The sequence below is a fragment of the Chloroflexus sp. genome, assembly GCF_034431535.1.
Lineage (GTDB): Bacteria > Chloroflexota > Chloroflexia > Chloroflexales > Chloroflexaceae > Chloroflexus.
In genome coordinates, this window is the sequence record NZ_DAOUDC010000018.1 from 1 (window position 1) to 57,671 (window position 57,671).

Here is a 57,671-nt window from a genome sequence, read left to right on the forward strand (position 1 = left end):
TTCATCGATAGGGCCTTTAGATGCCGCACCATCTCTTCGGTTCTGCTTGCCATTCATATCCTCCTTAGAGGCCGTCAGCCAGTTCGGGACAAAGACGAAACCGTGTGGGCCTTGACACTGACTAGTGCAGAACTACCTTTACGACGGCCTACACGTCGCTTATTCTACTACATCTTTTCAAGCACAGCAACTAGGTTTGCCGGCTTTTTACCCATTGAGCGTTAGGTAGACCGTGAACGTTGCTGTCATTGTAAGGGGTTTTGCGCTGTTGGTCAACTCAGTTACGGTGGCGCAAACCGGCTGCGGAGGATCTCATCGGCGATAGTCACGGCCTGTTCCGGGGTGAGCAGGCCACGCACCGCGCTAAGATGCATATCAACCAGCGTCGTCCAGACCACTTCATTCGCGAGCCGGTCGGCAGGCATTGGCAAGCCCTGCTGAGCCTGTGTGCGAAACGCGCGAGCCGCCGCCAACTGTACCCGATCATCGAGGTCGGTGTCACTGAGCTGAAGGGCCAGTTGGGTGGGTTGGCGACCGGCAGCCAACAAGGCGCGCTGGCTACTGACCTCGATCATGAATCGCATAAACGCTTGCACGGCAGCTTGTTCGGCCTGATCGGTCAAACGCGCATTGACCACAATCACATCGGCCTGCACATACGGTTGGGGCGAGCGATCGGTGGCGTTCAGCTTCGGCAGCGGCGTCACCCCAAGCTGGTCGTTCCAGATCGCGCGATACTCGGCTTGGGCATGGGCCCAATCGATGGTCATAATCGCCTCGCGCGCTTGCAAGACCCGATCGACCACCACACCGTCGAGCGTCGCCAACACGCGCTCATCGCGGTAGAGTTCACTCAACCATGCCAACCAACGCTCGGCGCCGGCCCGTCCGCTGTCACCTAACACTACGGCGCCATTCTCATCAAACACCCGGCCACCAAAGGCATACAGGTAGCCGATGGTTCGATCAAGCGCAAGATTGTAGGCAACCCCCCACACCGGCGGCGTTCGCTCGCGATCGGTGAGCGCCCGCCCGGTCAGCAGCAACTCTTCAACGCTACTCGGCGGTTGCAGCACATTGGCGCGGTTGTAGTACAGAGCCAACGTATCAAAACTAATCGGCAGGCCAAACAGCGCAGCCTGATCACCGACCGTCACGCGAGCCGCGCCGGCGGCTGCGGGAATCAGACTATTCAATTCGCTGGCCGATATCAGGTCATCAAGCGGGCGCAGCGCACCCGCACTCACGAGTGCGCCGAGGGTATGACTCTGGACGATCACGAGATGCGGGCCGCCACCCTCATTCACCGCCGTAGCCACATCCATCGGCAACGACACTGCCGGTCGCGCTTGGACGATAATTTGCCACTGCGGATGGGCTTGGTTAAACTGTTCGACAAGCGTTTGTAGCACACGTCCTTCCGTTGCCGGCCACGCATGCCACAGACGCAACACCGTTCGGTCTGCTTGAGCCGATGGTACGCTCGCCGGTGATGCTACACATGCCGCAAAGACCAGCACCCAGCCCAATAGTAGAAGACGGAATAAGAACCGTTTTTGCACAACGTCCTCGCACGGTGAGACAAGCGCTTTCATTATAGCAGGATGCATACGCGCTAGCGGTTCCACCCATGTCGAGCGCTGCCCGACCTGTATCAATGGGTATCAGTCTTCCGTCCGATTGACAGAATTGCCGATCGGCGCTAGGCTAATATTTCAGCTATCAAAAGGAGGTATTGGCATGCGCGTCGGGCTTGACTTCGGCACGACCAATTCCAGCGCTGCTGTGTACGACGGCGAAACACTGCGCCTGATCGATCTTGATCCGATCAATACACAACCGGCAATTCTCCGTTCGGCTCTTTTCATTACCCGCGAGGGCGTGCCGTTCATTGGCCGCGAAGCAATTAACCGCTTTACCGAAGGCAATGTCGGGCGCGAGATTGAGTACGTCTGGAAGTATATCGGTGATGCCGAACTAACATTTGCGGAAAGCGGCACGGTGACGCAAGCGCTGTACGTGAAAGTGGATGCCAATGCGCCGGGCCGACTGTTTCAGTCGTTGAAGAGTAGCCTGCGCGACCGCAGTTTTCAAAAGACCAACGTCTTTGGCGTTTACTACACATTAGAAGAGTTGATTGCGCTCGTCTTGCGTATGATTGTCGAGCGGATCGAGCAGCAGCTCGGCCGGCCGATTAGCCATCTGGTGATCGGGCGACCGGTGCATTACGCGAACGACCCGGCCAGCGATGCGCTCGCGTTCCAACGGATGCAAGCGGCCTGCCGAATAGCCGGTATCCGCTCGTTCAGCTTTTTGGAAGAGCCAACAGCGGCGGCACTGTCGTATGCCCGCACCAACCGGCGCGCGCAGCGGGCACTGGTGTTTGACTTTGGCGGTGGTACGCTCGACATTACCATTATGGAACTCGACGAGCACGGACGGCCGACTTTTTTAGTCACCGACGGCGTACCGGTCGGTGGCGATCTGCTTGACCGCCGGATTGTGATGGGGCGATTGCTGCGTCATTTTGGGGAAGGGGCAACGTTAGGGCCACGGCGGTTGCCGTTCCCCAACCACGTACTCGAACATCTGAGCGAGTGGCAATCAATAATTGACCTGACTCAGCCTAAATATCTGGCAATCATTGATGAAGCAGTTGCTATCAGCGACCGTCCGCGCGAATTGCAGGCGCTGCGCACGCTCGTGCGCAAGAACTACGGTCTGCCGATGTACGAGGCGGTAGAACGAACGAAGGTGGCGCTCTCGCAAGCCGAACAAGCAACGTTCATGCTCGATATGGGCGAAACGATAGTGCGCGACGAGATCCCGCGCTGGGACTTTGAGCGGCTGATCGGCCCCGACGTGCGCACGGTTGAGGCATGCATTGATCGGGCTTTGAAAGCTGCCGAATTGCGACCTGAGCAGATCGATGTGGTGCTACGGACCGGCGGTAGTTCGCGAGTACCACGCTTTGTGCGGATGCTCAGCGAGAAATTCGGTGCCGAGAAACTGCAAGAGATGGATGTGTTCACGAGTGTCGCGGCAGGATTGGCCATCAAGGCGGCCGACGACTAAACGATTGGTGCTTTTGTCAAGTGACCTGGTACTGCGGCCATCCGCTGCATTACCCGGTTCGCCTGAACTGCCTGACGCGCTTCCCTACCGCATTCACGGCTCACGGGCTGCCATGCGGATCTGAATAACGTCTTGGCAATGAATAAGCCTATTGGGAAACAGGGATTTTCCATGCACCCTCTTACCATGTGTTGACAACCGCCTTCAATACAATACGTTTGGTTATACCACAGTTACACGCTCTGGATAGATTGAGCGTAGCAATGAATTCATTCAGAGGTGTTGAAACATGAACCTCACGCCCTATGATCATGCGTCCACCTCCATGTTCCAATGGCCGTTCGGCACAGCCGGTTTTGACGAGATCATCCGTTCGTCGGAGGTACTCGCCACCCATCTCAACAGATCACTCAAAGACAATCTCAACCACCGCCTCGCGAGCATAGGGATCGGCAACGATAGCGTGATGCTCGTACAAGCGGTCGAATTGAGCGCGAGCAATGGTACTTATACGGTGGTCTTTTCGCCAGAAGGTCAGCGTCTACTATCGCTAAGCAAAGCCACCATAATGAGCAACGGTCAACTCCCAATCCTCGTGGATAGGAAGGGGCGAATTGTGGAAATTGGCCGCATTTCCCGGCAAGTCTCGCGTGCGGTGGCATCACTGACTACGATGGTGGTGGCAGCAGCACACATCATCGCCACTGCCGATCTCGTCCATCGGATTGAACAGATCCGCCAGGATGTGAACTGGTTGAGGATGGCACGCCAGATCGACCAATGGGCCAAGGTTGAGCGTATCTTTTATGCAGCGCGCGAACTCTGTGCGCGACCGATTGATCAAAGAGCACGAATGGAACTGTGGCGGATGCGCCACGAGTTGCACGAGCTGCGCGTAGTTCTACGCCGGGAATGGCAAGCTAAGATTGAGCAGGTGAAGGTGGAACCGCTCCAGGTTGATCAACAGCTTCGCCAGCTCGTTGAGTGGTTCTTGCAGAATCCGTTGATCCCGCAAGAGTATAAGGAGGAACTACGCAGAAACGGTAAGCTGTCTCCCGTTGAGTGGTTCTTGCAGAATCCGTTAATCCGAGCCTGGCTCACCCAAAAACAAAAGGAGATGACGCAAGCGCTCGATCAGACCTTACACTACCCACTGCTGATCGAACTGAGCTGGCGGATAGAACATGTACTGGCTGTTGCCAGCCAGACCGAGCAGGAGTTTTGGGGAACGGTCGGCGATGAGGTGAATGCAGTTGCGCAGGTTGTGCAAGCCATTGCTGAAAAAGGCCAGCAGATCGAATTGCAGTATTGGTTGGTCGAGCCATACAACAAGCTCATTGAGGATTATCGCCGACTCGGTAATTCGATGCCGTACAGCGCTTAGTCAATGTAGCGATTGGTTGCCCTCATCTCCAATCCCGCTTTCGCCTGGTGGAAGCGGGAGGCTGATAAGGTACACGCCGCAATTGCCACTTTCCCTTGCCATACGTTCAGTACTCTCCTGACACAATTACCCTACCACGTAACACCACCGGTTATAATAGGCGCGAAGTTTCTACGTTGGAGCGCCTATGTCTTTTCAACAGCAACTTGATGAAGCACTCGCGATTTTGCGAGCCAGCACAGCACTTGGGCCGGCGGTTGATGTGATTACAGCGTTAGCGGCCGATGCGCTACTGGCCGGCCACACACTCTACACTGCCGGTAATGGAGGCAGTGCCGCCGATGCGTTGCACTTGGCCGAAGAATTGATCGGACGCTACCGCCACAATCGCCGGCCTCTACCGGCGATTTGTCTTAACGCCGATATTGGTGCTTTGACTTGTATCGCCAACGATTTTGGCTACGATGAGATTTTTGCTCGCCAATTGGCTGCTCTTGGTAAAGCAGGCGATGTCCTCGTCGTGTTCAGTACCAGCGGCAATTCAGCCAACATTCTGAAGGTCTTGCAGGTTGCGCGCACGAAAGGTGTGACCAGTATTGCGCTCCTCGGTAAAGATGGAGGTGCAGCACGCACACTGGCCGATCATGCGCTGATCGTACCAAGCCACAACACTGCCCGAATTCAGGAAGTGCATACCCTCATCTTGCATGCTATCTGTGAGGCGGTCGAGCAGCGGCTTATCGATGGAGATGAGTCGGCGCAGATATAGACAGCGACCGGCAACCAACATAGCAAGACAGATGGGTTTTTGGGTTGACACCGCCATAGGAACTCAAAATGTCCATTGTTCTGTATCAGTAGCAAAGAGGGAACCATGAACCGCATTCTTGTCACCGAAAAGATCGCCACCGAAGGTCTAGATGTCTTGCGCCAAGCAGGCACCGTTGATGTACGGCTCGAACTCGACAAACCAACGTTGTTATCAGTTATCGGTGAATACGACGCCCTGGTGGTACGTTCGGCAACCAAAGTCACCGCCGAGGTGATTGCTGCCGGTGAGCGGCTACGGGTGATCGGACGAGCCGGTACCGGTGTCGATAACATCGACGTGGAAGCGGCTACGCGGCGTGGTATCATCGTTGTTAATGCGCCGGCATCGAACAACGTCGCCGTTGCCGAATTGACCATTGGCTTGCTGCTGTGTCTCGCCCGTCGTATTCCGCAGGCGCATGCCTCAGTGCAAAGCGGGCGTTGGGCACGGAACGATTTTATCGGCTGGGAAGTGCGGGACAAGACGCTCGGCCTCGTTGGGTTGGGACGGATCGGTTCGGAGGTAGCACGACGGGCGCGGGCGATGGAAATGGAAGTGATTGCTTACGACCCGGTTGTCTCGTTCGACCGCGCCGAACAGTTGGGTGTCACGTTGGTAACGCTCGATGAGCTGGTGCAGCGCAGTGATGTTGTCTCCTTACACGTTCCGTTAATCGAAAGCACGCGCAACCTCTTCGATCGCGAGCGGATTATGCAGATGAAGCGTGGCTCGTACTTAATCAATGCGAGTCGGGGTGGGATTGTTGACGAGGTCGCACTGGTCGAAGCACTCGATAGTGGTCATCTGGCCGGAGCAGCGCTTGACGTGTATGCGCAAGAGCCGCCGCCCGCCGATAGCCCGCTAATCGGGCATCCAAAGGTCATCACCGTGCCGCACATTGGGGCATCAACGAAAGAAGCGCAACTCAGTGCCGGCACCGAGATGGCTGCCGGTGTGGTAACAGCTCTCACCGGTGGGACACCACGCTACGCCGTGAATGCTCCGTTTGTGGCTCCAGAGGCATGGAACGTGTTGCAACCGTATCTGAATCTGGGCCGATTGCTCGGTACGCTGGTCATGCATCTGGTGAAGGAACCGGTGCGCAGTTACGACCTCGAATTGGGTGGCGAGCTGGCCGAGATGGATACACAGCCGGTTCGGTTGGCCGTGTTACAAGGTCTGTTAGCCGTAAGCAGCATTGAGCGGATCACACCGGTAAACGCACCGATCATTGCCCGCGAGCGCGGTTTGCGCATGACCGAGCGCGTCAGCCCCGAAGCAGAAAACTATGCCGGCTTGATCACGCTGCATGTCCAGACGAGTGAGCGGACCCGCACGTTTAGCGGTACCGTTTTACGCGGCGAACCGCACATTGTGCAAATGGATGGTTACTTCGTCGATTTTGTACCGCAGGGATCACTCTTGATTACCTACCATCACGACCAGCCGGGTATGATCGGGAAGGTCGGACAATTGCTCGGCGCAGCGGATGTCAATATTTCGGGTATGTATGTTGGCCGGCGTGCCCCTCGTGAGCAGGCGGTGATGGTTTTGACCCTTGATGAGCCGGCACCGCCGCAGGTCATGGAACAAGTCGCGGCTATTCCGGGGATTGATGCGGCGTTTAGCGTGACGCTGTAGAACCCTCATCCTACCCCCTCTCCCCATCGGGAGAGGGGGAAGAAGGTCCACAATGGCCTGCTTCAATCCGTTTTCCTGATGACGTTCATATCCCTAGGGGAGAGGGGGTGGTCCTCACCGCATAGAGGCCATTTAGGCCACACTCTCGGCTTCGGCCAGGGCCTTGGCGGGTGCAGCCAGGAGGCGGCGATCGAGGCGGAACATCGTTACGATGCCGAGTGCCTGCACGACAGCCAGAGCCGCCAGCAAGACGAAATAGATCGGTGAGAACTTCTCGATCAAGCCATTCTGCACCAGACCAACGTGCAGGAAGAACATGCCGAACACGAACAGGCCAACTGCCGGGCAGATCAGGCCATACGTCGCTGGGCTACGCGACGGACCGTTGAGATAGGTGCGGAAATAGCCCACTCGCCGTAACACTGACCAACCGAACAACCCCACGAGCAGTTGCAGAGCGAAGAAGAAGGCGGTGATCAGCAGACGATGCGGTGCATCGATATGTAGCTCGAAGCCGTTGTGGAGACCGTGACTGATGCGCAATGTTGCGATGCCGATGAGGGTAAGCAATGGGATCGGCAGCCACAGACTCGTCCCTGCCTCGACGGCTAAGCCGGTCGTCAGCATGGCACGCACCCCCAACACGAGCATCACGACTGCCACCACGACCGCCGCTGTGATGTAGAAGATCGCACCAAGGATTGACAGGCCAATTGTGAGTTTTACGTTGCTCATCGCTGCCGGGGCAGCTAGGCCAACGCCGACCATCGCGAAGGCGAACGCTGCCTGCATCTGCGTCAAGTTGTTATTGCGCGCGCAATCGAAATGGCCATTAGCCACCGCGCGGCCAAAGATGTCGGCAAACATGCGCAGCGCGAGCACACCCACCACAAAAAATGCCGCCATTGCGAAGGGGAAGAGATACTCGACGACATTCCACAGACCAGGCACAAAGACCGCACCGCTGACAAACAGCACGTTAATCGTCATTGCCAACGTGAGCGGCAACGCCATCAGGGTCACTGCGCCGTTGGTTTCGCGCAGTTGCAAATAGGCACTGCTGCGGCGGAACCGCGCAAACTCGCTCAGATTCCAGATGAGCGACTGGAAGTGACGAATGGCGAAAAGGGCAACTCCGGCCATCGCCAACAGTATGAGGAGCTGCCCGATCAGATCCGACTTTGCCCAGAATGCAGCAATGTTGTCGAAGGTCACAATAGGCGTTTTCGGATGGGGAACGAGAAAATTCAACCAGATAAAGAATGTCACGGCCATACCACCGTTGCCAAGGGCGGCGAGAAAGTAGGTCGGAACATACCGTTCACCGAGCCTGCGCAAACCTGTCAAACGACCGATCAACTGACTCATGGGCGTGTAACTCCTCCTTGTCACGAATATTTCGACCTTTCGCCCATAAGATGCAACGTATTAGGTGGAGGTTACATGAATCAACCAATAAAATGGGGGCGACGAATCCGTCGCCCCGCACCAGTGGGTTATCACACCTGTTAACGACCTTTAGCGGTGGCTAACGAACGCCGGCCACGGACAACGTGCTGCGGCGCCGGTGCCGCGACTAACCAGAGCAGCGTGGTCATCGTCATAGCGGACAACAAGCACCACACACACGTCGCCCCAATCACAAACGGCTCAAGGAAGGTGAGATAGAGCGAGAAGAGCGTACCGGCCAGCGCCATCACGACTAACGCTTGGCGGGCAAGGCGAAAGTGCGAGAAGCGATCGAGCAGCCATGCCACGATGATCGCGAGATAACCAGCCAAACCTATCAAGCCCACCGGAACGCCGAACAAGCGGGCATACGGGCTTTGGTGAACGCTATTGCAATCGCCGACCGGCCCGCAGACTGCACTCTGCTGGTTCAATTCGACGAAGGCCAGATAGCCGGCCAAGACTACTCCTACCACCGCCAACGCCGGGATCCAGCGCAAGCGGGTGACGGGCAAGGGACGGTCAAAGGGCCAGCGCAGGCGCGTAACAGCGACAAAGAACGCAATCGCCATGCCGGTCAGCACCAGCAGCGCGAGCGTATTGGCAAACGGATCGCGGCTGAATGGCGACGATGCCGGTGGCGCAACCGGCGCAGCGCCAGACTCAAACGTCGCCGTCAACGGCTCGATACCGGGGATGGCCGGCCATGCATTCCCGCCGGCGGCTAGGGCTTGCTCGATCAAACCGGGCAGCCGAGTAGTAATCTCATCGCTCCCAACCAGATGGGTTTGGTCAAAAAACAGGGCCGGCACGCCTTGCCGGTACGCAGGGACAGCAAAGGTTTGCAACGCCGCGCTGTACAACGACTGACCAGAAGGAGTCGCTACATCAATCGTGAGAATGTGCAACTGGCTGCCATAGCGGGCCTGCAATGGCGGCAACACCTCATCGAGCACAATGTGGCAATGCGGGCAAGTGGGCACATAGAAGAGCACGGCACGTGCAACGGGCGCCTGCGCGAACGCTGACGACACGCCGAGCACGGCGATATACACCAACAGCGCAACCCAACCACGACGGAGAGCCATGACAACCTCCTTTCAGCACTACGTGCATGATATTGGTTGCCATGGCTGGCGACTAGCGCAAGTCACCCAATGAATAAGTACAAATCACGCAACCTAGCCCAACGGCGTATAGATGGCGCCGCGCGGCGTCAGTTGGCTACGGAAGAGGATGGGGCGCTCGCTCTGCCAAGCGAGCGGTTGCGGAGACACTGTGGGCAACGCCGCGCGGAGCGCGCGCAGTTCAGCCGGTGTTGCTTCGGGACGAGAACGGGCAAGGGTGATGTGAGGGGTAAACGGACGCGGATCGGTAGGCAATCCAACCGACTGAATAACCCCGGCAAGGGATTGGTAGAGGGTCGCTAAACCGGCCAGATCGCCGCTGAGACCAACCCAAACGACGCGCAACGAGCCGGTTGGCGGAAAACACCCCAGCCGGTCAAGACTGAGGCGCAAGGAGGGCGCGGTGATAGCGCGCATTCCGGCGAGCAACGGTTCGACCAGCCGTTCCGGCGTCTCACCCAGAAAGTGGAGTGTCAGATGCATGCCGACCAGGTCACTCCAGCGGACGGCCCGGCTATGCATGCTTAGGCGCATCTGCACATCGCGCAGCCCACGGCGCACCTCGTCCGGCAAGTCAAGCGCGATAAAGAGGCGCATTGTGGGTTCAGACGATGAGTCAGGCATAGAACATACACTCATTGGTAACTCTAGTAATCGGAGAATATTGTACACCATCAAGCAATACTCTGCCGCTAAGATTCATGGTGAGAGATTCGCAACTTTTTGTTGATGTCTGTAGCACTACGAGGCCGGTATCCGTCACATTATCACAAGGGCACAGCGGCGCTGGGTGTCTACGTGCCGCACGTGATCTATCCCGCGACCGGGCCGGTATCCGTCACCTTATCACAAGGGCACAGCGGCAGGGCCGGTATCCGTCACCTTATCACAAGGGCACAGCGGCGCTGTGCCCCTACTGCCGCGGTGCCCGGTTGCCGGTCACCAATTCACCACGACGGCAGCCGTGCCTCATCCACCTGGACATCGCACCGACCGGGCCGGTATCCGTCACCTTATCACAAGGGCACAGCGGCGTTGGGTGTCTACGTGCCGCACGTGATCTATTCCGCGACCGGGCCGGTATCCGTCACCTTATCACAAGGGCACAGCGGCGCTGTGCCCCTACTGAAGCATTGCTGCTAACAACTCCCGCCAAACCTCAATCGGCTGCGCACCGGCCAGCAGCCGGTTGTTGATGAAGAAGACCGGCGTACCAAAAACGCGCAGGGCGTGCGCTTCGCTCACGTGGCGGGCAATGACGGCTTTGGTCTCGGCGCGTTCGGCGCAGGCCCGCAACGCCGCCGCATCGAGTCCAATCTCGGCAACGATGGCGTTGATGCGGCGCTGTGCGCTGGCCGCGTCGCCTTGCCACGCCTCGCTGTTAGCAAAGAGGGCATTGTGCATCTCCCAGTAGCGGCCCTGCTCGCCGGCGCAGATCGCCGCCAGCGCGGCACCCTCGCCTTGTGGACTGGTAACCGGCAAATGCTTGACAACGTAGAAGACCTTGCCGGTCTCAACGAATTCTGTAACCAAAGCGGAAAAAGTGAGCTGGTGATAACGGCGACAGAAGGCGCAACCGAAATCGGTGAACTCGACGATGGTCACCGGCGCGGCAGGATCGCCGAGCACAGCGTAGGGTTCGGCGCTGAGGCCGAGCTGGGCCATGCTCGCCGTGAGCACGCCGTTTTCGGTGATAGCCGGCGTTGGTGTTGCAGTCAGAGACGGCGTGGGCAAGGGTGTTTCGCCTAAGCGGATGACGCGCGCGGTTGGCGCCGGCGCTGCCGGTGGTTCAGGGGTGACGGTTGGCAAGCGCGCAATCGTGGGTGAGGGGGCGGGCATATTCGCCGTTGCCGTGCAGCCGGCAAGGAAAATGAGTACGGTGATGATGAACGCGCAGGGATGTATTGAGGTCGGAGAAGAGCTTCGATAGCCAGTCATTGCGCAAGCCTTTGTGCTGTGGAGGCAGAATAGCAAGCACAGAGAAGCATACCATACCTTGCCAATGACCATTTCTGGCGTGCAATGACAAGCTGAAGGTGCCCACTTGTCATTGCGAGGGAGCGGCGGCCCGCGCTGAGCGGGGGCCACCCGACCGAAGCAATCTCCCCCTTCAGCGGAAGCAGACACTCAGCGGACACCTCCCGTGCTCGCGGGGGATTGCGTCACCGCCTCCGCCGGCTCGCAAGGACAATGGGGGTGCGGCAATGCAACTGCCGCACTCCATAACTTTTACCCGCTGACCGGCGCAGCAACAAGACCCAGCTCGCGCAGCACTTCGTCCATGTGCTTGACCAGCACGATCTCAAGCTGCTCTTTGGCTTCGGCGGGCACTTCGCGCAGATCGATTTCGTTTTCGGCGGGCAGCAACACTTTGCGCACGCCGGCCCGCTGCGCGGCAAGCAGTTTCTCTTTCACGCCGCCGATCGGCAAGACTTTCCCGCGCAATGTCACTTCGCCGGTCATCGCGATTCGCTTGTCTCCTTCGCGTTTGGTCAGCGCCGAAACGAGCGCGCTGGTGATGGTGATTCCGGCTGAGGGGCCGTCTTTGGGGACGGCACCAGCAGGTACGTGAATGTGAATGTCGCTCTTTTGGAAGAGCTCGGCTTCGATGCCAAGCTCGGCGGCGCGCGAACGGGCGTAGGTGAGCGCGGCGCGGGCCGATTCTTTCATCACATCGCCGAGCTGGCCGGTGAGGATCAACTGACCGTTGCCGGGAATCACGCTTACCTCGACGAAGAGCACATCGCCGCCGGTGGGTGTCCATGCGAGGCCGGTGACAACACCAACTTCGTTCTCGCCGAGCAGGGTCTCGCTGCGGAAGCGAGGCGGGCCGAGCAGGTCGTCGAGATCGGCAGCGTCGATCTGGGCCGGCAGCTCTTTGCCTTCGGCCAGCCGGGTCGCCATCTTGCGATATACCGCGCCAATCCGCCGTTCGAGATCGCGCACACCGGCTTCGTGGGTGTACTCGCGGATGAGCCGCTGCACAGCGACGGTCGCGAGCTCTGGGCCGCGCGCCGCCATCCCTTGCTCGCTGCGCTGGCGCGGGATGAGATAGCGACGGGCAATTTCGAGTTTCTCGCGCTCGGTGTAGCCGGACAACTCCAGCAGTTCCATGCGGTCGAGCAGCGCCGACGGGATGGTGTCGGCGCGATTGGCGGTGCAGACAAAGAGCACTTTGCTCAGATCGAACGGCACATCGAGATAGCGATCGACAAAGGCGACGTTCTGCTCAGGGTCGAGCACTTCGAGCAGGGCAGCCGCCGGATCACCCTGAAAGCCGATGCTGAGCTTGTCCACTTCATCGAGCAAGATCACCGGATTGTTGCTGCCGGCCCGGCTGAGACCTTGAATGATGCGACCGGGCAGTGCGCCAATGTAGGTGCGGCGGTGGCCGCGAATCTCGGCTTCGTCACGCACACCGCCCAACGCCACCCGCACAAACTTGCGCTCGAGCGCGCGCGCAATCGACGCGCCGAGACTCGTCTTGCCGACGCCGGGAGGGCCGACAAAGCAGAGAATCGGGCCGCGCGCCTCGCCGCCGGCTCCCTCTTCCTGCCGCAGTTTACGCACCGCCAGATACTCGACAATCCGCTCTTTGATCCGCTCCAGATCGTAGTGATCTTCGTCGAGCACTTGGCGCGCCCGCGCCATGTCGAGGTTGTCAACCGTACTGTTGTGCCACGGCAGATCGAGGATCCAATCGAGATAGGTGCGGGCCACCGTGTACTCGGCTGCACCGGGGGGCATGCGTTCGAGCCGCGACAGCTCGCGTTCGACCTCTTGACGCGCTTCGGCGGGCAGGTTGGCCTCTTCCAGCCGCCGGCGCAACTCGGCAATCTCGGCAGCGTGATCATCAGTCTCGCCCAACTCGCGCTTGATCGCCTCAAGTTGCTGGCGCAAGACATACTCGCGCTGGTTCTTCGCGACCTCTTCCTGCGCCTTGCGCCCGATCATCAGAATTTCGCGCTCGCGATCGATCAGGCGCAACACGTGCTGCAACCGCTCGGTGACATCGAGCATGTCGAGCACCGCCTGCTGGTCGTCGAGGTTGAGGTTGAGGTTAGCCGCAATCAGGTCGGCCAGCATGCCGGGATGGGGCGCATTGGCAGCGGCCATCGCCAATTCATCGGGCAGATTCGGGCTAAGCTCGACGATCTGTTGGAAGCCGGCCAAGGCGGCCCGCGCCAAGCCCGACACCCCCACCGGCACATCAATCGGATCGCGCGAGATGCTCACCCGCGCTTGCGGGTAGGGCTTCAGCGACACCCAGTGCTGCACCTTGATCCGGGCCTGCCCTTGCAACAGCAACTGCACACCACCCTGCGGCATGCGCATCATGCGCACAATTACCGCTGCCGTGCCGGTAGCCGCCAACGCCGCCGGATCAAACTCCTCGCTCGCTTGCGCCCGGCGAAAGACGCCAATCGTCTTGGTCGAAAGCGCCGCCTCATCAACCAACTTCACCCAAGCGTCGCCACTCACCACTAACGGCAAAAACATGCCGGGGAAGAGCACGGCATTATTGATCGGCAAAACCGGCAAAACTTCGGGTATTTCCGGTGTTGCCGGACGGGGAATAGGGATTGGTTCACTCACGGTCGTTCTCCCTCCAACACCGGAATCACCACCTGCCGCAGCGCGCGCCCGGCGAAGGGCAGGCGAATTTCGAGCAGGCCGTGGATTGAGCGGGCGCTAGTCTGTTCGGGATCGATCGGGCGCTCGAACGGCACTTCGATCTGAAACACGCCGGCAGCAATCTCCATGCGGTGCAGACGGCGCAACCCCGCCGGCAGCGACAATTGGCGCGCACCAGTGATCCGGACAACTTCCGGGGAAGCTTCAATCTGCAACGTAGCTGGATCGACACCGGCCAGCTCGATCACCAGCACCATCTCACGATCGGTCTCGAAAACGTTCAAGGGCGGCGACCATGGCCGGCTGTCGAACTGGGCATACGGCAACCGGCTGCGCAGAATCCGAATGTACGACGAATCGCTCATTGTGTGCTTCCTTTGCATTTATGGCTCAATCAGGAACGAGCGCTTAAAGAGTTCATACCGGCGTTTGACCTGCCGCACCCGCCAACCCAGCACCAGCAAGACCACGCCAATCGCAATGAAGAACGCTGCGGCGAGGAACGCCAGTAACTCAGGCCAAATCATCACTGCCACGCCGAGCGCCACCAACGCAATCCCTTGCGAGAGATAAAACCACCAGAGCGCCGAAAGTTCGGCGGTAATATAGTCAAACGGGCGAAAATCGATCGAATAGACCGGCATCGCTCCACCTCCTTATCATTCATACCAATCAGCGTCAACCCACGTGGTGACGCGATCGAGCGCGCACCGGTACGCCAACTCGGCGCGCAACCGAGCAATTTCGCGTTGCATTGCCAGCATGCGCCGGCGCATGTGCAACACCAGATCGATCGCATCGAAAGGCACTTCCAGATCGTCGATCAGGCGGCGAATCCGGCGCAATTCATCAAATTCAGCCGCCGGCAATTGCGGGAAAGGATGAATGTACCCGATATCAGCCAGATATTTCAACACCGACGCCGGCAAACCCACCGCCAGCGCCAATTCTTCTAAGCTCATGCGTCGCACTAACATAGGCGGCGTCTCCTTGGGTGAGGCGAAGCACCGCTTCGCCACGAAAGTTATCGTAATTCAGCCAATATCACCGGCAGGTTCTGTTCGCGGCCATCGCGGATAAACGTCACCTGCACGGTTTCACCGACTTGGGTCTCCGTTTCCAAATACACCAGCAATTCCTGACTGGTGGTGATGGAGCGGCCATTGATTGCCACGATCACGTCACCACCAACCGGCAAAATCCAGTTTCCGACCCGTACTACCTGCTGCGGCCCCCGCAAACCGGCTCGGGCAGCCGGGCCACCTTCGACCAATTCGGCAATAAGTAACCCCTGTTTGGTTGGCAAATTCATACCGGCCCGCTCGAACAGGGCAGCACGCTGCGGTGTCAATTCGATCAGGCGCACCCCCAATGACGGGTGTAGATAACGCCCTTCCCGGATCAATACGGGCACCACCCGCTGCACCGTCCGCGCAGAGATGGCAAAGCCGATGCCGGCATTGGCCCCACTGGGGCTGAGAATGGCCGAATTAACCCCGATCACACGGCCTGCCAAATCGAGCAGTGGTCCACCCGAATTACCGGGGTTGATAGCAACGTCCGATTGGATGACCTCGCCGATAAAGCGCTGGTTCGGACTTTCGATCACCCGGCCCAAGGCGCTCACGATCCCAAAGGTCAGCGTTCGCTCCAACCCAAACGGGTTGCCAAGCGCGAGCACAAATTGGCCGACGTAGACCTGCGTCGAGTCGCCGATCGGCAACGGGCGAACCTCGCTAGCCGGCAGCTCGACCTTGATCACGGCCAGATCGTTCGAGGGATCACTGCCCACGATCTGAGCCGGCAGCGTGCGGCCATCGGCCAGCGTCACCTGCAACTCATCGGCGTCGGCGATCACGTGATAGTTGGTGATGATATGGCCCAGTGTATCATAGAAAAAGCCTGATCCGCTGCCCTGACGCGGCACCGGGTTGAAGAAGAAATCGTAACTGATCGAGCGGCTGGTGATATTGACCACGCTCGGCCCGGCTTCGCGATAGACGGCGGCAATCTGGGTTTCGAGATCGGTCGCGGTCATCGGAATGACCGTCGGCGCGACCAGTGTAAACGGCGTGGACGATGGCGTAACCGCAACGGATTCCGGACGATTGCCCAAGAACGCCGTCCACACAAATGCACCGGCAATCACGGCCAGCAAAACCACTTCAACAAACAACACAATCCAACGACCGCGACCGGGTTGTGGCGACATAGAAAACCTCGTTGTTATATTATCGCTTATTGGAGCCGCACAGCCATACGGCTCTGCCGACCATGCGTGTGGAGCCGCATGGTCGTGCGGCTCTACTAGTTGGATACCGTCACGAACGTTTGCGATTGCGAACCAATTCGCGCAACGTGTTCAATTCGGCGTCGGTCAACGGTTCAGGCAACACCAATTTCACCCGCGCAAACAGATCACCGCGTTCTGCCGGGTTTTCCAGCCGTGGCATTCCTTTGCCGCGCAGGCGGAAGACTTTATCGGCCTGCGTGCGCGGCGGGATCTTGAGCGTCACCGTGCCGTCGATCGCCGGCACCCGCACCTCGCCGCCGACCGCCGCCGTAAAGGCATCGACCTCAATCGTGGTGGTCAAATCATCGCCGTCACGCGCGAACCGCGGATGCGATTCGACTTCGACCACCAGATAGAGATCGCCGGCGGGGCCGCTGCCAATACCGGGAGCCCCCTGCCCGCTCAGCCGCACGCGGGTGCCGCTGCGCACGCCGCGCGGAATGCGCGCCTCGATCCGCCGGTCGCCGACTTGCAGCGAGCACGTCGTACCCGCAAACGCCTCCTCCAGCGAGACGGTCACCGGCGCTTCGAGGTCGCGCCCACGCGCCGGACGGCTGGGCCGGCGGAATTGCGGCTGCCCGAAGATCGAGCTGAAGAAGTCGGAGAAGGGACTGTCAACCCCAAACAGGTCTTCAAGGTCTTCGGGCGAAACGTTATAGGTATACACCTGCTGGCCCGGCGCCGCTTGCCACTGGCTCCAGTTGAAATCGCCGCGCCCGCCGCTGCGCTGCCAGCGCTGATAGTACGAACGCAACTCGTCGTACTTGTGCCGCCGCTCTGGGTCGTTCAACGCCTGATAGGCTTCGTTTATCTCTTTAAAGCGCTCTTCGGCCTGCTTATCGCCCGGATTGACGTCAGGATGGTATTGCCGCGCCAGTTTGCGGTAGGCTTGTTTAATCCCCTGATCGTCGGCATCAGGGCTGAGGCCCAAGATGGCATAATAATCTTTGAATTCCATAGTATTTCTACTGTATCAGTTTGTGATAGTATTGGCGCAACGATGCGCTGCCCACCGTTGCGCCGCCGAGTCAACCGCTGCGGGCGCCAGCTCACCAGCGCAAGATGCCGGCCAACCCGCTGAAATCGCGCAGCAATCGCTCTTCGGCTGCGCCCGACACAAATTCCAGTCGGGTCGCAAAGGCCGTGCAGGCATCAACCAGCACATCGCGCAAAGCGACCGGTTGCGGTTCTGCATCGGGCGCCAGCACCAGCGCCTGTTCACGGCTGCCGGCCAACAACCCGTCGCCGGTCAGCCACACTTGTTCGTTGAGCCGCCACGGCGCCAGCAAGACACTCAACCGGCCTTCTTGCAGCGCAGCCAACACCGGATCGACACCCCACACGCCGGGTTGGCGCGTCACCTGATTGAGCAACTCTTGCTCATGAACCTGTTCGGCATGTTCAAGCGCCGGCAAGACTTTCGCCAGCACATAGGCCGGTGCGGCTTCGGGGTGAGGCAGATCGGCCACGTGGGCCACAACCATCTGTTGGACGGTACGCGGTAACAGCGCGGCAAACTGCTTCGTCGCCTCATCCCGGCCCAGTAAGACTAGCCGGCGAATGCCGAAGTGGGCCAATGCCCGCTCGGTCAAACCCGCCAACCGTTGCAGATAGCGCGCCGCGATATTCTCCATCCGGCGGGCAAAGCGATCGCGGTTGCCCATCGCCTGTGCGCGGAGCCGCTCGCGCAACCGCTGCGGGTCAAACTGATCGACTTCATGCCAGAGCTCGGCCTCGACGCTGCGGAAGACATCGGTATGCTCGACAATCTCGCCTAGAAAGACCTCGAAGAAGCGCCAACCCTCGCCGCGCAACCAGATGACGGCCGTGCGCTCATACTGGTCGAGCGTATAGATAATCGGGGCAATGTACGGTTCGCCCCAACGCGCCTCAACCCGGCCATTGCTCAAATCAAGCAGCGGCAGCGAGATATGGATCGGCAAGCGCGTGATCGTGACTTGCGAACCGGCAGTCTCAGCAGCAAAGATCGCTAACGTGCGCGCTTCGGAGACAAATTCGGCCTCGAGTGCCGCAAGTACCGCCTGCTCAACCGTAGCCGGCGCAGCCAGCGCCTTCACCGCATTACGCGCGCGCAACTCCCAAGCTCGCCGCGCATTGTCCGGGTTGGCCGGATCAACCTCAACGTAAAGCGAAAGCACCGGCGGCTGCAACGCTCCCAACTCGGCTCGGATCTGTCGCACTGTGTCGCGATCGATCATACTCTTCCTTCCTTTCGGCGGTTACCGCCACCAACGCGCGATGAGGTTGGCAATGACGGTCAACACCAGACTCACCACCAGCATGGTGCCGAGTGGAATAAAGATGGTTAGATTATCGCGTTCGATCAAAATATCGCCGGGTAGACGGCCAAGCCACGGCAAACGGCCGGCGACCAAAACCACCAGCCCGATCACGATCAAAACCACTCCGGCGCCGATCAACCAACGTCCTAGCTCGGTCATAGCTGCACCTCATGACGGGCAGACGAGCGCTCTGATGTTCTTCTGCTTTGGTATTATGATGAAGCGATATTAGCCAGCGGTCAACGGGGTGCTAATAATGTGTTAGAAACCGAGACTGAAACCGATTCCAATGACGGTGAGAAGACTTGCACCTAATTCTTGCATCCCCACCAATGGTGTCGGTGTGGTCAGGCTGCGTGGTAAGAGACCGATCCAGCAGCGTAGGGTAAGAAGGATAAAGATGAGAAACACCGGCCAACCAACCCAATCCAATACCACGAGACCACCGGCTATGAGCAGTGCTATTCCGTGCCAGAGCAATGCCGGCGCACGACGCACCGGTTCGTTACGCGCTAAGCGCAGGCGAACACGGACATAGATGATCGCGGTTGCGGCTTGCATTGCAAGGAGTAACCACGCCAGCATCGCCGGTGGGAATGACCAACCATCTGCCATCATAATCGCTGCCACCAACGCACTAATCGCCACAGCACCGCACAATTCGGCCGCAAGCGCCCGACTCTCCTTACGGAGATCGAAGAATAATTGGCCTATCGCAAATGGAGCAGCGAGTGCAATCGGCAACCAAAAGGGTGACGCTGCATTAACGATTGCCAAACCAAGACCGATGAACGCAATCGTACTATAGCCCACCACGAACCGCTCGGCAATAACGGTGCGTGGATAGCGTTTTCTGCGTCGGTAATCGCCGAATGCGATCTTGAGCGGCTGGCGCGTCAGGAAAGCACCGAAGCCGGCCAGACTCAACCAGAACCCTGCCATCGAAGGTGCCAACCACAATCCAAGCACAATCGGTGCTGCTAAAAACCCCCAACCACCGTGTTCAACCGGCAATGCAATTGGCCGTACCCGCACCGTTTGCGGTGTACGGATCAGACGTTCGTTTTGGTGCATGCGGCCTTTTTCCGTCCAACACTAGGCAATCGCCGCTTATTCGCGAGAACCTTTAAGGAGCAGCAGCAACATCACGACCGGCGTTCGAGCTTGTAGGCTATGTGGCAACCGCGCCGGCATATGCACCCACATGTTAGGAACTGCCTCAACAACCTCTTCGCCGAGTGTGATGCGCGCTTCGCCTTGCAGGATATGCATAATTGCCGGCGTTGCAGCGGTATGCTCTGATAACTCTTGCCCGGCGGCAAAGCCAAAGAGAACCGCTTTGATCGTCGCGTCTTGGTAAATCGTGCGGCTGATAATTCCATCCTCGGGGATGTTGATCTGACCGATCAGATGGTGGACCGCGGCAAGGCTCATCGCTACTGCTCCTTTACGCGCAGGATCGACGCAACAACCGGCGGACGAGGTGTGTGTATATCACGATTATACTACGTTTCGTACCTGCTTACGAGAGAGGAATGTCTCACACCGGGTTCTGTTAAAGTCGCTTACGAAAAACTGCACTGTTGGAATTCGGAATATATCCCTTGGTATTGTGGAAATAGAATGGGGTATACTGCTCATGGGCATATCAAATTCGCTTAACGCTACCATTTGCGTCTTCCGCAATTAAAATAGAAAGAGAACGCTATGAATCAGGGTCGTCAATCATTTCCAACTCCTCCGATACAGGGCTGGTCAATGTCAGCCCTTATCTCGCTCGTCTTTATCATCATGGTTGCAAGCCTTTTGATCAGCAATTCCATCACTACCATTGAAGCCGGTACTCGCGGTGTCTTGAAGACATTTGGCGAGATTACCGGCGTGCTCGATGAAGGATTACACTTCCGCATGCCGTTCATCACGTCGGTGACGGTAGTTGAAGTACGCACGCAGCGCTACGAGTCGAATTCAAGTGCTGCATCGCGCGATTTACAGACGGTGACAACGCAGGTAGTGATTAACTACCGCCCCGATGCTACCCAAGTTGACCGGCTGGTACGCGAGATCGGCGTTGATTACGAGCGTCGGGTGGTTGATCCGGCGATTCAAGAGGCGATTAAGGCGGCGACCGCTCGTTTCACCGCCGAAGAGCTGATTACCCGTCGACCTGAAGTGTCGGATTTGATCCTAAGTGTGTTGAGCGAGCGATTGATGCCACGCGGCGTAATCGTTGAGAATGTCTCGATCACCGATTTCAACTTCAGCCCAGAATTCGCCCGCGCGATCGAGGCCAAGCAGGTAGCTGAGCAAGACGCCCTGCGCGCCGCCCGCGAGCTCGAGCGAGCGCGGATCGAAGCCCAACAGCAGGTAGCCCGCGCCGAAGCCGAAGCTAAGGCCCGGCTCGAAATCGCTCGCGCCGAAGCCGAGTCACTCCGCTTACTCGGCGAAGTAGTTTCGCCGCAATTGCTGCAACTGCGCTTCATCGAGCGCTGGGACGGCATCATGCCCCGGTTTATCGGCGGCGATAACGGGTTGTTGACAATGCTGAGCATTCCGACCGACGACATTTTGAATGATCCGGCGACCACGCGCGCTACACCGCAAAACATCGCGCCGGCGGGGACGGAAGCGACGCCGAATCCGTAAGCGTGTTACGAGCGTGACGTTTTGGAGAAATGCCCCCCTCCCAACTTCCCCCCGCTGGAGGGAGGCGTAAGATGCTCCTCCCCCGCTGGGGGAGGAGCAAGGGGTGGGGGCAAGACCTGTACCACCGAGAACGTAGAGAACACAGAGGAATAGCCACAAAAAATTGCAAAAGGCACAAACGTATAATGTTACTCTCTTGTGGCTTCTAGTAGCTCTTCCCCCAAACCCCTCTGCGCCTTTGCCCGCTTTGCGTCTGTGTATCTGCGGAGGAGCAGCATAGACTTCACATACCGACTCCCCATTTGACACAATACTCGACTTCTGGTATATTCGTCGCACTATGAGAAACGTACACGCATCCACCAAGCAGAGCAAGCGCGCGAAGAAGCCGGACGCAAGGTCTGGTTAGCTATGCTTGTCTGCTGTGCGGAAGAGACAAGACCCGGCTCACCAGACCAACGGTGCGCCGGGTCAATTGTTTGTGTATGGAGGGATGGATGAAACGGATAGCCACGACCAGCCCAATTGCCTACACGCCACGCTACTGCCGGCCCGAACTGTTTGGCTCTTGTCAAGTGAGAGAGGTGTCACCGTATGTCACTGCCTGAGCGCCTGTTTTTTGTCGATACGACCTTACGCGAAGGCGAACAGTTTGCCAGCGCCCGTTTTACCACTGCTCAACGCATCGCTATCGCTGAGATGCTCGACGCTTTTGGCGTTGAGTACATCGAAATGACCTCGCCCGCCGCTTCGCCGCAAAGCGCGCGTGATCTTGCTACAATCGCTCGCCACGGCTTGCGCGCTCGTATCCTCACCCATATTCGCTGCCACATGGCCGATGCTCGCCTCGCCGTCGAACACGGCGCGCAAGGCGCGAACCTGCTCTTCGCCACCTCTGAACCACTGCGCACGGTCAGCCATGGCCGGAGTTTGAGCGAGATTCTGGAAGAAGCGCGACAGGTGATCACCTTCTTGCATGACCACGACCTTGAAGTGCGCTTTTCGAGCGAAGATAGCTTCCGCACCGATCTCGCCGACCTGATCCGTATCTACCGCGCCGTTGAGGAGATGGGAGTGCAGCGGATCGGCCTCGCTGATACTGTTGGCATCGCCACGCCACGGCAAGTCTACGATGTGGTCAGCGCGGTACGCGCCGAAGTGAAGTGCGACATCGAATTTCATGGCCACAACGACAGCGGCTGCGCCATTGCCAATACCTTCTGCGCTGCCGAAGCCGGCGCGACCCACCTTGATGTGACGGTGCTCGGCATTGGCGAGCGCAACGGCATCGCCAGCCTGAGCGGGATGATCGCCCGGCTGGCCAGCGTAGACCCGGCCCGCGTGCAACGTTACCGGCTCGACCTGCTGCCCAAGCTTGATGAGACCGTCGCCACGATGATCGGGATCGAGATTCCGTTCAACCAGTGCATCACCAGCCCCACCGCCTTCCACCACAAGGCCGGGATGCATACCAAGGCAGTGCTGGCCGATCCGCGCAGCTACGAAGTGCTCGATCCGAAGCTATTTGGCCGCCAGCGCACGATCGCGGTTGCCCATCGCCTAGTGGGGTGGCACGCGGTCGCCGAACGGGCCCGCGAGCTGGGCATTACCCTCAGCGAAGCACAGGCGCGCGCCGCCGCCGCCCGCATTAAGGCCCTTGGCGACGAACACGATCTTGATGGCGCTATGATCGACGAAATTCTGTACAGCTACGCTGAATAACACCGTATGGCCGTGCGGCGTGCGGCCACCAACTACAACGAGGATACGACTATGCCAACGATGAGCGAACAAATTCTGAGCCGCGTCGCCGATCGTCTAGTGCGCGCCGGCGATGTTGTGACGGCGAACGTGGATCTGGTGATGGTGCATGATAGCTTGGCCCCCGGCATCATCCGCATTCTGCACCAAGAATTGGGCGCTGAGCGGGTGTGGGATCCGCAGCGGGTGGCGGTGGTGATCGACCACGTGGCTCCCGCGGCCAGCGTGCAGACCGCCGAGAAGCAGCAGGAGGTGCGGCGCTGGGTGCGCGCACAGGGTATTCCCAATCTGTTTGATGTCGGGCGCGGCATTTCGCACCCGGTGTTGGTTGAAGAGGGGTTGGTCCAGCCGGGGATGTTGATTTTGGGCAGCGATAGCCACAGCACGGCGTATGGCTGCGTAGGAGCGTTTGGCTCCGGGATGGGCAGCACCGACATTGCGCTGGCGCTGGCGACTGGCAAGACATGGCTGCGCGTGCCAGAAACGATTGTCGTGCGTGCAAGCGGCACATTTGGCTTCGGCGTCGGCCCGAAGGATTTGGCGCTCCGCGCCGCCCGTTTGCTCCGCGCTGATGGCGCGACCTACGCTGCAATCGAGTGGCACGGCGTCGAGCAGCTTAGCGTGATGGAGCGGATGACGCTGGCGACCCTCTCGATTGAAATGGGGGCCAAGGCTGGGATTATTCCGCCGGCTGGCCTCGATCTCACTGGCCCGCTCGTACCAACCGTCGATGCCGATGCGCAGTATCAAGAGGTGGTTGAGATCGATCTCGGCCAACTTGAACCGCAAGTCTCCGCGCCGCATTATGTCGATAACGTCGCCGATCTGAGCGATCTGGGCCGGGTGGCGGTTGATGTGGTCTACCTCGGCACTTGCACCAACGGCCATTACGAAGATATGGCGGTCGCGGCCCAGATTCTAGCTGGACGCCGCCTTGCTCCGAGTGTGCGCATGATCGTCGTGCCGGCTAGCGCGCAGGCGCTGCAACGCGCTGCTGCCGATGGCACCCTCGCAACCTTGCTCGCCGCCGGCGCCACCATCGGCACGCCGGGGTGCGGCGCATGCATTGGCCGCCACATGGGAGTGCTCGCCCCCGGCGAGGTCTGCCTGTTCACCGGCAACCGCAACTTCCGTGGCCGTATGGGCAGTCCCGAAGCGCAGATCTATCTCGCCTCGCCGGCAGTCGCCGCCGCGACAGCGCTTACTGGCTATCTAACCGACCCGCGCGCGGTGATGGATGGCCAGCCGGTCGTATCGCGGTAACGCTCAGCGCAGAAAGAGAGGCTTTGCTATGGCTCGCGTGTGGCTCTTTGGCCCCGATATCAATACCGATCAGATTGTTCCCGGTCGCTATGCGCCGTACATGTTGAAGGATGAGAGCGAATTGCGCCGCTACCCGTTTGTCGAACACCGGCCCGATTTTGCGCCTAACGTGCGCCCCGGCGATATCATCGTCGCCGGCAAGAACTTTGGCTGCGGCAGTTCGCGCGAATACGCTCCGCTGGCGCTGCGCATGGTCGGCGTCGGCGCGATTATCGCCCCGCTCTTCGCCCGCATCTTCTTCCGCAACGCGCTCAATCTCGGCATCCCCTGCTTTACCGCCGATCTGACCAACGAGCTGGCCGATGGCGATGAAGTCGAGCTGGATTTAGAGAGCGGGCGGATCACAACCAGCGCTGGGCGTGTGATCCACTTGCCGCCGCCGCCGCTCTTCTTGCGCGAGGTGTGGGCCGCAGGAGGCATTGTGCCGTTCTACCGCCAGTATGGTCGTTTCCCCGGTGAGGTGGCGTGATGCAGATCTGTGTTATTCCCGGCGATGGGATCGGCCCAGAGGTGATGGCCGTGGCGACGGCGGCGCTACGCGTGCTGGCGCCTGACCTCACCCTGACCGAAGCCGAAGCGGGGTGGGGCGTCTTTCAGCGTACCGGCGTCGCGCTGCCCGCCGAGACGCTGGCGACGGCCCGCGAAGCGACCGCGATCCTCTTTGGCGCGGTCGCCTCGCCGAGCCACCCGGTACCCGGCTATCGCAGCCCGATTGTCGAACTGCGCCGCACGCTCGACCTCTACGCCAACATCCGGCCCACCACCGGCCCCGGCGTTGATCTGGTGGTCGTGCGCGAGAACACCGAAGACCTGTACAGCGGGCGCGAACGGCTCGAAGACGATGGTAACACCGCCATCGCCGAGCGCGTCATCACCCGCACGGCCTCGGCCCGGATTGTGCGCGCCGCCTGTGAAATGGCTCGCACCCGCCAAGCCGCCGGCCATCCCGGCAAGGTCATGATTGTTCACAAAGCCAATGTGCTGCGGGTCAGCGACGGCCTGTTCCGTACCGTGGCACTGGAAGTCGCTGCCGACTTCCCCGAATTGACCTTTGAAGAGCGGTTGGTTGATGTGGCCGCGATGCAACTGGCCGCCCAACCGCAACGGTTCGATGTGATCGTCACTACGAACCTGTTCGGCGATATTCTCTCAGACGTTGCTTGCATTCACGGCGGCGGCTTGGGTGTCGCCGCCAGCAGCAATCTCGGTCACGGACGGGCGCTGTTCGAGCCGGTGCATGGCGCTGCGCCCGACATCGCCGGACGTGGCATTGCCAATCCAACCGCAGCCCTCAACTGCGTGGTGATGCTGCTCGAGTGGATTGGGCGGCCTCACGCCGCCGAACGGTTACGCCGGGCCATGGAGGTAGTCGCCGCTGCCGGCATTCGCACTCCCGACGCCGGGGGCGACGCGACGACTCGTGAAGTAGCCGATGCGATTCTTGAACAACTCACAAGCCACGCCTGAAAGGAGCACCAACCATGCGCGCCGAATGCCCCGAATGCGCCGCCGAAATCATCTTGCCGGCCAACACGCTGGAGAGCGAGATTATTGCCTGCCCTGATTGCGGCACCGAATTGGAAGTCGCCAGCCTCAACCCACCCACCCTCGCCCTCGCTCCTGAGGTCGAAGAGGATTGGGGAGAATAACAACTTTCTTCGTGCTACAGCCAAAGGAGTTTATCAATGCGCGCCGAATGCCCTGAATGCGCCGCCGAAATCATCTTGCCGGCCAACACGCTGGAGAGCGAGATTATTGCTTGCCCCGACTGCGGCGCCGAATTGGAAGTCGTCAGCCTCAACCCGCCCACCCTCGCCCTCGCTCCTGAGGTTGAAGAGGATTGGGGAGAATAGGAGAACCGATTATGCGCATTGCCGTCCTCTGCTCACGCATCCGCGCCGAAGAGAAGCTGCTCTTTCAAGAGTTGGAACGCCGTGGTCTCGATTATGTCAAAATCGATGACCGTGAGCACATCTTTGATCTCCACCAGACCAGCTACCCGTTCGATGTCGTGCTTGAGCGCGCCATCCAGCACAGCCGCGCACTGTATATGCTCAAAATCTTTAACGACGCCGGCGTGCCGACGGTCAACACCTACCACGTTGCCCTCACCTGCGGCGACAAGTTTCTCACCACGCAGGCACTCATCCATGCCGGGGTGCCCACGCCGCGCTGTTTGCTCGCCTTCACGCCGGAAAGTGCGCTCGAAGCGATCGAGCAGCTCGGCTATCCGGTAGTGCTCAAGCCGGTGATCGGCTCGTGGGGGCGGATGGTGAGCAAGATCAACGACCGCGACGCTGCCGAAGCCATTCTTGAGCACCGCGACGTGCTGGGCAACTACCAGCATTCGATCTTCTACATCCAGCAATACATCAACAAGCCGGGCCGCGACATCCGCAGCTTCGTGATCGGCGACGAGTGCATTGCAGCCATCTACCGCACCAGTCCGCACTGGATCACTAATACCGCGCGCGGCGGCGTCGCGACCAACTGCCCGATCACGCCAGAGCTAGCCGATCTGAGCGTGCGCGCAGCGCACGCAGTCGGCGGCGGCGTGGTCGCGATCGACATTCTAGAAACGCCCGAAGGCGAGTTGTTGGTCAATGAAGTGAATTACACGATGGAGTTCCGCAATAGCATCGACACCACGGGGGTAGACATCCCGGCCCGGATTATCGATTACGTGGTGGAAGTGGGTCGCGGTCGCCAGTAGCATCCTACCGCGCTGCCCTTTCCGGCGATGGTGTGTTGCGTCTTGTTGATGAGGCATGTATGACTTTGCGCGTTAGCATTGTGGGGGCGAGCGGCTATGTCGGCGGCGAGCTGTTGCGCCTCTTGCTCGATCACCCGCACGTGACGATTGTGCAGGCGACCAGCGCTCGCAACGCCGGGAGGTACCTCTATCAGGTGCATCCCAACTTGCGCGGCCGCACCAACCTGCAATTCGTTCACCCGGACACGTTGCAGCCGTGTGATCTGCTCTTTCTGGCCCTGCCTCACGGCGAGGCGGCGCAGGCCATCGAGCGTTACGCCGCTCTCGCCGAGCGGATCATTGACTGTTCGGCTGACTTCCGCCTGCGCGATCCGGCGGTCTACCAGCAGTGGTACGGCAATCCGCACCCGGCCCCGGCGTGGCTGGAGCGGTTTGTGTATGGGTTGCCTGAAGTGAACCGGTCTGCGCTGATCGGCGCGCGCTATGCCAGCGGCGTCGGTTGCAATGCTACTGCCACTAACCTTGCCCTGATGCCGCTGGTGCAAGCCGATCTGATCGACCGCACCCGCCCGATTATCGCCGACGTAAAGGTGGGATCATCGGAAGGCGGCGCGACTGCCAGCGACGCCAGCCACCACCCCGAACGCTCCGGCGCGGTGCGCTCGTTTGCGCCGGTTGGTCACCGCCACCTCGCCGAAGTCGAGCAGATTACTGGCTTGCGCAACGTTCACATGTCGATCACCGCAATCGAGCTGGTGCGCGGCGCGTTAGCGACGGTGCATGCCTTCGCGTCGCGTGACTTGACCGAGAAGGATCTGTGGCAGGCGTACCGCGGCTTTGCCCGCGAACAGCCATTTGTGCGCATTGTGAAGGAGCGGCAGGGCATTTATCGCTACCCCGAACCGAAGATACTGGCAGGAGCCAATTACGCCGACATTGGCTTCGCCTACGAGCCAACGACCGGGCGGATTGTCAGTATCTGCGCGATCGACAACTTGATGAAGGGGGCTGCCGGTAGCGCGGTGCAGTGCATGAACCTGATGTGCGGGTTTGCCGAGACGACGGCGTTGACGTTTATGGGGTTGCATCCGTAGGGATGAACGATTTATGGAGTGTGGCAGTGTGACTGCCGCACTCCATAATGCTGAGTCATTGCACTTCGCTCGCGTCACGTATCGAGTGCGGCAGTGTGACCACCGCACTCGATAGCTTGATCACATACGGGCCAATTGGCAACCAGCCCCTACTCGTGTTCGGTTAACTGCTGGTCGGCCAACTCAGCCTGCAACGCCTGAATCGCCACCAGCAACTGGCGCTCGCGTTCGGCCAACGTCGCGGCCATTGCGCGCGCCGCCGACAACTGCGCGGCACGGGCTAAGGCCGTAGCGCCGGCGGGGACGGTATCATTCTCTAAGCGGGCAACCGACTGGCGCGCCCGCTCGAGGCCGGGGCGCAGGCTGTTGAGACGAGCGGTGAGTACTTCGATGCGCTGGCGAAAGTGATCTTGCATGGTCTATCCTCCATACACACTCGCCGGGCGCACCGATAGCGCCGCGGCGACAATGACCTGGGCGGCACCGTCGCCGCGATCCGCTCTTTAGTATACCGTTTTTGCACATTTTTTGCAATATGTGTGCAGAGGTGTTGCAATATAATGCGCAGGGAATCTTGCGTTCCCTGCGCATCGTGCTCGGTTCGGTTACTCCGAAGCTGTAATCACGCCATCGCGATAGATCTCGATCACCAAATCATGATTGATCCGGCCAGCGCAGTGCGTCGTCTTTTGCTCTGGCGGTTCGTTGCCGATCGCCTCAACGGTGACAACAATAGTCAAGTCAATATCGGTGTAGGCATCCTTCTGCGTGCTGATCAGCCAGATCGGTTCGCCGAGCGTGTCGCCTTTGCCGACATATTCGAGTTCGTCGAGGGTGTAGCGTGTATCAATGCTGCCGGTGATCGACACCCCCACATAGCCCGCTACAGTCGTGCTCATGAGCAGCAGCGCCATCCGGCGGCGTGACCGCCACGCGAGGATGCCGGGAGGCACGAAAGCCAATGCCAGCCGCACCGGTGGTCAGCATAACCGGCCAGTCGGATGTTTTCGGGTTCACCCCCCGCTGTTCACCACACTCAACGGATAGACGGCGCCGCTATCAATAGTGGCTTGGATCTGGTACTCAGGCGAGCGGCCATCGGGCGTCTGTTTCGCGATCTGCGGCGCCTCAGCAGTGGAACTGAGGGCAAAATCCTCGTTATTGTTGCGGCGAATGCTGATCACATCACCGACCCGGTTCGGCCGTTGCAGCCCCGCCGGCACTGTGATCCCGATATTGGCCTGCTCTAGCGCCACGCCGAGCAAATAGCGGGCATAGTCATTGAGGTTCGCGCGCAGCTTCGCTTGGCGCGCTTCATCCATCAACGGGTAGCTTCCCTCATTGATGGCCTTCACCAGCTCTTCCTCGCTCGGCGCGCAGGCACTGTTCGCGCAGAGGTTGACCTTGAGCAATTGGGCGTGAATGTAGCGCGACCCCTCACGCCAAGACGCAAACCATCACGTCTTGGCGTCACCACCAATATGGCTTAAGGATTGGATGGCACCGGCTGCGGAATCACCTGCGTCTGTCCATCGACCGCTTGATTGTTGAGCAGCAGAGTCAAATTGGTATTCGGGTCAACGAACCACACATTCCCCTTCGACATCATCTGCACCAGCAATTCGCGCTTGCGCAGCTCGAACAGTTCAGGGTTTTCGCGCCAGTAACGGCCTTCGATGGCCCGCACCTGCGCTTCGCGGTTGGCGGCCTCTAATGCGGCAGCGGTGATGCCCTTTTCGCGGGTCAGCGCCACCAGTGCCTCTTGCTCGGCTTGGAAGAGATTATTGGCCTGTTGGGCCTCAATTTGCTGCCGGCGCTTCTGCTCAGTCTCGATCTGCACTTCCAGATTGGCCTTTTCGGCCAGCAATTGAGCGTAGGTATCACCGACCTTGATATCGAGCACCTTCACCGCTTCGATCGTGATATAGAGCTGATCGACCGGCGCGCGCTGACCATCGCCGGGAGGCGTGGTGAGAAAGCGGCGGATGCGCTCGGCAAACGAGCCGCGATCCGAGAGTGCTTCATCGAGGGTGAATTGCGTGCTGGCGCTCTTGAGAGCATCGTTGATGAAGCCGTCGAGAAAATCACCGAGCAGCGTGTCACTCACCCCGATCTCAGCATAAGCTGCGCGCAACGCCTGCTCGGTCGGCAAGCGGCGAAAATCAACTTGAATGTCAATATCGTACAGTTGCTTATCGCTGCTGGCGACATTCTGCGAAATTTGGCGCGCTTGGCGGCGCACATTGACCAGCTCGATCTCGGTAAACGGCGCGAAGGGGCGGAAGATCGGCCCCGGCCCATGCACAGCCACGATCCGGCCTTGCACCAGCTCGATCGCAGCTTGCCCTTCATCGACCTGCACATACTTCATCGTACTCAGGCCAATGCCGGCAATGATCAACAATACGATAAATCCACCCACTAACGACAATCGTGAATTCATACTTCCTCCTTCACCGGTGCGCGGCGCTCGCTGCGACATCACACCCCCCTTGTTCACGTTCGCAGTGACGTCTGTTCATGTTGGGAAGTACGCACGGCAGCGGCAGAAGTTGCATCCGGCTCGGCGATACCCAACGTTTCGGCGACGATATAGAGTGGCCGGCCTTTCACCTCATCGTAGATGCGACCAACGTATTCGCCGATAATGCCGAGCGAAATCAGTTGCACTGCGCCAAGGAAGAGTACGCTGACCAACGTGCTGGCCTGCCCGTAGAACGCCGGTTCGGCGGCGGCGGGGTTGGCTAGCCGCATCACAAAGACCACAAGGAGGAAAATCATACTAATCGCGGCGACGATAAAACCGAGATAGGTCGCTAGTTGCAGCGGCAAATACGAAAAGCTGGTAATGCCATCAAGGGCAAAACGCAACATCTTGCGCAGCGGATATTTGGTGGTGCCGGCAGTGCGGGCATGGCGACGATACGGCACCCCGGTCTGGCGGAAGCCAACCCACGCCGACAAGCCGCGCATAAAGCGGTGATGTTCGCGCATGCGCTTGAGCGTATCGACAACCTTGCGATCAATCAACCGGAAATCGCCGGTATCGACCGGAATCTTGACATTCGTGATCCGCACGATCAGGCGATAAAAGATAGCCGCTGTCGTCTTCTTAAACCACGTCTCGCCTTCACGCTCTTCGCGCACGCCATACACCACCTGATAGCCTTCGCGCCAGCGCGCAATCAGATCGGGAATCACTTCCGGCGGGTCTTGCAGGTCGGAATCGATCACAATCACCGCCTTGCCGGCAGCATAGTCAGTGCCGGCGGTAATCGCAATCTGATGGCCGAAATTGCGCGAGAAGTTGATCACCTTGATCCGCGGATCACGCTCGTGCAGCTCGCGCATAATTTCCGGCGACCGATCCCGGCAGCCGTCATTCACCAACACCAGCTCAAACGGTTCTCTTAACGGTTCGAGTGCGGCGATCACCCGCCGGCAAAACTCGGCGATCAACTGCTCTTCATTGTAGACCGGCGCGACCACCGAGAAGGTTGGTTGCACATCAGACATATTCCCTCCCCGCCTTAATTGGCGGCAGATCCAAACTGTTTATTTCAGCACCGGCGTATACTTGAGAAGACAATGCAACGTCTTTCCTCACACCGCTGCCATCTCTTCCCAATTCGGCCCCGTTTCGAGGTTGACGCCAAGCGGCACCACCAGTTGGTAGGCGCTGCTCATCACTTCACGCAGGAGCTGGGCCGCCGCTGGCACTTCGTCCTCCGGCGCTTCGGCGATCAGCTCGTCATGCACCTGTAAGAGCAAACGAGTGCGCAGGCCGCGTTCGCGCAAAGCGCGATGGACATTGACCATCGCAATCTTCATAATATCGGCGGCAGTGCCTTGGATCGGCGCGTTGATCGCCTCGCGCTCGGCAGCCGCTCGCCGCACCCCGCTGGCGCGCAGGTCTTCCATCACCCGCCGGCGGCCAAACAACGTCTGCACGTAGCCGTGTTGGCGGCCAAATTCGAGCGTTTGATCGATATACTGGTGAATGCCGGGGAATTGGGCGAACAGGTTGTCGATCAGTTGGCGGGCAAGGTCGCGCTCGATGCCAAGGCGCTGGGCAAGGCCAAAGGCGCTGATGCCGTAGATCACGCCAAACACCACCGTCTTGGCCACCCGGCGCTGGTTTTTATCGACCTGATCGGGCGCTACGCCAAACAGGCGGCTGGCCGTGGCGGCGTGAATGTCAAGGCCCTGCTGGAAGGCGGCGATCAGGTTTTTGTCGCCGCTGATGTGGGCTAGCACCCGCAACTCGATCTGCGAGTAGTCGGCGGCGACGAAGCGATGGCCGGGGGCGGCGACAAACGCGCGCCGGATTTCGCGGCCCTCTTCAGTGCGCACCGGAATATTTTGCAGGTTGGGATTGTTCGACGACAAACGGCCCGTCGCCGCGCCGATCTGGTTATACGAGGTGTGGATGCGTCCGGTGCGCGGATTGACTAGTTCCGGCAGGGCATCGATATAAGTGCTCTTGAGTTTAGTGAGCTGGCGATAGGTCAGAATATCGGCGGCAATCGGGTAGAGCTGGCTCAGCTCTTCCAACACTTCCGCCGTAATCGAATAGCCGCCGCTCTTGAGCTTGCTGAGGCCGTGGGCGCGCGGATCAATGCCCATCCGCTCAAACAAGACCTCGTTCAGTTGCGGGCCGGAATTGATGTTAAACGGTCCGCCGGCCTGCGCATAGATGCGCTCGGCCAGCTCGTTGATGCGGTGGGCGAAGCGTTTGCCCAACTCGCGCAGATACTCGTGATCGAGCAAGATGCCGGTCAGTTCCATATCAGTCAGCACGTCGATCAACGGCAGCTCGACCCGATAATACAGATCGCGCAGCGCGGCATCGGCGGCCAATTGGGAACGCAACGTCTCGGTGAGGAGCAAGGTATGCAGCGCATCGGCGGCGGCGTAGAGGGCGGCTTGCTCGATTGGCACTGCGGCAAAGCTGATCTGCTTACTACCCCGCCCGATCAGGTCTTCGATCGTCGTTGGCGGTTCAGGCAATTTCAACTCGTAAAAGGCTAAATCCTTCAACCCCTGCCGTTTGCCCAACATCGCCGCCGCGATCATGGTATCGAACGCCAACCCGGCCACGTGGATACCGACGCTAGCCAGCACCTCGGCATCAAACTTGGCGTTGTGGGCGAATTTGGGCTTGTGCGGGTCGGCAAACAGCGGGCCAAGCGCCGCCGCCACCTTGGCCAGCGGCAACTGCTCGCCAACCTCGTGCCCCACCGGCAGATAACAGGCATCATCGGGCGTGGTCGCGATGGAAATGCCGACCAAATCGCTCCCCACCGCTTGCAGACTCGTCGACTCGGTATCGAAGGCAAAGGCTGGCGCGGCGCGCAGGCGCGCCACCAGATCGGCCAATGCCGCTGCATCGCGTACAATCCGCGTCGCCGCCGCCGACGGATTGGTTGCCGGCGCTTCGCCGCCAAACAGCGAGAGCTGGGTGGGGCCACCGGCAGCCGGCGGCGCCGCCGGCAGATCGGCGGGCAACTCGGCCAATGCTGGCGCTTGCACCACCGGCGGCAATTTCTTGATCAGATTCGAGCTGACGCCGAACTCCAACTCTTGCAAGAGGGCCATCACCGCGGCCCGATCGTACACGCCAAGCCGGGCCGCCGCTCGATCGAGCTGCACCGGGGCATTGGTCACGATCGTCGCCAACTGGCGCGAAAAACGGGCCGTCTCCTGTTGCTCGTTCAGCAAGGGCTGGTACCGTCTCGGCGCATCAGCAATGTGGTCAAGGAGATTATCGAGCGAGCCAAACTGCTTGAGCAAGGCAATCGCGCCCTTCTCACCGATCCCACGCACACCGGAAATATTGTCAGAGGCATCGCCCTTCAGACCGCGCAGATCGGCCAGTTGCGCCGGTTCGAGGCCATCGTACCGCTTGCGCACCTGCTCGACATCGTATAGCGTGACGCTCGTCTTGCCGCCGTACGGGTTGGCCAGTGCCACGCGCACGTGCTCGTTCACCAATTGCAGCACATCAGAGTCGCCGGTGAGGATGATCACATCCAACCCCTGCGCAGTCGCTTGGCAAGCCAGAGTGCCGATCACATCATCGGCTTCATACCCCTCGGCAGTGTAGATCGGGATCGACAGCGCCCGTACCAACTGCGTGATCCGCTCAAACTGCGGGTAGAACTCTTCCGGCGTCTCGGCGCGTCCAGCTTTATATTCGGCGTAAAGATCATCGCGAAAGGTGCGCCCGACGTCAAACGCGACGGCAGCGTATTCAGGCCGGTAATCGGCCAGCGCCGTCAGCAAGATTTGGGCAAACCCAAACACGGCATACGTCGGCTCGCCGCGCGACGAGCGCAGACCGCTCTCGCGCAAGGCAAAAAACGCGCGATACGCCAACGCATGGCCGTCAACCAGCACCAACAACGGGCGCACCATACCAAAGCTCCATTCCCAACGAAGCGCACCACTCGTCATGCGCATTTGGATTATACCACGCCGCGCTATGGAAACATCCTCGCCAAACGCAACCGGTCGCTTGTCGCCGCGTGGTACAATGTGAACAATGTCAAAAGCGCGGTCGTACCAACGCATGATTGTCCGATGGGTGCGCAAACACCGCCAGCAGCAAACACAACACACCTGACACACTCATATGACCACAGCCATTGTGACCGATCAGCGGTTCGATCTGCATACATGGCACGGCCACGTCGAACAGGCCAGCCGGCTGCACGCGATTCAGCGCGCCATCCAATCGGCGGGTTTGCTCGGCTATCTCAAACCATTGCCCATCCGCCCAGCGACCGAAGCAGAATTGCTGGCCGTGCATAGCCCACACATGCTGCACCGGGTGCGCCAACTGGCCAGTTACGGCGGCGGCCAAATCGATAGCGATACCTATGTCACCGCCGACTCGTGGGAGGTGGGGTTGCTGGCGGCAGGCGCGACGATCTGCTTGGCCGAAGCGATCGCCGAAGAGCGTTGCCACAACGGGTTTGCGCTCGTGCGCCCGCCCGGCCATCACGCGACCGATGCCCGCTCGATGGGGTTCTGCCTCTTTAACAACATTGCCATTGCAGCACGCGCATTACTCGACCGGTATGGCTTCAGGCGGATCGCGATCATCGACTTCGACGTGCATCACGGCAACGGCACCCAAGATATCTTCTACCGCGATGGGCGGGTGCTCTTCTGTTCGACTCACGCCGCGCCGCTCTACCCCGGCACCGGCGCTATGCACGAAATGGGAGACCCGCGCACTGCCGGCGGCGCTACGCTCAATGTACCGTTACCGTACAGTACCGGCGATCAGGGGTATGAGCGCGTCTTCCGCCAGATCATCGGGCCGGCGTTGCGCCGTTTTCAACCCGAAATGATGCTGATCTCGGCGGGGTTCGATGCCCACTGGAGCGACCCGATCGGGCCGATGGCGCTTTCGGTCAACGGGTTTGCCCGCATCGTACAGCATTTGCTCAATTGGGCCGCCGAGCTGTGCGATGGCCGGATCGGCTTTGTGCTTGAGGGGGGTTACAGCTTGCCCGCCCTCGCTGCCGGCGTCGTTGCAACACTCCGCTTAATGGTCGGCATGGATCCTGGCCCCGATCCGATGGGTGGCGTCCAAGCGCCCGAACCAGCGATTAACCATATCATCACCGCATTGCAACATCAACATCCGCTCTTGATGCAGACCGGTTATCAGGGAGAAGTATGATTGCAGTGATTAACTACGGCGCCGGCAATCTGCCCAATGTGGTGCGCGCATTGCGGCGAGTTGGCGCCGATTTGACCGTTACCGACAATCCCGATGTGATTCGTTCGGCGCAGGCTGTCGTCTTGCCCGGGGTCGGCGCCACCGCTGATACGATGGCCAGCTTGCGCCAGCTCGGCATTGCCGCTGTCTTGCCGGAAGTGGCAGCAGCGAGCACACCGTTTCTCGGCATTTGCGTCGGCATGCAAGTCTTGTTGAGCGAGAGCGAGGAATTCGGCCCACATCCATGCCTCGATATTGTGCCGGGAACCGTGCGGCGACTGCCCGACAGCGCCGGCAAAATCCCGCAAATTGGGTGGAATCAGGTGCAGATTACACCGGCGTTTCGCGAGCATCCGCTCTTTACCGGCATTCCTGACCGGGCCGATGTCTACTTTGTTCACTCGTACTACTGCGATGTCGCTGATCCAACGATCATCGCCGCGCGCACCGATTATGGGTTGCTCTTTCCGAGCGTGATCATCCGCGACCAGCTGGCTGCGGTGCAGTTTCACCCCGAAAAGAGCGGCGACTATGGTTTGCGCTTGTTAGCCAACTTTGTGGCGTGGAGCGGCGCAACCACTCTGAGAGGATGAGGTATGGAGATTATTCCGGCGATTGATTTGAAAGACGGGCGCTGCGTGCGACTGTATCAAGGAGATTTCGCCCAGATGACAATCTACGCCGACGATCCGGTCGCCGTGGCGCGGGAATGGCAAGCGCAAGGGGCAACCCGTTTGCATCTGGTCGATCTCGATGGCGCGCGCGCCGGCAGACCGCAGAATGTCGATGCGGTCTTGGCGATTACCCAAGCCGTGCGGATTCCCGTGCAACTCGGCGGCGGCTTACGCCGCGAAGAGGATGTCGAGGCGGCCTTGGCCCTCGGTGTCGAGCGGGTGATTATCGGCACCGCTGCAATTGCCGAAACTGAACTGGTGGCCTGCCTGCTCCATCGCTTCGACGAGCAGATCGTGATCGGGATCGACGCGCGGAACGGCATGGTGGCAACCGATGGCTGGACGGTCACCTCAACCGTAGCGGCCACGACGCTCGCCGCGCAGATGGCTGCGCTCGGCGCGCGTCGGATCATCTATACTGACATTAGCCGTGACGGTGCGCTCAGCGGCCCTAATTTCACTGCGCTGGCCGAATTGATCCGCGCTGATGGACCGGCAATTATCGCTAGCGGCGGCATTGCCAACCTCGATCACGTGCGCCGGCTAGCCCAGCTTGGGGTCGAGGGAGCGATTATCGGCAAGGCGTTGTACGTGGGAGCGATCAGCTTGCCCGAAGCATTGGCCGTCGCCCAAACAGTGACTTCATAACCATACGAGGATGGCATGTCAAATTCAGACCTTACTGCGCGTTACGAAGAGGAGCGCCTGCGCGCTCAAGAGCAGTCGCAACTGGTTTACTTGCAAAGCCAGATCGACGAATTGCGCCGCCTGCTCAAAGATCAGACCAACAAGTATCAATGGGCGATGGAACAGGTGCGCAAGAATGAAGGCACAATCGCGCAGATACAAAGCCTCTTTGAGCGGCATACGAGCGAAGTGGCGCAGGCGAACGAGATTGTGCGCCGCGATGTGGTCGCGTTGCGGCGCGAAGTAGCGGCGGCGCTGGTAAAGATTGAAGAAGGTGTGCGCCCGCTGCGTGATATGCAGTCGCAGATTCAGCAAATCGCCGAAGCGCGCAAACAAGATCGCGACTTTCTAGCCGGCTGGCTGAGCCGGATCGAGCAGGCCGAGCGCCAAATTGCCGCGTTATCGTCACAGATCAAAGAACTTGATGAGCGCCAACGCCAGTTTGCTCTCCAACTCGAACGCTTGCGCGAAGCTGACGCCGCCGTGATGCAAGAGGTACGCCGCTTTAACGATGAACTACAGGTCGAGAAGCAGCAAATGCGGCGGATGGCAGTGGAATCGCAACAGTTTGTCGCTGATCTTCGCCCTGTCGTCGATGAACAGCGTTCCCGGATCGACCGGCTAGAAGAGATTCGCCAGCAAATCGATCTCTTCGCTGAAGCATTGCCGGCGCAAATCAAAGAGTTGAAAGCAAAGCTGCCTGACCTAGTCAACGAAATAAAGCGGATTGAGCGGATCTCGACCGAACGTTTCCTGATGAACCAAGAACGGTTGGAAGAGTTGCGCCAGATGACCGATGAGCGGATGAGTGCGTTGCAAGAGACTGACGAGCAGTATTTGCGCCAATTGACGGCATGGCTCGAACGCGTTGATGGTTGGTTGCGCGAGCTTGAGCAGCGCCTCACGCGTACCACTGATCGGATGGAGCTTGAACAAAAGGCGCAGCTCTTGCGAATTATGGAATTGGAGCGACGCGAGGCGGACACCATCAATACCCAATTGGTCACGTTACGCCAACGGCTCGAACAGGTACGCGCTGCCCATCTCGAACTGGGAGGGGGCGATCAGCGATCATAAAATGCAAGGCGCTGGCGGTAGTTGCCCGCTGCAGCGCCTTGGCATTACGCTTGCGCTACCCGCCGCAACACGAAAATGCGTGGGTAAAGACCGCCGAGATCAACCCGCAGGTGTTGTTCGAGCTGCCATTCCGGCAACTCGGCTAAGGTGCGCTCCATGAGCCGCACTTCGTGGCTGATGATCACTGCGCACCCATCGAGCCGCGTGACACGGGCCGCCTCGCGCAGCAAGGCCGGGTAAAGCGTGACATTGCTGGCATGCGAACCGACTAAATGGCCAAACGGCAAGTCAGCTAACACCACATCAACACTTGCCGGCGGCAATGGCAATTGTTGTGCATCCCAATCGTGCAATACTACTTTGTGGCTGAGACCGGCGGCGGCAAGGTTGCGATAGGCGCATGCTAACGCTTCGGGATCGGTATCGCACCCGATCGCCTGCGCTGCCGGCCCGATCAACAACCGCTCGATCAGCAGCGTACCCGAACCGCATCCCACATTCAACACTCGATCACTAGCGCGCGGCTTGCTCAGCAGTGCCATCGCGTGCGCCACCGGCCCATTGAGCGCCCCTTCGCGATTACACACCCGCCAAGGACGGGTCGCCAGCGGGCGCGGCGTCAAACGCACCAGTACATCCCAACCGGCCCGATCACGGCTAGGACGCAAGCGCAGCACCAAATCGCCATCCTCTTCCCCCAGCGCAAGGCCAAACCGCTCGCAGAGCTCGTATTTGAAACGCCGCAACACACTGCTCTCGGCCCCGGCAGCACTGAGAAAGAGGGTTTGAAACGTGTTAGCGGGATGCAAACGGCGCACCGTGTCGATCATCGCCGTCACCGCACGAAAGTGCTCGTCACCGAGCAGAGCCCGTGGCCGCGGAATGGCAAAACTACGCACGAGAAAGACTGAAATAGCGCAGCGTACATCGAACAGCGCCGGCAACGGGCCACGCATCGTCGCGCCGATCACACCGCTCTCGCCCGGCGGGTCGAGCCGGATGCCGGCGATCCGCTGCGCTTCCGCGCGCGCCAATCCTTCCAAACCAGCAGGGACAATGATTTCAATTCGGTGCGCCATTGTTATACTATTATATTGATGTTGAGGTTAAGCGCTATCGCCTTGTTAGTATACACGCAAAACGCCTATGTACATCGGAACAACCATTTGGCCGCCCATGCCGGCGCGACCGCAGGCGCTGGCCGCCAGTTGGTCGCGCTACGACCACGGCGCGCTGCGTGAATACTTGCAACGCGCGCGTGAGATCGGTTTGCAGCAAGTACGCTTTGATCTGCGCTGGGCAGAGGTGCAGCCAAGTGCGCAGCGGATTGCGGTCGCTGCGCTCGATGGCTTCCACCGCGGCCTTGATCTCGCCCAAGCCAACGGTCTGCACGTGGTGGTCTCGCTGATGAGCGCCACCCTTGGCTCGGCGCTCCATTTGCCCGATTGGGCGCTGGGGGTGTCGGCGCAAGCGTTGACCAACCAAGCGGTGAGCGAGATCTTGGCGACACCGGCGTTGACGATTCTCGACAACACCTTCTACCGGCACGAACCGGTCCGCGATCTGTACGCCGATCCCGATATGCGGGCTGCGCAACGCTACGTGCTTCGCGAAGTGATCGGTAATTTCGCCGCCCATCCGGCCATTCACGGCTGGTTGCTAGCGGCTGGGATTGAGCGGGTGCGCCCTCCCGCCGATCACCGTGATATGGCGGCATGGTGGGCCGATCTGGCCGAGCGCGCTCGTACCCATGGCGCCAACCGGCTGTTTGGTCAGATTGACGCTGCTGCCCTGAGTAACCCGGCTAGCCTACGCCCGTATGACATTGCGATGGCCGGCGGCGAAGTCGTGGTGAGTGTCGGGCCGTGGCCGCCGCTCGGCGATGGGCCGCCGGCACGCGGCGAGGCAGTCTGCTTCTTGCACGCCGTAGTCGCCGGTTTGCTGGCCGAAGAAGTGAACGACACCGCCGCCGCGCAGGTGGTGGTCGCCGATCTTGGCTGGCCAACCGCCCCTCGCCCGCAATGGCGCGGCTGGCAGAGCAGTGAAATCTTTGCCCAACCGGCCCAAACCTTCTTGGCCGATGAAGAAACCGTTGCCACCGCGTTACAAGCCACCTTGCCAGCACTGGCCCGCGCCGGCGCCGCCGCAGTCTGGCTGGCCGGTATGGTCGATCCAACCGAAGAACAGTGGAAGATTCCCCCGTTCGACCGCAGTTGGCCGGCGCGCACATGGGGCTTATGGACGGCGGATGGCCGCCCGAAAGCGGGTTGGGAGGCGCTGCGCGAGGCGATTGGCAGCCTGCCAGCGAAAGGGACGTTACCGGGCCTGCCGGTGGAACCCGACCGCTTCTGGCGCGATCCGGCCACCGAGCTGCGCCGCCTCTGGCGTGAATATCGGGCCGAGATGGTGTGAGCGCAATGGGACGCGGATTGGAACGGATCGGGCCAGCCGTGTCAATCCGTGTCTTATTCACCGCCCATGCCCGGCGGTTGCCAACCCCATTCGGCCAACAACGCCAGATCGGCCTTGGTCAGGACTCCAGCCGCCGCGGCGCGCGCCAGCAGGTCGGGCCGGCGGGCCAGCGTTCGGCGCAACCGCTCGGCTCGCCGCCAGCGCGCAATCTCCCCATGGTGGCCGGAAAGCAACACCGGCGGCACACTCAACCCTTCCCAGACCGCCGGACGGGTGTAGTGCGGGTATTCGAGCAAAAAGTCGCTGTGGCTCTCTTCGACGATCGACTCGCCATCGATCACGCCCGGCACCAAACGGGCGACTGCATCTACCACCACCATTGCCGCCAACTCACCGCCGGTCAATACGTAATCGCCGATGCTCAGCTCGCGGTCGATCAGCGTCGCGCGCACCCGCTCATCGATCCCCTCATAGTGGCCACAGACGAGAATCACGCGCGGCAAGGCCGCTAATTCACGCGCTATGCTCTGGGTGAACAACTCGCCGTCAGGCGTGAGCAGAATAGTTGGCCCGGCTTGCTCGCCAGCCGCGCGCACCACCCGAATTGCCGTTGCCAACGGCTCGGCTTTCATCACCATGCCAGCACCCCCGCCATAAGGCGTGTCATCGGCGGTGCGATGGCGATCAGTCGCCCACTGGCGAATATCGTGCAAGTGAATGGCAATCTTGCCAGCCTGCTGCGCCCGCTTGAGAATGCTCTCGGTCAGCGGCCCCTGAAACATCGCCGGAAAGAGGGTAAGAATGTCAAACCGCATGCCGCTCATGCCTCGACGCTACGCAGATACTGGTCGAAAAACTCGACGACGCGCCGGCAATACGTCACCCGATCGACAAAATAGCCGCCGCAATGCTCGGCGCCGGGCACCTCCCACAGCATACGCGGCTCGCGAGCAGCGTCATACAATTGGCGCGCGTGGCTCACCGGGATCAGCGAGTCGTCAAGACCGTGAATAATAAAGACCGGACGTGGTGCAATTTGGCCGATGGCGTCAATTGGGCGGGCTTGGCTAAAACGGTAGCCGTGGCGGTGAGCGACGATCGCGTCGGCCAAGCGCACCAACGGCTTGGGCGGGATGCGCAGCACTTGAGTGATGCTATGCGCCACCACATCATCGCCGGCGGTAAACGAGCTATCGGCCACCAGCGCCCGAACTGACTGATCGCGAGCGGTAGCCAGAATACCAACCGCTGCCCCCATCGAATAGCCAACGACGCCAATCGCCGCAGCAGGCATCCGCTGGCGGACATATTCGAGCGCCGCTAGCAAATCGTCAACCTCGCGGCTCACCAGCGTCTGCGGCCATGGATCCGATTCGCCACGGCCACGATAATCAAACAGCAGCACATTGTAACCGGCTCGCCAGCAATAGCTGCCAATGCCAAGTAATTCGTCTTTGCTGCCGGCATGGCCATGGCTGCCCACAATCACCGCATTCGTTTCAGGGCGCGGCAACCACCAACCGGCCAGCCGCAGACCATCGCTGCTGCGAAACTCGACCGTCTCAAACGGCACCCCTAACTCCCACGGAGTAAAGGTATAGCTATCGAGATAGGTACGGCGCGGCGGCGGGCTGACCCGCAAACTGACATAGTACGCCGTCCCGGTAATCCCCCCTAACACACCGATGGCGCCAGTCAGCGCCATCGGTAACAGACTCCAGCCAGATTTTGCTGCCATAATCCTATCCTCGCGCAATTCCGACAAACTCAAACTCCGGCGTAGCCTGCGGCTGCAAGAGCAGATGGATTTCATACAACCCATCGGCATGCCGGCCATGGAATGGCAAACCCAAACCGGTCGCCAGCCGGATCATAGCGGTATTATCGGCGTGCGTCAAAAAGATCAATCGATCGAGGTTAGCTGTCCGCGCCTCGGCAAGCAGTAACTCTAGCATTTTACGCCCGACCCCAGTCCTATGATAGTCATCCCGCACCAGAATCGAGGCCTCAGCCACTTTGGGGTTATGCGGCAAGCGAGCAAAACGGGCGACCGCAATCGCCTCCTCGCGCCCATGCTCGTCGGCCAACGCTACCAACGCCACTTCGCGGCGCGGATTAATCGCCGCCAACCGTTGCGCCGATTTATGCACCAGTTCCGGCGAGGCATGCTCGGCGGCGATGAAAAATCGGCGATAGATCGATTCCGGCGACAAACGATAAAACATCCGCTCAAGCAATTCGGCATCCGCAGCGGCAAGGCTACGCACGCGCAACGTGCGGCCATCACGAGTGGTAATGGTGAGCGGCATTGACTGGCTAACACGTTGTTCGTTCATACCAACCTCCGGCATCGCTCGTGCTCTGACAGCAGAGGAAACAGAGCAGATACGGCAAATTGCACACCTTCGAGCATCTGAGCTGATGCGTGCCGCCGCTACGCTGCACATACGGCGCTAAAAGTATTGTAGCATGAGAATGGTATACTGTTGCACTTTTGTAACGCAATGCGTTATAGAAGAATGACAACCAACCTGCCTGCGCTCGCTCCGGCCCGCCGGGCGGCCCACAGGCAGAGCCCACCAGGTACTGCGTATCGCCAATGAACAGCGAGGATCGTTTGCCTGAATTGATTGCGATTGTTGGCCCCACCGCCGTGGGTAAAACCGAATTAGCAGTCGCATGGGCGCAGCAGATCGACGGCGAGATTGTCTCTGCCGATTCGCGCCAAATCTACCGTGGCATGGACATCGGCACCGCCAAGCCAACCTCTGCCGAACGCGCGCAAGCGCCGCACCACCTGATCGACATCCGCGACCCCGACCAGTCGTTTTCGTTAGCCGAATTTCACGATCTGGCGCTAGCGGCGATCGCCGATATTCAAGCACGCGGGCGCACACCGCTGCTGGTTGGCGGCACCGGCCAATATCTGGCGGCAGTCTTGGAAGGCTGGCAGATTCCGCGCGTCGCCCCCCAGCCAGAGCTACGCGCCGAGCTTGAGCACGTAGCGGCGCAAGAGGGCGCTGCCGCGCTCCATGCCCGCCTCGCCGCGGTTGATCCGGTCGCGGCGGCGCGCATTCCGGCCACCAACGTGCGGCGGATTGTGCGCGCGCTCGAAGTCTATCTGGTCAGCGGCGAACCGATCTCGCGCCTGCAAGAACGGCAACCGCCTCCCTTCCGCCCGCGCACGATCTGGCTGCACCGGCCACGCGCCGAACTCTACACCCGCGCCGACGCCCGCATCGAACGCATGATCGCTGCCGGCTTGGTTGCAGAGGTCGCAAACCTGCTGGCCCGCGGCTACGATTGGTCGTTGCCGGCAATGTCGAGCCTTGGTTATATTCAGTTCCGGCCCTATTTTGAAGGGACTACCGACCTGACAACCTGCATCGAACGGCTACGCTTCGACACCCACGCCTTCATCCGCCGGCAAGAGATGTGGTTCCGCCGTTTACCTCATCTTGAAATCTGGACGCCCGATCACCCGGCTTGGCGGGCCATCATCGCTTGAAAAACATCGTATTCACGCACCACATGCTCAAGAAACCGTTCAGGATGGCCATCTGCCGGGGGCAATTCGAGCCGTTGACGCATCAAGGCTGCAAGCTGCCCGGCCAGCGCGAGGCGCGCATCTTCACTAAGCGTATCGCGGCAGAGCAAGAAGTCAAACACGAGCGCCATATCTGCCGGCGATAAGCGCTCGAGGTTCGGCAACAACGGCGTTGGCGGCGCATCGGTCGCGCGTGGCGGCACCTGTACTCTGACCGGGCTTAAGATTTGGTCAAGCGTGATGCGATTGCTTTCACGCACCACTACTGTACCGGCGGTAAGATCACCCAGCCGGCGGTTGTGGCGATCGATAAAGATGGTGAGCAGACCAATGCCGTAACCGAACGGCAAAAAGTCAATCGCCCGCATCAGATTACGCACCACAACCGCTGCACCGTCAACCGGACGGCCACCCTCGCGCAACACGCGCAACCGCAACCACCGCTTCCCCGGCGTCTGGCCGTTCCAAATCAACTCGAAGAAGACGTAATAGCCCCAATTCAGCACAAAAGCGAACACCGCCCACAATGCCCACACGAGGTCTTCATTGCCAACACCAATACTGTTGCTGGTGGACACGACGGTGATAGCCATCATCAGGAGCGTGATCAGAATCGTATAATCAATCACCGCCGCCAGACTCCGGCTAGCCAGCCCAGCGGTGGTGTAGGTCATGATGACGCCTTCCGGCGTCTCGACGCGATACATATTGGCAATGCGATCGGCGGTAAGCATTTAGGTATAGTATGAATCTATGGAGTGCGGCAGTTACACTGCCGCCCGCTACCATCTCGCACAGAGCAGGATAGAGCGAAGCATGCTCCCACTCCCAGCCACCATGATGATGCGCTCAACACCACCTGCCCATCCATCACCAATCTGTTACTGGCTCGGCAACTCAGCATCATCAGGCGGCGCCGAAATCAACTCTGGCTCATGCTCCGCTTCCAGATGCTTCATATTATTCACCGCTTTGACCCGCCAGTGTTTGTAACCGATTTCGAGAATCGTGATCGACGTGTTGCCAATATGCGGGTACCGGCCAAAATGCGTGTCGTGAAAGTTTTCGGCATGGGCTAACAAGGCGCGCACGCAGCCGCCATGCGTGACAAAGGCCAGTGTTTGGCCACGATGCTGAGCCGCCATCGCCTCGACGGCTGTCACCACCCGCTGCCGCAACGCCGCCACCGTCTCGCCGCCGCCGCGCGGCAGGTCGTGACCCTGCATAATCTGCGCCCATTCACCAGGGAACTGCGTCCGCACCTCATCAGTGGTGAGACCGCTCCAACGTCCGGTATCAATCTCGCGCAACGCCGGCAACAGTTGCACCGGCACCTTCAGCACCGCGCCAATCTCCCATGCCGTCTGATAAGCGCGAGACAGATCACTGCTATAGATAGCAGCAAACGTCACCCCCTCGCGCGCCAGCCGGTTGGCTAACAGACGCGCCTGCCGGTAGCCAACCTCGTTGAGCGGAATGTCAGCATGGCCTTGCCAGCGTCCCTGCATATTCCAGTCAGTCTCGCCGTGACGGATCAAATAGACGGTGGTCATGTCATTCTCCGCGAAGAATCCATAGGTTCTCTTGCTATGGTAACACAGAGTTATGACCGGAATGTTAAACGTCAGGCAAGAGGATTGGCGATCGTGGCTGTGGACTCCACCCACTCCCCTCCTGTCATTGCGCGGTGCAGGGACGACGCACCGCGCTGCCGTGCGCACCACCTCCCACTCCCCTTCTGTCATTGCGCGGTGCATGGGCAGCGCGGGGCGCTGCCCGTGCGCCGAAGCAATCTCCTTCTTCAGCGGAGGAGATGCCTATAAGCAGGTCTCTCCATCCAAAGCAGGAGCTTGCTTCGGGCGCTGCGCGCCCTCGCAATGACAGGCGGAATGCGCCCCGCGCAGCCCATGCGCCGAAGCAATCTCCTCCGTTAGCGAAAGCCATTCCCGTTGCACCCAATCTCTCGCCCAATTCACGACAGGAGACTCGTTTTGTACATGGTTAAAGATGCGGTATGATGGGCCAAGGTTCAAATCAGACACTCGGACAGATTATGTTCACCCACACGACTGAACAATTCACACCGCAAGAGATTGCCCTCCTCCAGCCGTTTGTCACCAATGTTGACCGGCCAGTTTTCTGTTTGCGCAATGTGCCGGAAGTGGTAAAGGGGGCACTATTTGCGCGGTATAGCCGCAGCACGAAGAGCTTGCGCCGCCTGTTGCTCGACGAGTTCATCACTGAACCAGAGTCAGGGTTCGCTGCGATTGTGTCGGCAGTGGGCGATAGTCCGGCGGCGCAATTGGTCGCCGCGCGCCAAGCCGAAGCCTTTTACGAGCGGGTGCTGATCGGGTACGGCGATGACTCGGTGGCCGAATTGGGCGGCGCGCACGTAGCCTGCGAAGGCGTGAGCAACATCGCCGCGAAGCTGCTCGAAGACAGCCGGTTGGGCTTGTCGCCGCTAGAGAAATCGACCCGCTATGTCCGGTTTGATCTACCGGGGCCGGATGGCTACCTCTACCTGCGCGAGCCGGCACTGATGGCATCGCCGTTCGCGGAACGCTACACGATAACGATGGATAACCTCTTCGCGACGTATAGTGTGTTGCTCGGCCCGGTGCAAGCGTGGCTGCAAGCGACGTTCCCCCGTGACGAGGCGACGACGCCGCGCGCCTACCGCAATGCGATTCAGGCAAAGGCGCTCGATCTGTTGCGCGGGTTGTTGCCGATGGCGACCCAAACCAACGTTGGGTTGTTTGGCAATGGGCGCGCCTTTGAATATCTGCTTATCAAGCTCGCCGCCGCCCCCTTCGCCGAAGCACGCGCATTGAGCGAGGCGATTCAAACCGAGCTAGATTATGTCATTCCGGCCTTTGTTAAGCGGGCGCGCAGCGAACGCGGCAAGGCGTATGCCGCGTATCTAGCGGCTACCCGCGAACAGGCGGCGCAGTGGGCTGCGCAGCTCGACCTCGCACCGGCAGAGGGAACAGAGCTTGCGGTGCGCTTGGTTGATTACGATCCACAGGCGGAAGAAAAGACGGTCGCCGCCATCCTCTACCCGCATCTCGATCTGCCGCTGGATGCGATCCTTGCCCATGCCAGAACGATGCCAGCGCAGGAACGGCAGGCGATCATCGCCGCCGCCCTCGGCGAGCGGGCCAGCCGCTTCCACCGGCCCGGTCGCGCCTTCGAGGAGCCGTATTACACCTTTGATATCTTGGCCGACATCGGCGCATACCGCGATCTCCAGCGCCACCGCGTGCTGACCCAAGAACGGCAGCGCTTTACCGTCAGCCACGGCTACGTCACCCCGCCCGAACTTGACCTGATCGGCGTTGCACCGCAGTACCGCGCTGCGCTTGAGCAGGCCGCTGCATTGGTGACCGACCTGCAACGCGACTTTCCCAATGAAGCGCAATACGCGGTGCCGTTCGCCTTCCGCATCCGCTGGCGGGTGAAGCTCAATCTGCGTGAAGCCTACCACCTGATCGAACTGCGCAGCGCGCGCCAAGGCCACCCAGCCTACCGCCAGATTGCCCAGATGATGTTTCAAGCAATCAGCGCAGTGCATCCCACCCTCGCCGCCGGGATGCGGTTTGTTGACCAACACGACTACGACCTCGAACGGTTAGCCGCCGAGCAGCGGATTGATCAGAAACGACAGGGGCGGTAACGCCGGGATCCATCCTGCCGAGCGCGGGCCGCTGGTGTTGGAATGCGCCAATTCGACCTCACTCCTAGCCCTCTCCCGCTGGCGCGGGAGAGGGGTTTTACTGCGCCAAGCGTTGAGGCATCGCACAGCAATCAACAATTGTGCCCGGCCAGATGTTCTGTCCGACCCTCAACGCTTGCCCGTGGGGGAAGACCCATGAAGGTTCCTTGGTGCTTCCCATGTGACACCCATTTTACTACCACCCTCTGCTCCGCAGCATCAATAACCAAATCCTCAATCTCTGCGCCAAAGTCGGGGAAAGCGGTGCATAATTGGATGATGTTTTTCTTGAAACCTTCTCGATCTGATGTCTGGACGGCAGAGTCATGAACGACGAAATTGAGGACATGCAATTCGTCAACCATATCAACACGACCCTATTGCCAGCCTTCTTCCATCAAACGCCGTGCAATTGCCTTCAGTCTTTCTAAGACAGCTTCGGTCATCGCTTTGTCTCTCAACAGCGTCACGGTTCTTGTGCGACCTAACGGCTTGAGCTTCAGCCGCGCCACCGCAGGCGGCGCCGGCTAGAGCGGCGGGTGAGCCAGCGCCGACTTTCTCTAGCGCCTTGCTTAAACTTGCTTGTGCCTCCACTTCTTGCAAATCGGCTGCCACGCGAGGAAAATAGTCAAATGGCGCTTCGCAACCAGTCCCAACTTATCTGGTCGAGCTACCTCTTCAAAAAGAGATAAACCATTGAAGCGGGGACGGTACGATACCCATACCTTGCAGCAATATCCTGAAAGTATCGGATTCGTTCAGTGAGTTCTTCTTCGCTCATGGTATAGCTGCGTTAGGCATCGGCTACCATCTACCGCTTGAACTGAAGCTGAGGGCATTTCTTCTTCAATTCAGATGCGATCTTTAGTACATCACTTGCCCAGCCATACGATATGAAACTATCATCAGAGAGTAGCTCATCAAGCAGGATTCCCAGTTTGATAGCCGTGACGGTTTGTATTTGTCCGTCTATATGATTTACGCAAAGGACGACAATATCTCTATCACTACTAGATAGATCGTAATACTTTCCAATATCAAACCACTGGTCATCCGTCTGTTTTTTTACCTCTATACGGTACCTTGTTTCACCATCCAAGATTTCATAATCGTGCAGCGGAGAAGATACTCTTTGAGCAGATGGAAGTAAAACCCCAGCAATGCCTTACTCTTTTCCTCCTCTACCCGCCACCATCAGAGAGTCAATTTGAGCGATATTCACGAGATGACTGGGAAGAATGGTTGTAGACACGGTGTTCAACCTATGGATCTATAAAGAGTCACTATAGCGACAGAAATATGCTGGCAGCATAGCGGCTGGTGCATAAGCGCGAGCGAGGGAGCACACGACCGAGCAAAGCTGGCCGGCTTGATGCGCGTGTGAGCCTGCGCCAACTGATTGAAACGAAACAAACTTATGACTTCTTGCCGCGAAAATAGATATAAAAAATCGCATCACCCAATCAAGAGTTCGTGTCATCCAGCAGGTATGCAGAACCTTTAGTTCTCTTAAAATGCTTTACAGTCACCGATAAAGTGAGCCGAGTTGGCGCTGATGATGCGTAGGCCGTACTTCCCAGCAGCGACGTAAGCATAGCACTGCGCAACCACCACGCTAATGGCATCACCCGGTGTATCGTAGAAACCGGCTTCGGTGGGGTGGACTAGGTTGGTCACATCGATGATGCATCGAGTGAGACTTTCATCCATCTTGGTTCGGCGACAATGTTACTAAATCGTCTTTATCCGAGAGCTATGATTTTCGATCATGCTCTTAGAGATACTCTCGCAGCCAATTAATGAATACGCTCGTTTGCTCTGAGTATCTTGGAATCTTACCTATTAGGCTTATTTTTTCTAAAGCTAGATTCACGACTCCTTCGGCATCGCAGATGCTCAGGCATTGCCTTAGCAGATCTTCGGCTTCATCAAACCTAGACAATCCTACAAGAGCGATAAACTTATTATAGTAAGGTTCATACGCCGAAGGAGAAACAGCAATAATTTTCTCAGACAGTTCAATTGTCTCTTTGAAGAAATTTTCTGCTCTGCGAATGCGTTCATTTAGCACGAAAGCCAAACCAACTGCAACCAAAACTTGAGCGTCGATCGTCACATTATCTTGGTCATGCATTATTTGATATGCCTGCTCAAGAGTTTGCAAGCCATTTTCAAACTCGCTTTCCAAAAGAAGAGTTAGCCCTTTACCATATAAGCCTTTCTTCCGAACGAAAAGTTGTTTAGATGTTCGTTTGTGGCGATTCGCTGTACTGATAGCTAAATCGTAATACTTTTTTGCTTCTGGTGTATGACCCAAGAAACGATATACATCACCCATAGACAAATAAGTACCGGGGTTATCGTCGCCGATTTCCAAAGCGATACGAGCCTTTTCAAGAGCGGTTTTGCTGTCACCAATAAGTAAATAAAGTCCACTACTCTTGTTAAAAGTGCAAGCCAAATTACTGAAGCCTTGCTCTGCAATCTGTCGTGCCTTTAGAGCCTCATGTAGTCTACCTTGCTGCATTAGCAGTTTGCTGATTTGGGAGTGTGTCCTATAATACGCTATGTTAACCTTCGTAAGTCCCTTCAATCGAGAATAGCAGGCTCTTAATTGATGCTCAAGGTGATCTGTTATGGTTTGTGAGGGACGGGATAAAGATTCTATGAATTTACTTACAAAAGACTTAGAAGGATCGATTCGAAGAACTTCATTATAAACCTTAATTGCTTCTTCTTTCTCATTGTTTTGGCTCCGAGTATGTCCAATCTCAATCAAGATACGAACATCATCATTTAAAGAGTATGCCTTACTGAGACACTCTATCGCGGTGTTTAGATTGCCCTGTCTGCGAGCAGTGATACCTATTGCTTGGTAAGCAGCAGCTCTCTCTTTTATAAAAGAGTTTTCTGTAACGAGGCGCTCTGCCTGCTCTAATTTCTTCAATGCCAGCTTCAATTTTTTTGCTTTTGCAGCAATCACAGCCTCGTCAATTAGAGTCAAAATTTTCGTTTCGGTGTCTAGTCGACTGAATATTTGCTCCTTAAGCTTAACGACGCTTGGTAAATTCTCCCCGAGCCTTCCGATATCAACTCCAAAATGCTGTAAAGAAGTTATCAACTCATCGTGACTAGTTGAAAGTCGAGAGCGTAACCACTCTTTAGTTGTAAGAGCTGCCAGAAACCGGCTTGCAAAATCAAACTCACCATACCTTATTGCTAAGCTATACACATCGCAAAGGAAACTGACACCAGCCTCAATGTCATTAAGCCAGAATAGATGGTTTAGCCTTCCTATCGCAGCTTCTTGATAATTCCGGTTTCGGAATTTTGTCTGGTAATCCTTGAAGCTTATGGTTTTAGTGTAGTAGTAATCCAAAGCAGCTTGATTAATCTCAAACAAACGGCCAGCGCTAAGTTTTCCCTTCGCCAGAGCAGTGCAAACGAAATATTTAACAATCGAGTGCATTCTGTTATTGGGAAAGATGAATGAATATTCAGACTGAAGACGACTGATAATCTCAACAGTTTTAATTTTTTCACCGAACAAACGCTTCCAAACGAAATCAATAACCGGAAACTCATTTTCGACTTCATCCGGCATAACCGCGAATGTATAGATATAGTCTCTATCGTCCGATCTATTAGGATCATCCAAGCAATGCTTCAAGAATCTGTAGGCTACTGTTTCAATGATTGAGTCAATGTCTATATTATTGGCTCCTTCTCCGAAAGCCTGCGGCAAGTCGTAGCCCCTAGTAAAAGCGTTGCCTACCACATCAACCGCTAATGGTATGCCTTTAGTTTTTTCATGAATGAAATCGATAACATTCGGAGGTATATCTGTTTCGCCAACACATAACCGCAAATAATCTTCTACGTCAATGCGGCTGAAAGCATCTAAATCGGATTTATAAATATAAGAATCTCTAACATTATTGCGGATAGACATGAGAATTTCTTCTGGTATTCGACCTGCAATGACCAGCAACAATTGGTACGACTCGGGAATTGTATACTTTATCAACCCTGAATAAACCCACTTGACATGTAGCAAATGCTCTGATGTATCAAACATCAATACAAGTGGGCGTTTCTGAGCTGCTTTCAGCAAAGCCTTTACAAAGAGTCGGGATAGATGACCTTTAGGATCATCGTATAAATCATAGTCGTCGGGGCGAAGTCGGCGGCGAAACCAATCGCTGAACTTCTTTCTTTGTTCTGCGATTACTGGCACTGCCGTTTGGGCTATTGTTTTGAACGCAGGCTTTAGTAATTGGCTGCTTACTGGCGAGGCTAGCTCCACAACATCAGCGGTCAAGTCAAGCCAACCATCAAATTCCTTAGATGCCCTGTCTCTTTCCTGCAAGATTTCTGCATGTCTTTCTCGTTTGGCTCTGTATTCTCTGAAATAGTTTTCATATTCGGGTGTGAGTTCGTCATAGAGAATGTCCATAACCTTTATGACCTTATCAACTTCATCTAATTTTTTATCTACTCTGTAGAGTTCCCAATCTATCTTGACGACCAATGATTTAAAAGAGGGATCTTCTTCGAAGCAAATCTGGATGAAGCGGTCAAGCAGAGTGGTTTTTCCCCATCCCCCCTGAGCATTTATCAAAAATAGTCTTTTGTTTTGCTGAGTGAGATCTGTATCAGAGCGCGCGTGTAGGATTTGGCGGAAAGCTTCTCGAAAATGCTGCTGTTCTTCCCGCCTTGCTACAAATCGTCTTTGGACGGCTAACGCCTGTCGATTTACTTCTTTTCGAGCGTCCATAAGCTAAAACTTGACTTTGGTACTATGAAGGAGTGTATTGGGAATTGAATATCTATGCTTGTTTGTACGGCTAGCCTGAAGTAGACCGACCACATCCGCTCTATCCTAGCTCGAACTACGTTCGACCGATAGCTGTCCGTCTAATTCGGTTCTATGCCAAATTCGACCGCCACTCGGCCGTCTAAATCCACCGGCGCTGCGTTAGACAGATGCGTGTCCGTATTCAACTGCCACTCGGCCATCTTTGCGATAAGCCGGCAGGCAGCGAATGCGCAGCAACCGCTCGTATTCGACCACCAATCGAGAGACAAACAGAACACCTGTCCTAGAACGTAGATCTAACAAGTTGTACTAAGCGTATAATACATGAGCATAGATCACCTTGTACGTGGTGTCAATAAAGGTTTTTCTCTTCGTCTTCTTCCATTAATCACCACAATTCCCTGAATAGATACGCCGCACGCGCCGCTGCATCAGCGATACGCTCAGCACATGCGCTAAACTCGCCAAGGAAATACCCACCTTGGTTGATTACTCTGGTTCAGAGCCTCGCCGAAAACGACGAGCCTGAAATCGATTCCCTTGGCTTGAAGGAGCGTGGGCATCCGGAGAGGACTTGTCAGAGCCAGTGGGAGCGCCCCTACGCGAAGCGTAGCGGTTCCTGCGTCGCCAACGGGGAACGCCGGCGTCGAGAAGGCAGGGAGGAAAGCGCGATCGATCCAGACGTTCTAGATGACATCGAGTCACTCACTGCCGCCGGTGGTCAGCCAAGAAGAGACGGTGCGTGTCGCTGGTGAGTGCGGCATTGTTTTCCAGCGACTGCGCAGGTTTTGGCGCACTCAATGAGCTGGTATTCCGTGCCACAGTCGATCACGACGATCAGGAGCCACTAAGCTGCGCCAGACCTCGCCGCAGCGCTTTCGATGGCGACTCCATAAAACACCTTCGGGCCGATCGTTCGGATCGACCCAAAGGTGTTTTATGGCTTTCTGATGCTGGTGCCGGAGACGGGACTCGAACCCGTAAGGGGTTTCCCCCAGCGGTTTTTAAGACCGCAGCGTTTGCCATTTCGCCACTCCGGCGAATTCGGATTTTTCTCTATTATAGCAAATTTGGGCGAACCGATGGCATAGCCAAGAGCGCATCGTTCCGTGCGCTGCGCGGAAGTTAGCGCTCGATCAGTGGGTATGCGCTCTAGCATCTGTGATGGCCTCACTGCGGCTGCAAGAAATCGCCGGCGCACCAGCCTTCAATCCCGGCGCTGCGCACCTGCCACCACACCCGGCCCTCGGCCTCAACCGGGCCATCGATGATTTCGACCTGCGTCCCCGGCACCAACACCAACGTAATGGCGGAGGCGATACTCGGTTGGGCGCGCACATTGAGCGCCGGAATCTCGGTGCTGACGATCGCCATGCGCCCGATTGCCAACCTTTCCGGCGAGGGCAGCGGTGCAGCCGTGGCCGCCGGCTCTGTCACCACCGTCGTTGCCGGCTCGGCGGAGGTGATCGCCGGCGGGGCTGTCGCCGCCAACTCGGCTGGCGCCGGAGAGGGGTTAGCCGCAGGCGCCGTCGGTACAACTGCCGGCGCTGGGATTTGCAGGCTGAGAGCGATTGCTAGCCCGATCACAAAGATGCTAACGATAATCAAGGTTGGCGCGACCCAACCCGGTACCAACGGCCCGCGCGACGTCTCTTCATTATTAAACGCGCGATTGCCCAGAGCACGAATGCGGCGCTCTTCATCATACGCGGTATGACGGTCGCGCAACCGCACCCGCACCGGCTCATCGTCGGGCAAGGCGGTCTGCGCGCGCATCGGTTGGGTTGGACGTGGACGAGGCCGTTCCGTTTCGGTTGTAGGCAGTGCCTGCACGCCATAGCGCGGCAACAGCATGACTGCGAGACGCTGATAGGCGGCCAGCGTCTCGCCGGTGATGACCAAATGTTCACCACGGGCAATCCGTCCGCGCAACCGGTGCAGACGCTGCACCGCATCCACCTCTTCGGCGCTGAGCGGCACTCGCTCAAGGGCCTGCATCGCGGCCAGTACGCCGGCAAACGGGCCGAGCGCCGCCGGCGAATTGATCCGCAACAGGTGGGCGCGCAACGCATCTTCGATAGCGCCGTGAATGCTGAGTAACGCCAATTCAGGTACCTCACGGCGGGCGCGCGCCAGTGTATACTTCTCACGCGCCGACTCGAGCAACGTGAGCGGGTTCAGCGCAGTTGACTCATCCCCTGTCAGCGTCATCCGAGTTCCGCCTCTAACAATTCACGCACCCGCTGCGCGTTGGCCTGCCCCTTCGTAGCCCGCATTACCATCCCGACCAGAAATTGAATGGCGGTCGTTTTCCCTTTGCGATACTCGGCAATCGCTTTGGCTGCCTTCTCATCGGCCAACGCGGCCCGCACTGCCGCCAATAACGCACCGTCATCGCTAATCTGGGTCAGGCCCCGCTCAGCCACCAGCGCCGCCGGATCAGCGCCGGTCGCGAACACTTCTTCAAACAGTTGCTTGGCCACCGCGCGGGTAATCGTCCCGGTTTGCACCAGATCGATCAGCGTCGCCAGCCGGTTCACCGGCATACGGTCGATCAACGCTGTCGCCGGCTCACCGCGATCTTTCAACAACCGAAAGCCTTCGTTCAGCACCCAATTGGCCACTTCCTTTGCCCCATCGGGCCGGTTGACCGTCGCGACCGCCGCCTCGTAATAATCGGCAATCGCCCGCTCTTGGGTGAGCAGATCCGCGTCTTGCCACGACAGGCCGTGGGCAGCCATCAAGCGGGCGCGGCGCGCGTCGGGCAATTCGGGCAACTCAGCCTTGCGGGCAGCGATCCATTCTGGCGCCAGCACCAACGGCGGAATGTCCGGTTCAGGGAAGTAGCGGTAGTCGTGGGCATACTCTTTCGAACGCTGACCCTCGGTGCGCCCCAAATCCTCGCGCCAGCCGCGCGTCTCTTGCTCGATCACGCCGCCGGATTCGAGCACGCGAATTTGCCGCTCGATCTCATACGCCAGCGCCCGCTCGACGAAGCGGAACGAGTTGATGTTCTTGATCTCGACCTTGGCGCCGAACCGATCCGTGCCTACCGGACGCACACTGACGTTCGCGTCACAGCGCAAGGCCCCCTCTTCGAGATTGCCGCTGTTGGCCCCGATCCAGACCAAAATCTGGCGGATCTTCTCAAAGGTCAAGCGGGCCTCTTCAGGCGTACGGATATCAGGGCGGGTGACAATCTCCATCAACGGCATCCCGCTGCGGTTGTAGTCGATCAACGATGCGCCGTCGGGACTGTGAACCAAGCGACCGGTATCCTCTTCGATGTGGAGCCGTTCGATCCCGATCCGGCGCACTTCACTGGCGGCGGTGCGGATTTCGATCGCGCCGTCGCTGCACAGCGGCTCATCGTATTGGGTAATCTGAAAGCCCTTGGGCAAGTCGGGGTAAGGATATGACTTACGGGCGAAGATCGAGCGTTCGTTGACCCGGCAACCCAGCGCCAACCCGCACAGCGCGGCCAATTCGACAGCGCGGGCATTGAGCACCGGCAGCGCGCCGGGCAGACCAAGGCTTACCACCGAGACGCGGGTATTGGGTGGCGCGCCGGCGTAATCGGTGCTGCAACCGTCAAACATTTTCGAAGCGGTCAGCACATGGGCATGGATCTCAAGGCCGATCGTAGCGATATATTCAGGCATAGACTTCCTCACGCAACGTCACCTTGCCCTTATTGTACTCGGTTTTCGGTGATGATGCGCGAAGGAGGTCGCGACGCCGTTATTCTGGATCGATGCCCAACTCATGCAAGCGCGCCGCCAGCCGTTCGGCGCGTTGGCGCTCTTGCTCGGCTTGAGCCTGCAACTCGACAAAACTGACAAATGGCCGCCCATCGGGCCAATACATCTAGATGCCATCGGCAGTACGGCTAAACTTCACCCCTAGCCGCGGGCTGACCCAGCCATCGAGTTCGGGAATGACCCGTAACCGGCCATCGATCCGCTGCCAGCCGCTCATATCGCCAGTGTCAGGATCGTACAGATAGTACTCTTCGACCCCGTAGATATCATAGAATTCCAACTTAGCCGCCATTTCGGTGAGGGTGTTCCCCGGCGACAACACCTCAAACACCACGTGGGGCACGACGTTATCCTCTTCCCATTAGCGGTACGAGCCGCGGTCACCTTTGGGCCGGCCAAAGACGACCATCACATCCGGCGCGCGGCGAATGTCGGGCCGGCCTTCCACCGGGTATCAGAGCAGATCGCCGGCGACGAACACATCGGCCCGCTCGCGAAACAGTGCATCGCGATTCCCCTGAATGGTGACGATGGCGCGAAATTGCTTGGTAGTTTCGGCGATTAGAATCCCGTCACTATCGGGGTAGACGATTGGCGTGGCAGCAACCGGCTAGCTGGTCATCATCCACCCCCTCATACAAACATTTGTTCATCTATACTACGTTTGCGTTTATCGTGCAAGGGCGGGGGAGGAGCGGGAATAGCCACGAAGAGACACAAAATACACAGAATCCTTTTGCACTCTTCGTGGCTATTGACACTTATTATTTACCCCCACCCTTGGCCCCTCCCTCGCTGGGGGAGGGGTATTCCCTCACCTCCAGCCCCTCTCTCGCTGGCACGAGAGAAAGGCGCTACGGTCTCCCGCTCGACGATGCCTGTCCCGTAATGCACGCGGCTCCCCTCTCCCGCCGTGAGGTGGGAGAGGGGGTTGGGGGGTGAGGGCGGAACACAAAGGCGCAGAGGATGTGTTACCGCAGAGTTGACAGCCCATA

General features: G+C 58.6%; 52 protein-coding genes, 1 tRNA gene and 1 pseudogene. 20 read left to right on the top strand and 34 right to left on the bottom strand.

Going from position 1 to position 57,671, the window contains the following annotated elements; all coding sequences use genetic code 11:
- Positions 1-281 precede the first annotated feature (281 nt).
- Positions 282-1,412, bottom strand: a complete 1,131-nt coding sequence (locus U9R61_RS05045) for a sugar ABC transporter substrate-binding protein (RefSeq protein WP_322487730.1) — start codon at positions 1,410-1,412, stop codon at positions 282-284.
- Between the two features lie 328 nt (positions 1,413-1,740).
- Here U9R61_RS05045 and U9R61_RS05050 point away from each other — a divergent pair, with 328 nt between their 5' ends.
- The 4 genes from U9R61_RS05050 (at position 1,741) to serA (ending at position 6,911) form a co-directional block, all read left to right on the top strand.
- Complete coding sequence (locus U9R61_RS05050) at positions 1,741-3,075, top strand: Hsp70 family protein (protein WP_322487731.1); 1,335 nt, start codon at positions 1,741-1,743, stop codon at positions 3,073-3,075.
- Positions 3,076-3,364: 289 nt separating this feature from the next.
- Positions 3,365-4,459, top strand: a complete 1,095-nt coding sequence (locus U9R61_RS05055) for a hypothetical protein (RefSeq protein WP_322487732.1) — start codon at positions 3,365-3,367, stop codon at positions 4,457-4,459.
- Between the two features lie 187 nt (positions 4,460-4,646).
- Positions 4,647-5,228, top strand: a complete 582-nt coding sequence (locus U9R61_RS05060; protein ID WP_322487733.1) for an SIS domain-containing protein — start codon at positions 4,647-4,649, stop codon at positions 5,226-5,228.
- 105 nt (positions 5,229-5,333) lie between these two features.
- The gene (serA, locus tag U9R61_RS05065) at positions 5,334-6,911 is read left to right on the top strand and encodes a phosphoglycerate dehydrogenase (protein WP_322487734.1); all 1,578 of its coding nucleotides are present in this window, start codon (positions 5,334-5,336) and stop codon (positions 6,909-6,911) included.
- Positions 6,912-7,043: 132 nt separating this feature from the next.
- Here serA and U9R61_RS05070 read toward each other — a convergent pair whose 3' ends face one another.
- The 14 genes from U9R61_RS05070 to U9R61_RS05135 all read right to left on the bottom strand — a co-directional run bounded on the left by U9R61_RS05070 (position 7,044) and on the right by U9R61_RS05135 (position 20,152).
- The gene (locus U9R61_RS05070; RefSeq protein WP_322487735.1) at positions 7,044-8,279 is read right to left on the bottom strand and encodes a TsoY family (seleno)protein; all 1,236 of its coding nucleotides are present in this window, start codon (positions 8,277-8,279) and stop codon (positions 7,044-7,046) included.
- A gap of 140 nt (positions 8,280-8,419) precedes the next feature.
- Positions 8,420-9,448: a vitamin K epoxide reductase family protein gene (locus tag U9R61_RS05075; protein ID WP_322487736.1), complete on the bottom strand. Its 1,029-nt coding sequence runs from the start codon at positions 9,446-9,448 to the stop codon at positions 8,420-8,422.
- Positions 9,449-9,541: 93 nt separating this feature from the next.
- Positions 9,542-10,111 carry an RNA 2',3'-cyclic phosphodiesterase gene (gene thpR, locus U9R61_RS05080; protein ID WP_322487737.1) on the bottom strand — a complete coding sequence of 190 codons (570 nt, stop codon included), beginning with the start codon at positions 10,109-10,111 and terminating at the stop codon, positions 9,542-9,544.
- Between the two features lie 498 nt (positions 10,112-10,609).
- Positions 10,610-11,425, bottom strand: coding sequence for a DsbA family protein (locus U9R61_RS05085; protein WP_322487738.1), 816 nt, complete (start codon positions 11,423-11,425; stop codon positions 10,610-10,612).
- A 291-nt stretch (positions 11,426-11,716) separates the two neighbouring features.
- Positions 11,717-14,083, bottom strand: coding sequence for an endopeptidase La (lon, locus tag U9R61_RS05090; protein ID WP_322487739.1), 2,367 nt, complete (start codon positions 14,081-14,083; stop codon positions 11,717-11,719).
- Positions 14,080-14,487 (bottom strand): Hsp20/alpha crystallin family protein, encoded by a 408-nt coding sequence (locus U9R61_RS05095; protein WP_322487740.1) that lies wholly within the window; start codon positions 14,485-14,487, stop codon positions 14,080-14,082. The genes lon and U9R61_RS05095 overlap by 4 nt, the downstream gene beginning before the upstream one ends.
- A gap of 18 nt (positions 14,488-14,505) precedes the next feature.
- Positions 14,506-14,766: a hypothetical protein gene (locus U9R61_RS05100; protein WP_066791694.1), complete on the bottom strand. Its 261-nt coding sequence runs from the start codon at positions 14,764-14,766 to the stop codon at positions 14,506-14,508.
- Positions 14,767-14,781: 15 nt separating this feature from the next.
- Positions 14,782-15,099 (bottom strand): chaperone modulator CbpM, encoded by a 318-nt coding sequence (locus tag U9R61_RS05105; protein WP_322487741.1) that lies wholly within the window; start codon positions 15,097-15,099, stop codon positions 14,782-14,784.
- 47 nt (positions 15,100-15,146) lie between these two features.
- A complete protein-coding gene (locus U9R61_RS05110) occupies positions 15,147-16,334 on the bottom strand; it encodes a S1C family serine protease (RefSeq protein ID WP_322487742.1) in 1,188 nt (395 codons plus the stop codon).
- Positions 16,335-16,443: 109 nt separating this feature from the next.
- The gene (locus tag U9R61_RS05115) at positions 16,444-17,373 is read right to left on the bottom strand and encodes a J domain-containing protein (protein WP_322487743.1); all 930 of its coding nucleotides are present in this window, start codon (positions 17,371-17,373) and stop codon (positions 16,444-16,446) included.
- Positions 17,374-17,464: 91 nt separating this feature from the next.
- The gene (locus U9R61_RS05120; RefSeq protein ID WP_322487744.1) at positions 17,465-18,634 is read right to left on the bottom strand and encodes a VLRF1 family aeRF1-type release factor; all 1,170 of its coding nucleotides are present in this window, start codon (positions 18,632-18,634) and stop codon (positions 17,465-17,467) included.
- Positions 18,635-18,655: 21 nt separating this feature from the next.
- Entirely contained in the window at positions 18,656-18,877 is a 222-nt protein-coding gene (locus U9R61_RS05125) for a DUF2905 domain-containing protein (RefSeq protein WP_322487745.1), read from the bottom strand.
- Positions 18,878-18,979: 102 nt separating this feature from the next.
- Complete coding sequence (locus tag U9R61_RS05130; protein ID WP_322487746.1) at positions 18,980-19,792, bottom strand: YwiC-like family protein; 813 nt, start codon at positions 19,790-19,792, stop codon at positions 18,980-18,982.
- Between the two features lie 36 nt (positions 19,793-19,828).
- Positions 19,829-20,152 (bottom strand): cupin domain-containing protein, encoded by a 324-nt coding sequence (locus U9R61_RS05135; RefSeq protein WP_322487747.1) that lies wholly within the window; start codon positions 20,150-20,152, stop codon positions 19,829-19,831.
- Positions 20,153-20,476: 324 nt separating this feature from the next.
- Here U9R61_RS05135 and U9R61_RS05140 point away from each other — a divergent pair, with 324 nt between their 5' ends.
- The 9 genes from U9R61_RS05140 (at position 20,477) to argC (ending at position 28,255) form a co-directional block, all read left to right on the top strand.
- Positions 20,477-21,364, top strand: coding sequence for a prohibitin family protein (locus U9R61_RS05140; RefSeq protein WP_322487748.1), 888 nt, complete (start codon positions 20,477-20,479; stop codon positions 21,362-21,364).
- 594 nt (positions 21,365-21,958) lie between these two features.
- Entirely contained in the window at positions 21,959-23,086 is a 1,128-nt protein-coding gene (gene lysS / locus U9R61_RS05145; protein ID WP_322487749.1) for a homocitrate synthase, read from the top strand.
- A 51-nt stretch (positions 23,087-23,137) separates the two neighbouring features.
- Positions 23,138-24,388, top strand: a complete 1,251-nt coding sequence (locus tag U9R61_RS05150; RefSeq protein ID WP_416208821.1) for a 3-isopropylmalate dehydratase large subunit — start codon at positions 23,138-23,140, stop codon at positions 24,386-24,388.
- A gap of 28 nt (positions 24,389-24,416) precedes the next feature.
- The gene (locus U9R61_RS05155; RefSeq protein WP_322487751.1) at positions 24,417-24,917 is read left to right on the top strand and encodes a homoaconitate hydratase; all 501 of its coding nucleotides are present in this window, start codon (positions 24,417-24,419) and stop codon (positions 24,915-24,917) included.
- Entirely contained in the window at positions 24,917-25,915 is a 999-nt protein-coding gene (locus U9R61_RS05160) for an isocitrate/isopropylmalate dehydrogenase family protein (protein WP_322487752.1), read from the top strand. The genes U9R61_RS05155 and U9R61_RS05160 overlap by 1 nt, the downstream gene beginning before the upstream one ends.
- Before the next feature lie 14 nt (positions 25,916-25,929).
- The gene (gene lysW / locus U9R61_RS05165; protein ID WP_322487753.1) at positions 25,930-26,097 is read left to right on the top strand and encodes a lysine biosynthesis protein LysW; all 168 of its coding nucleotides are present in this window, start codon (positions 25,930-25,932) and stop codon (positions 26,095-26,097) included.
- A gap of 36 nt (positions 26,098-26,133) precedes the next feature.
- Positions 26,134-26,301, top strand: a complete 168-nt coding sequence (gene lysW / locus U9R61_RS05170) for a lysine biosynthesis protein LysW (RefSeq protein ID WP_322487754.1) — start codon at positions 26,134-26,136, stop codon at positions 26,299-26,301.
- An 11-nt stretch (positions 26,302-26,312) separates the two neighbouring features.
- Positions 26,313-27,161, top strand: coding sequence for a lysine biosynthesis protein LysX (lysX, locus tag U9R61_RS05175; protein WP_322487755.1), 849 nt, complete (start codon positions 26,313-26,315; stop codon positions 27,159-27,161).
- Positions 27,162-27,220: 59 nt separating this feature from the next.
- Complete coding sequence (gene argC / locus U9R61_RS05180) at positions 27,221-28,255, top strand: N-acetyl-gamma-glutamyl-phosphate reductase (protein ID WP_322487756.1); 1,035 nt, start codon at positions 27,221-27,223, stop codon at positions 28,253-28,255.
- Between the two features lie 149 nt (positions 28,256-28,404).
- Here the strand turns inward: argC and U9R61_RS05185 are convergent, their stop codons facing one another.
- The 6 genes from U9R61_RS05185 to polA all read right to left on the bottom strand — a co-directional run bounded on the left by U9R61_RS05185 (position 28,405) and on the right by polA (position 34,672).
- The gene (locus tag U9R61_RS05185; RefSeq protein ID WP_066791651.1) at positions 28,405-28,671 is read right to left on the bottom strand and encodes a hypothetical protein; all 267 of its coding nucleotides are present in this window, start codon (positions 28,669-28,671) and stop codon (positions 28,405-28,407) included.
- 189 nt (positions 28,672-28,860) lie between these two features.
- Positions 28,861-29,229, bottom strand: coding sequence for a hypothetical protein (locus U9R61_RS05190; protein WP_322487757.1), 369 nt, complete (start codon positions 29,227-29,229; stop codon positions 28,861-28,863).
- 39 nt (positions 29,230-29,268) lie between these two features.
- The gene (locus U9R61_RS05195) at positions 29,269-29,610 is read right to left on the bottom strand and encodes a hypothetical protein (protein ID WP_322487758.1); all 342 of its coding nucleotides are present in this window, start codon (positions 29,608-29,610) and stop codon (positions 29,269-29,271) included.
- A gap of 131 nt (positions 29,611-29,741) precedes the next feature.
- Positions 29,742-30,698, bottom strand: a complete 957-nt coding sequence (locus U9R61_RS05200) for an SPFH domain-containing protein (protein WP_322487759.1) — start codon at positions 30,696-30,698, stop codon at positions 29,742-29,744.
- A gap of 53 nt (positions 30,699-30,751) precedes the next feature.
- A complete protein-coding gene (locus tag U9R61_RS05205) occupies positions 30,752-31,771 on the bottom strand; it encodes a glycosyltransferase family 2 protein (protein WP_322487760.1) in 1,020 nt (339 codons plus the stop codon).
- Positions 31,772-31,858: 87 nt separating this feature from the next.
- Positions 31,859-34,672: a DNA polymerase I gene (polA, locus tag U9R61_RS05210; protein ID WP_322487761.1), complete on the bottom strand. Its 2,814-nt coding sequence runs from the start codon at positions 34,670-34,672 to the stop codon at positions 31,859-31,861.
- A 217-nt stretch (positions 34,673-34,889) separates the two neighbouring features.
- Between polA and U9R61_RS05215 the strand changes: the two genes are divergently transcribed.
- Genes U9R61_RS05215 through U9R61_RS05230 form a run of 4 tightly spaced genes read left to right on the top strand, consistent with a single transcriptional unit; the run spans position 34,890 to position 38,425 of the window.
- Positions 34,890-35,948: a histone deacetylase gene (locus tag U9R61_RS05215; protein ID WP_322487762.1), complete on the top strand. Its 1,059-nt coding sequence runs from the start codon at positions 34,890-34,892 to the stop codon at positions 35,946-35,948.
- Complete coding sequence (gene hisH / locus U9R61_RS05220) at positions 35,945-36,580, top strand: imidazole glycerol phosphate synthase subunit HisH (protein ID WP_322487763.1); 636 nt, start codon at positions 35,945-35,947, stop codon at positions 36,578-36,580. The genes U9R61_RS05215 and hisH overlap by 4 nt, the downstream gene beginning before the upstream one ends.
- 3 nt (positions 36,581-36,583) lie before the next feature.
- Complete coding sequence (hisA, locus tag U9R61_RS05225) at positions 36,584-37,309, top strand: 1-(5-phosphoribosyl)-5-[(5-phosphoribosylamino)methylideneamino]imidazole-4-carboxamide isomerase (protein ID WP_322487764.1); 726 nt, start codon at positions 36,584-36,586, stop codon at positions 37,307-37,309.
- Positions 37,310-37,324: 15 nt separating this feature from the next.
- Positions 37,325-38,425 carry a hypothetical protein gene (locus U9R61_RS05230; protein ID WP_322487765.1) on the top strand — a complete coding sequence of 367 codons (1,101 nt, stop codon included), beginning with the start codon at positions 37,325-37,327 and terminating at the stop codon, positions 38,423-38,425.
- A 44-nt stretch (positions 38,426-38,469) separates the two neighbouring features.
- Here U9R61_RS05230 and U9R61_RS05235 read toward each other — a convergent pair whose 3' ends face one another.
- Positions 38,470-39,504, bottom strand: a complete 1,035-nt coding sequence (locus tag U9R61_RS05235) for a methyltransferase domain-containing protein (RefSeq protein ID WP_322487766.1) — start codon at positions 39,502-39,504, stop codon at positions 38,470-38,472.
- A gap of 67 nt (positions 39,505-39,571) precedes the next feature.
- Between U9R61_RS05235 and U9R61_RS05240 the strand changes: the two genes are divergently transcribed.
- Positions 39,572-40,837: a hypothetical protein gene (locus U9R61_RS05240; protein ID WP_322487767.1), complete on the top strand. Its 1,266-nt coding sequence runs from the start codon at positions 39,572-39,574 to the stop codon at positions 40,835-40,837.
- Positions 40,838-40,890: 53 nt separating this feature from the next.
- Here U9R61_RS05240 and trmD read toward each other — a convergent pair whose 3' ends face one another.
- Genes trmD through U9R61_RS05255 form a run of 3 tightly spaced genes read right to left on the bottom strand, consistent with a single transcriptional unit; the run spans position 40,891 to position 43,173 of the window.
- A complete protein-coding gene (gene trmD, locus U9R61_RS05245) occupies positions 40,891-41,652 on the bottom strand; it encodes a tRNA (guanosine(37)-N1)-methyltransferase TrmD (protein ID WP_322487768.1) in 762 nt (253 codons plus the stop codon).
- 5 nt (positions 41,653-41,657) lie between these two features.
- Positions 41,658-42,575, bottom strand: a complete 918-nt coding sequence (locus U9R61_RS05250; protein ID WP_322487769.1) for an alpha/beta hydrolase — start codon at positions 42,573-42,575, stop codon at positions 41,658-41,660.
- 4 nt (positions 42,576-42,579) lie between these two features.
- Complete coding sequence (locus U9R61_RS05255) at positions 42,580-43,173, bottom strand: GNAT family N-acetyltransferase (protein ID WP_322487770.1); 594 nt, start codon at positions 43,171-43,173, stop codon at positions 42,580-42,582.
- Between the two features lie 281 nt (positions 43,174-43,454).
- Between U9R61_RS05255 and miaA the strand changes: the two genes are divergently transcribed.
- Entirely contained in the window at positions 43,455-44,345 is an 891-nt protein-coding gene (miaA, locus tag U9R61_RS05260; protein ID WP_322487771.1) for a tRNA (adenosine(37)-N6)-dimethylallyltransferase MiaA, read from the top strand.
- Here the strand turns inward: miaA and U9R61_RS05265 are convergent.
- Positions 44,315-45,118 (bottom strand): RDD family protein, encoded by an 804-nt coding sequence (locus tag U9R61_RS05265; protein ID WP_322487772.1) that lies wholly within the window; start codon positions 45,116-45,118, stop codon positions 44,315-44,317. The genes miaA and U9R61_RS05265 overlap by 31 nt on opposite strands.
- A gap of 147 nt (positions 45,119-45,265) precedes the next feature.
- On the bottom strand, positions 45,266-45,937 hold the full coding sequence (locus U9R61_RS05270; RefSeq protein ID WP_322487773.1) for a histidine phosphatase family protein: 672 nt from the start codon (positions 45,935-45,937) through the stop codon (positions 45,266-45,268).
- A 500-nt stretch (positions 45,938-46,437) separates the two neighbouring features.
- Here U9R61_RS05270 and U9R61_RS05275 point away from each other — a divergent pair, with 500 nt between their 5' ends.
- The gene (locus tag U9R61_RS05275; RefSeq protein WP_416208822.1) at positions 46,438-48,057 is read left to right on the top strand and encodes an FAD-dependent thymidylate synthase; all 1,620 of its coding nucleotides are present in this window, start codon (positions 46,438-46,440) and stop codon (positions 48,055-48,057) included.
- 131 nt (positions 48,058-48,188) lie between these two features.
- On the opposite strand, the gene U9R61_RS19910 is transcribed toward U9R61_RS05275, so the two are convergent.
- From U9R61_RS19910 to U9R61_RS05305, 7 genes and pseudogenes are all read right to left on the bottom strand, one after another.
- The gene (locus U9R61_RS19910; RefSeq protein WP_416208820.1) at positions 48,189-48,461 is read right to left on the bottom strand and encodes an ester cyclase; all 273 of its coding nucleotides are present in this window, start codon (positions 48,459-48,461) and stop codon (positions 48,189-48,191) included.
- A 1,144-nt stretch (positions 48,462-49,605) separates the two neighbouring features.
- The gene (locus U9R61_RS05280; RefSeq protein WP_322487775.1) at positions 49,606-49,773 is read right to left on the bottom strand and encodes a hypothetical protein; all 168 of its coding nucleotides are present in this window, start codon (positions 49,771-49,773) and stop codon (positions 49,606-49,608) included.
- Positions 49,774-49,870: 97 nt separating this feature from the next.
- Entirely contained in the window at positions 49,871-52,873 is a 3,003-nt protein-coding gene (locus tag U9R61_RS05285) for a hypothetical protein (protein ID WP_322487776.1), read from the bottom strand.
- 996 nt (positions 52,874-53,869) lie between these two features.
- Positions 53,870-53,955, bottom strand: a tRNA-Leu gene (locus U9R61_RS05290).
- A 130-nt stretch (positions 53,956-54,085) separates the two neighbouring features.
- The gene (locus U9R61_RS05295; RefSeq protein ID WP_322487777.1) at positions 54,086-55,126 is read right to left on the bottom strand and encodes an SH3 domain-containing protein; all 1,041 of its coding nucleotides are present in this window, start codon (positions 55,124-55,126) and stop codon (positions 54,086-54,088) included.
- Positions 55,123-56,577 (bottom strand): Asp-tRNA(Asn)/Glu-tRNA(Gln) amidotransferase subunit GatB, encoded by a 1,455-nt coding sequence (gene gatB / locus U9R61_RS05300; protein WP_322487778.1) that lies wholly within the window; start codon positions 56,575-56,577, stop codon positions 55,123-55,125. The genes U9R61_RS05295 and gatB overlap by 4 nt, the downstream gene beginning before the upstream one ends.
- 79 nt (positions 56,578-56,656) lie before the next feature.
- Positions 56,657-57,268 (bottom strand): annotated as a pseudogene (locus tag U9R61_RS05305) (Uma2 family endonuclease).
- Positions 57,269-57,671 lie beyond the last annotated feature (403 nt).

Excerpts from the sequence above, each read along its gene's own strand:
- U9R61_RS05095 (WP_322487740.1), bottom strand. The coding sequence starts at position 14,487 with ATGAGCGATTCGTCGTACATTCGGATTCTGCGCAGCCGGTTGCCGTAT.
- U9R61_RS05130 (WP_322487746.1), bottom strand. The coding sequence starts at position 19,792 with ATGCACCAAAACGAACGTCTGATCCGTACACCGCAAACGGTGCGGGTA.
- U9R61_RS05135 (WP_322487747.1), bottom strand. The coding sequence starts at position 20,152 with ATGAGCCTTGCCGCGGTCCACCATCTGATCGGTCAGATCAACATCCCC.
- polA (WP_322487761.1), bottom strand. The coding sequence starts at position 34,672 with ATGGTGCGCCCGTTGTTGGTGCTGGTTGACGGCCATGCGTTGGCGTAT.
- gatB (WP_322487778.1), bottom strand. The coding sequence starts at position 56,577 with ATGCCTGAATATATCGCTACGATCGGCCTTGAGATCCATGCCCATGTG.
- U9R61_RS05160 (WP_322487752.1), top strand. The coding sequence starts at position 24,917 with ATGCAGATCTGTGTTATTCCCGGCGATGGGATCGGCCCAGAGGTGATG.
- U9R61_RS05200 (WP_322487759.1), bottom strand. The coding sequence starts at position 30,698 with ATGAATTCACGATTGTCGTTAGTGGGTGGATTTATCGTATTGTTGATC.
- U9R61_RS05075 (WP_322487736.1), bottom strand. The coding sequence starts at position 9,448 with ATGGCTCTCCGTCGTGGTTGGGTTGCGCTGTTGGTGTATATCGCCGTG.
- U9R61_RS05250 (WP_322487769.1), bottom strand. The coding sequence starts at position 42,575 with ATGGCAGCAAAATCTGGCTGGAGTCTGTTACCGATGGCGCTGACTGGC.
- U9R61_RS05185 (WP_066791651.1), bottom strand. The coding sequence starts at position 28,671 with ATGCAAGATCACTTTCGCCAGCGCATCGAAGTACTCACCGCTCGTCTC.
- U9R61_RS05230 (WP_322487765.1), top strand. The coding sequence starts at position 37,325 with ATGTCAAATTCAGACCTTACTGCGCGTTACGAAGAGGAGCGCCTGCGC.
- U9R61_RS05205 (WP_322487760.1), bottom strand. The coding sequence starts at position 31,771 with ATGTCTGATGTGCAACCAACCTTCTCGGTGGTCGCGCCGGTCTACAAT.
- U9R61_RS05110 (WP_322487742.1), bottom strand. The coding sequence starts at position 16,334 with ATGTCGCCACAACCCGGTCGCGGTCGTTGGATTGTGTTGTTTGTTGAA.
- U9R61_RS05270 (WP_322487773.1), bottom strand. The coding sequence starts at position 45,937 with ATGACCACCGTCTATTTGATCCGTCACGGCGAGACTGACTGGAATATG.
- argC (WP_322487756.1), top strand. The coding sequence starts at position 27,221 with ATGACTTTGCGCGTTAGCATTGTGGGGGCGAGCGGCTATGTCGGCGGC.
- U9R61_RS05105 (WP_322487741.1), bottom strand. The coding sequence starts at position 15,099 with ATGTTAGTGCGACGCATGAGCTTAGAAGAATTGGCGCTGGCGGTGGGT.
- U9R61_RS05125 (WP_322487745.1), bottom strand. The coding sequence starts at position 18,877 with ATGACCGAGCTAGGACGTTGGTTGATCGGCGCCGGAGTGGTTTTGATC.
- U9R61_RS05265 (WP_322487772.1), bottom strand. The coding sequence starts at position 45,118 with ATGCTTACCGCCGATCGCATTGCCAATATGTATCGCGTCGAGACGCCG.
- hisA (WP_322487764.1), top strand. The coding sequence starts at position 36,584 with ATGGAGATTATTCCGGCGATTGATTTGAAAGACGGGCGCTGCGTGCGA.
- lysX (WP_322487755.1), top strand. The coding sequence starts at position 26,313 with ATGCGCATTGCCGTCCTCTGCTCACGCATCCGCGCCGAAGAGAAGCTG.
- U9R61_RS05255 (WP_322487770.1), bottom strand. The coding sequence starts at position 43,173 with ATGAACGAACAACGTGTTAGCCAGTCAATGCCGCTCACCATTACCACT.
- lysW (WP_322487753.1), top strand. The coding sequence starts at position 25,930 with ATGCGCGCCGAATGCCCCGAATGCGCCGCCGAAATCATCTTGCCGGCC.
- serA (WP_322487734.1), top strand. The coding sequence starts at position 5,334 with ATGAACCGCATTCTTGTCACCGAAAAGATCGCCACCGAAGGTCTAGAT.
- trmD (WP_322487768.1), bottom strand. The coding sequence starts at position 41,652 with ATGCGGTTTGACATTCTTACCCTCTTTCCGGCGATGTTTCAGGGGCCG.
- lysS (WP_322487749.1), top strand. The coding sequence starts at position 21,959 with ATGTCACTGCCTGAGCGCCTGTTTTTTGTCGATACGACCTTACGCGAA.
- U9R61_RS05285 (WP_322487776.1), bottom strand. The coding sequence starts at position 52,873 with ATGGACGCTCGAAAAGAAGTAAATCGACAGGCGTTAGCCGTCCAAAGA.
- U9R61_RS05140 (WP_322487748.1), top strand. The coding sequence starts at position 20,477 with ATGTCAGCCCTTATCTCGCTCGTCTTTATCATCATGGTTGCAAGCCTT.
- U9R61_RS05275 (WP_416208822.1), top strand. The coding sequence starts at position 46,438 with ATGTTCACCCACACGACTGAACAATTCACACCGCAAGAGATTGCCCTC.
- hisH (WP_322487763.1), top strand. The coding sequence starts at position 35,945 with ATGATTGCAGTGATTAACTACGGCGCCGGCAATCTGCCCAATGTGGTG.
- U9R61_RS05150 (WP_416208821.1), top strand. The coding sequence starts at position 23,138 with ATGCCAACGATGAGCGAACAAATTCTGAGCCGCGTCGCCGATCGTCTA.
- U9R61_RS05060 (WP_322487733.1), top strand. The coding sequence starts at position 4,647 with ATGTCTTTTCAACAGCAACTTGATGAAGCACTCGCGATTTTGCGAGCC.
- U9R61_RS05120 (WP_322487744.1), bottom strand. The coding sequence starts at position 18,634 with ATGATCGATCGCGACACAGTGCGACAGATCCGAGCCGAGTTGGGAGCG.
- U9R61_RS19910 (WP_416208820.1), bottom strand. The coding sequence starts at position 48,461 with ATGGTTGACGAATTGCATGTCCTCAATTTCGTCGTTCATGACTCTGCC.
- U9R61_RS05055 (WP_322487732.1), top strand. The coding sequence starts at position 3,365 with ATGAACCTCACGCCCTATGATCATGCGTCCACCTCCATGTTCCAATGG.
- U9R61_RS05295 (WP_322487777.1), bottom strand. The coding sequence starts at position 55,126 with ATGACGCTGACAGGGGATGAGTCAACTGCGCTGAACCCGCTCACGTTG.
- thpR (WP_322487737.1), bottom strand. The coding sequence starts at position 10,111 with ATGCCTGACTCATCGTCTGAACCCACAATGCGCCTCTTTATCGCGCTT.
- U9R61_RS05115 (WP_322487743.1), bottom strand. The coding sequence starts at position 17,373 with ATGGAATTCAAAGATTATTATGCCATCTTGGGCCTCAGCCCTGATGCC.
- U9R61_RS05235 (WP_322487766.1), bottom strand. The coding sequence starts at position 39,504 with ATGGCGCACCGAATTGAAATCATTGTCCCTGCTGGTTTGGAAGGATTG.
- U9R61_RS05240 (WP_322487767.1), top strand. The coding sequence starts at position 39,572 with ATGTACATCGGAACAACCATTTGGCCGCCCATGCCGGCGCGACCGCAG.
- U9R61_RS05050 (WP_322487731.1), top strand. The coding sequence starts at position 1,741 with ATGCGCGTCGGGCTTGACTTCGGCACGACCAATTCCAGCGCTGCTGTG.
- U9R61_RS05215 (WP_322487762.1), top strand. The coding sequence starts at position 34,890 with ATGACCACAGCCATTGTGACCGATCAGCGGTTCGATCTGCATACATGG.
- U9R61_RS05155 (WP_322487751.1), top strand. The coding sequence starts at position 24,417 with ATGGCTCGCGTGTGGCTCTTTGGCCCCGATATCAATACCGATCAGATT.
- U9R61_RS05070 (WP_322487735.1), bottom strand. The coding sequence starts at position 8,279 with ATGAGTCAGTTGATCGGTCGTTTGACAGGTTTGCGCAGGCTCGGTGAA.
- U9R61_RS05100 (WP_066791694.1), bottom strand. The coding sequence starts at position 14,766 with ATGCCGGTCTATTCGATCGATTTTCGCCCGTTTGACTATATTACCGCC.
- lysW (WP_322487754.1), top strand. The coding sequence starts at position 26,134 with ATGCGCGCCGAATGCCCTGAATGCGCCGCCGAAATCATCTTGCCGGCC.
- U9R61_RS05085 (WP_322487738.1), bottom strand. The coding sequence starts at position 11,425 with ATGACTGGCTATCGAAGCTCTTCTCCGACCTCAATACATCCCTGCGCG.